Here is a 54,273-nt window from a genome sequence, read left to right on the forward strand (position 1 = left end):
AACGTCTACAACCACCTGGGCACCACGGGCGTGGTCGCGGACGTCGTCGGCACGTACTGGCTCTACCCGGGCACCGCCGGCGGATCCGCCGCGGGGCACGGGGTCGCGGGCGGCGCCTCGCGCTCGCCCTACACCCTCCGGGACGTCCCGGAGCCGGTGCTCGCCAAGAAGTGACGGCTGCCGGCCGGTGACACAGCGGCGCTGGTCTCAGCGTGACTGACCGGCTGACCGGGCGGCGACACAGCGGCGGTGGCCTTCGAGCAGTCGAAGGTCACCGCCGCTGTCTGTGCCGTCGGGCGTCACAGCAGCGGCACCGACCGGGTCGGCGCGGGCAGGTCCGGCGGCGACGTGGGCGTGGGCGCCGGCTCGCTGGTCTTCTTCCAGGCGCTCACCCCGATCCGGCCGGTGTTGCCTAGGTCGACCGGGCCGTCCAGCTCGACGACCTGCCCGGGTTGGCCGGCGGTCGGGGAGACCTCCAGGCGCTCGCCGTTGGTGGCGACCACGGTCGGGTCGGTGACCAGGTTGCGCCAGAGCACGGCGGCGCCGGCCCGTTCGCCGGGGCGCAGGGTCAGCGGCCGGGGCGGGGCGTCGAAGCCCGAGGTGATGCCCTTCGCCCCCTCGACCACCCGGACCGGGATCGGCGCGCCGTCGCCGTCGCCGTCGAGCAGGCGTACCGCCGGGTAGCCGTGCAGCGGGTAGTCGGCCGTGCCGCAGTTGGTCAGTTCCAGGCCGAGCGCGCGCAGCCCCATGGCCGCGCCGGTGCCGAGGGCCCGGATCCGGACGCCCGACTCCGGGCACGCGACCGTCGGATCGGTCCCGGACGCGGTCGGGCTCGCCCCGGCCGTCCCGCGGGCCGCCGGCCCGTCCCCGCCCATTCCGGCGTGGTCGTACCCGGTGCAGGCGCCGGCGCTGACCAGCAGGGCGGCGGCGAGTGGCAGGCCGAGGAGCGCAGGGCGGCGGCGTGCCGCCGGTCGGGATGCCATCCACGGATCCTCGCATCCCGCCGGTCCGCATCCGGCGCGCGTCCGGGGCCGGGGCTGCACCGGGTTCGATTCCGGGATATCGCGGTGTCCGGATCGGCCGGATGCCCCGATATCCCGTACCTCGTGTGGATCTCCGACAACGCCGCCGGAACGGGCGCGGCCGGTCAGTCGCGCGCTGACGGGGTGGCGGGTGGCGCGGTGAGGACCGCGTCGAGCAGGCCGGGGTAGAGCCGGTCCAGTTCGTCGCGGCGCAGCCGGACGAAGCGGCTGGTGCCGGCGACCCGGGTGCGGGTCAGCCCGGCCTCGCGCAGCACCTTGAGGTGGTGGCTGCGGGTGGCCTTGGAGACGCCGAACTCGAAGGTGCCGCAGGCGGACTCGCCGCCCTCGGCGAGCGCCCGGACGATCTGGAGCCGGACGTCGTCGGCCAGCGCGGCCAGCACGGCGGTGACCGGCACCTCGCGCAACTCGGGTTCGTGCAGCTCCATGTGACCAGTGTAACGCTTGTTCGACTTTCGTCGAACATCCTCCTAGGGTCGTCGCTGTTGGTTCGACGATACTCGAACATAGGAGCCGCCATGCGTTCTCGGGCCGCCGCCTTCCCGCTGCTCGCGGTGCTCAGTTGGGGGGTGATGTTCCCCGTCCTGGCCAGCGCGCTGGTCCGGGTCGACGCGCTCAACCTGACCACCGTCCGGTACCTCCTCGCCACCGCGATCCTGGTCGCGCTGTTGCTGGTCCGGGAGGGCGCCGGCACGCTGCGGCCCGCCGGGCGGGCCACCGAGGTCGCGGTACTCGGCGTCGTCGGGTTCGCCGGCTTCAACCTGCTGACCAACCTGGCGCTCGGGCACGCCGCCCCGCAGCAGATCGCGCTCTTCGCCGCCACCACCCCGCTGGTCACCCAGCTGATCCGCTGGGCACGCGACGGCGTACGGCCGCGGCCGGTACTGCTCGCCCTCTCGCTGGTCGCACTGGCCGGCGTCGGTCTGGTGATCACCCGCGGCCGGCTCGACGGCCTCGGCGACTTCGGTACGGGCGCGCTGCTGATGGTCGGCGCGGTGCTCGGCTGGGCCGTCTACACCCACGGCGGGAGCCGGTTCGGCGACTGGTCCCCGCTGCGCTACACCACCCTGACCGCGCTCGCCGGCACGGTCGCCATGCTGGCCGCGAGCGTGGTGGCCGACCTCGCCGGCTGGCAGCACGCGCCGGCCGCCGCCGACCTCGTCGCGGTCGCCCCGCAGCTGGCGTACGCCGTCGTCGTGGCCGCCGTGGTGGCGGTGCTGGCCTGGAACACCGGCGTGCAGCGGCTCGGCTCGGCCAACGCGGCGCTGTTCATGAACCTGGTCCCGGTGACCACGTTCGCGGTGCAGACCGCCCGCGGCTACCGGCCCGTCGCGGTGGAGCTGGTCGGCGCGGCGCTGACCATCGCCGCCCTGGTCGCCGCCAACCTGGTCACCCGTCCGCGCGCCGCCGCCCGCCCGCGCCCGGCCAACCACGCGGAGGCCGTGGCGGTCGCCGACCCGGTGGCGGTCGTCGACCAGGTCGCCGTGGTGGCCCGGTAGCGGACCCCGCTCACACCGTGGGAACCCCGCAGAGGTACCCGGGGGGGATTGCATAGACTCGACGGCACAACTGCATACCTCATCCAGAGGGGCTGAGGGATACGGCCCGACGACGCCCCGGCAACCACCCCGCGCGCTCACCGCTGAGCGACCGGCGGGGCAGGTGCCAATTCCGTCCCCGCCGCAGAGTGCGATGCGGGGAAAGATGAGAGGACTCCTCGACATGACGTCGACGCTCGCCACCTCCGGCATCGACACCTCCGCCAGCCCCGCCCGCGCCCTGGTCTGCCGCGCCTGTTCGGCCCGCTACCCGCTCGCCGCCCAGCACGCCTGTTACGAGTGCTTCGGCCCGCTGGAGGTCGACTACGACACCGCCGAGCTGGCCAAGGTGACCCGCGAGCAGATCGAGGCCGGCCCGGCCAACCTCTGGCGGTACGCGGCGCTGCTGCCCGCCGGCCAGGACCCGGCGGCCCGGGTGACCCTCGACCCGGGGCTGACCCCGCTGGTCGCCGCCCCGCACCTCGCCGCCGAGCTGGGCATCACCGCGCCGCTCTGGGTCAAGGACGACAGCGCCAACCCGACCCACTCGTTCAAGGACCGGGTGGTGTCGGTGGCGCTGACCGCCGCCCGCGCGCTCGGCTTCACCCGGTTCGCCTGCGCCTCGACCGGCAACCTGGCCAACTCGGTCGCGGCGCACGCGGCCCGGGTCGGCGCGCCGTCCGTGGTCTTCATCCCCAGCGACCTGGAGCAGGGCAAGGTGGTCACCACCGCCGTCTACGGCGGCGAACTGGTCGCCATCGACGGCTCGTACGACGACGTGAACCGGCTCTGCGGCGAACTGGTGGAGACGGACGAGTTCGAGGACACCGCGTTCGTCAACGTGAACGTGCGCCCCTACTACGCCGAGGGCTCCAAAACCCTCGGTTACGAGGTGGCCGAGCAGCTCGGCTGGCGGATCCCCGCCCAGGTGGTGATCCCGATGGCTTCCGGGGAGCTGCTCACCAAGATCGACAAGGCGTTCGCCGAACTGGTCGAGATCGGCCTGGTCGAGGCGCCGGCGGGCGGCTGGAAGGTGTTCGGCGCCCAGTCGGCCGGCTGCAACCCGATCGCCACCGCGCTGCACGCCGGCACCGACACCATCACCCCGGTCAAGCCGACCGGCATCGCGAAGTCGCTGAACATCGGCGATCCCGCCGCCGGCCTCTACGCGCTCGAGGCGGTGCGCCGCACCGGCGGCTGGATGGAGTACGCCGACGACGACGAGATCCGCGCCGGCATCCGACTGCTCGCCCGTACCACCGGGGTCTTCGCCGAGACGGCCGGCGGGGTGACCGTGGCGGTGCTGCGCAAGCTGGTCGAGTCCGGCCGGCTCGACCCGGCCGCGGAGACGGTGGTCTTCAACACCGGCGAAGGGCTGAAGACCCTCGACGCGGTCGCCGGCCAGGTCGGCCCCACCCACCGGATCAAGCCGTCGCTGCGCGCCGCCCGCGACGCCGGCCTCCTCGGCTGACCGTCCGCCCGCGACCGCTCGACGCCGGCCGGCGGTCGACGTCGGCGAGATCGACACGGCATCCCGGAAGTCGCGGTATCCGGCCCGGCCGGAGACCGCGACTTCCGGGAGACGGAGTGGATCAGCCGGGAGTCGCGACCCGGTGGGTGCCGGTCGCCGCTGGTCGCGGGAGGGCGGATCACCCGGACGGGGGATGCGGCCGATCCGCCGGGTAACGGGCTTTTCGCTCTGGGTGCGGAAAACGCGCCCTCGGGGACTTGACGGTAGGAACCGGGCGGCGCAAGATGCTCCGTGCGGGAGGGCGTTTCGCCGAAAGACTTGCGAAGTCCTTGCGACCCAACGCCGGAGGCGTTGTGCGAGCGTCCCTCCCGACCAACGTCCGATCGGGCCGGCGAAATTCGCTGGCCCGATCGTCCTTTCCGGCGCACCCTCGCTGCATGAGCATCACGATCGCGCCGATCGAGGCAACCGACCAGGCCGCGATCGACGCCGCGTACCGGGTCGGCGCCGCGGCCAACGAAGCCGACCTGCCCGACTTCCCGCCCTTCTGCCGGCGGCGGTTCGAGGGCTCGGTCCGGCACCCGATGCCGGGCAACGCCGCGCTCTGGGCGCTGGCCCGACTGGACGGCGTACCGGCCGGCTACCTCGCTCTCGACCTCCCGCAACTCGACAACACCGACAACGCCACCGCCGACCTGATCGTGCACCCGGCGTACCGGCGGCGCGGCGTCGGCCGGGCGCTGCACGAACACGGCGTACGGCTGCTGCGCGAGCGGGGTCGCAAGCGGGTGGTCGGGATGGCGGTGTCGGCCCTGCCCGGCGGGCTGTCCCGGCCGGCGGCCGGAGCCGCGTTCGCCGCCGCGCTGGGCGCGCACCCGGCGCTGCTGGAGGTTCGGCGCCGGCTCGACACCGCCGGGCTCGACCACGCCGGGCTGGACGCGCTGCTCGCCGACGCGCGGGGCCGGTTCGCCGGCTACCGGACGGTCCAGTGGCGCGGCAGCACCCCGGAGGAGTACGTCGCCGACATCGCCTACCTCGACAGCCGGCTGATGACCGACTCACCCCTGGGTGACCTGCACTGGGAGGCGGAGCGGGTCGACGCCGAACGGATCCGGGGCACCGAGCGGGCGCTGGACGCGCGTGGCCGGCGGCAGTACCACACCGCGGTCCGCCACGAGGAGTCCGGACGGCTGGTCGCCTGGACGCTGCTCGACGTCGGCGCGTCCGCCGACTGGCACGCGTTCCAGCAGATCACCATCGTCGACCCCGGGCACCGCGGCCACCGGCTGGGCCTGCTCACCAAGATCGAGAACCTGCGTCACCTGCTGGCCCACGAGCCGGCGGTCCGCGCGATCGACACCTTCAACGCGGCCGAGAACGCCCACATGGTGCGGATCAACGAGCAACTCGGGTTCCGCCCGGTCGACGGCTGGACCGACTGGCAGCTCACCCTGTGACGATCTGAGTTGTGACACTGCCCTACTGATCCTGGTGCTTCCTGTTGCATGATGGCGGGCATGACGGAGACCCCGCACCCCCTGTACGACAGGCACGCCGACACCCTCACCCGGGCGCTGACCGCGATCACGGAGCGCGGGTACTGGTCCGCCTACCCCGAGTCCCCCAGCCCTCGGGTCTACGGCGAGACCGCCGCCGCCGACGGAAAGGCCGCCTTCGAGGCGTACCTGAACGCCGACTTCCCCCTCGACCAGCCCGGCTCCGGTGACCGGGTCGCCACCGAGACGAGTCCGTTCGGCGTGGCACTGAACGTCCACTACCCGCACGCCGGCGCCGACGAACTGGTCGCCGCCGCGACCGCCGCCCTGCCCGCCTGGCGCGACGCCGGGCCGCAGGCCCGGGCCGGTGTCTGCCTGGAGATCCTGGACCGGCTGCACAAGCACATCTTCGAGCTCGCCAACGCGGTGCAGTTCACCAGCGGCCAGGCGTTCGTGATGGCGTTCCAGGCCGGCGGCGCGCACGCCCTGGACCGCGCGCTCGAGGCGCTCGCCTACGCGTACGCGGAGATGACCCGGCACCCGGGCACCGCCGGCTGGGAGAAGGCGGCCGGCAAGGGCGACCCGCTGCGGATGACCAAGACCTTCCACGTGGTGCCCCGCGGGGTCGGCCTGGTCATCGGCTGCAACACCTTCCCGACCTGGAACTCGTACCCGGGGTTGTTCGCCTCGCTGGTCACCGGCAACCCGGTGATCGTCAAGCCGCACCCGCGCGCGGTGCTGCCGCTGGCGGTCACCGTGCGCTACGCCCGCGAGGTGCTCGCCGAGGCGGGCTTCGACCCCGACCTGGTGCTGCTGGCCGCCGAGGCCCCGGGCGAGAAGCTCGCCTCGACCCTGGCCCTGCACCCGGCCGTGAAGATCGTCGACTTCACCGGCTCCACCGAGTACGGCGACTGGCTGGAGGCCAACGCCCGGCAGGCCGCGGTCTACACCGAGAAGGCCGGCCTGAACACGGTGGTGATCGACTCCACCGACGACTTCGCCGGCATGTGCCGCAACCTCGGCTTCACGCTGACCCTCTACAGCGGCCAGATGTGCACCACCTCGCAGAACATCCTGATCCCCCGGGACGGCATCGAGACCGACCAGGGGCACAAGAGCTTCGACGAGGTGGCCGGCGGGATCGCGGCGGCGGTCGGCAAGCTCACCGCCGACCCGGCCCGCGGGGTGGAGCTGACCGGGTCGATCGTCAACGACGGCGTGCTGGAGCGGCTCGACGAGGTCACCAAGGTCGGCGAGCCGGTGCTGGAGTCGCGTGCCGTCGAGCACCCGGCCTTCCCCGGCGCGGTGGTCCGTACGCCGACGGTGGTCAAGGTCGGCGCGGACGACACCGCGACCTACGGCCGGGAGTGGTTCGGGCCGATCTCGTTCGTCATCCCCACCGACTCCACCGAGCACAGCCTGGAGATCATGCGGAAGACCGTCGGCGAGAAGGGCGCGCTCACCGCCGGCGTCTACTCCACCGACGAGGCGGTGCTGGACGCGGCCGAGGCGGCGGCGATCGAGGTCGGGGTGCACCTGTCCTGCAACCTGACCGGTGGGGTCTTCGTGAACCAGTCGGCGGCCTTCTCCGACTTCCACGGCAGCGGCGCCAACCCGGCGGCGAACGCGGCGCTGACCGACGGGGCGTACGTGGCGAACCGGTTCCGGATCGTGCAGTCGCGTCGGCACGTCTGAGGTTGCGGTTGGGGGTTTCGGGGGCAGCCCGCCCCGCTCCGGGCGGTCAGGCTTGATCCCTGCGCGGGGCGGGCTGCCCCCGAAACCCTCCCGGGTCGTCCTGCGTGACGACTCCGGCCCGAGGGTGTTGATCTTCGGGGTGCTGCCTCGGGTCGGGTCCCCGAGTCAGGGGTCAGGCGGGGCGGCGCATCTGGAGCTCGGTCAGGGCCGGGACGGTCGGGTGCGGTACCCGGACGCCGGTGTCGACGAAGCCCAGCCGCTGGTAGGCCCGGTAGGCGCGGTCGTTGCCGACCACCACCTCCAGCATCAGCTCCGGCCGGCCGCACGCCCGGGACCACTGCGCCACCTCCTCCACCAGTTCGGCGAGCAGGCCGCTGCCGCGCCAGGCCGGGGTCACGTAGACCGCGTAGATCACGGTGAGTCCGGGCTCCGCCGGCATCGTGGTGCCTCCGGCGTGCCCGACGAACCGGCCACCGGGGTCGGCGACGAACTGCGCAGTGTCGGTGCCGGTCGAGGTGTACGCGATCCGGGCGGCGTAGTCGGCGTGCGGTCGGGCCGCCGCGTCGGCGATGGTCTCCAGGAACGCCAGCGGCGCGTCGGCGAGCATCTCCAGGCGCAGCGCGCGCATCCGGGCGGCGTCCCGCGGCCGGACCCGCCGGACCTCCGCCGGCCGCCGGCCCGGCCCGGCCGGATCGCTGGTCATGCCCGCATGCCTACCACAACGACGTACGACGATCCCGACGCGCCGACGATCATTCGGAATATGCCCGATTTGCGGTCGTGCACCGCAGTCACGCCTCGTGTAGCGTGCGATTTCGGTCACCCGTTTCAGCGGTCGTCGCCGATCGCCGGAGCGGTGGTTCCGGGATGCCGGCGTGCCGGCGCCCGGGTTGTGGTACGCCGCGCAGAGTGAGGAAGTGCACCGTGGCACAGGGCACCGTGAAGTGGTTCAACGCCGAAAAGGGCTACGGCTTCATCGCCGTCGACGGCGGGCAGGACGTCTTCGTCCACTTCTCCGCGATCGAGATGGACGGCTACAAGGCGCTGGACGACGGCCAGCGGGTCGAGTTCGAGATCGCCCAGGGCCAGAAGGGCCCGCAGGCCGAGCGGGTGCGCGTCATCGCCTGAGTCGGCGCCCTCCGCGACGCGCGGGGTTGGCGGGGCTGCGGTGCGCCGCCGCACCAGGGAAGATCATGAGCCGTTCCAGCTGTCGCTGAGGAGGGTTCATGTCCGACCAGCCGCCCCCGGACGCGTCGTCCCCGGTACCGGGCGCCTCCGGCCCGGGCGACCCTGACCCGGGCCACGCCGTCCCCGCGAGCTCCGCCCCGGGTGTGCCGCCGCCCGTCGATCCGGCCGCACCGCCGCCGCCCGCGGCCCACCAGCCGCCGGGCTGGGATCCGACCGCCCCGGCACCGGCGTGGGATCCGGCCGCGCCGCAACCGCCGGCCGGGGGAATGCCCGCTCACCCGCCCCAGGCCGCACACCCGGCTCCGGGCTGGGATCCGGCCGCGCCCCACGCCGCCCACCAGGCACCGGGGTGGGACCCGGCCGCACCGTCGCAGGGGTGGGCGCTGCCGCCCGGCCCGTACGGCGGGCAGCACTGGTACCCGGGCGCTCCCTTCGCCTATCCGGCCCCGGCGGGCCACGGCTGGTACCCGCCCGGGTTCGACCCGGCCGACGCCCTGGTCACCCCGCCCGGGGCGGGCCTCGGCGGGTGGTTCAGCCGATGCGTCGGCGCGGTGCGCCGGGGCTGGCGGCTGCTGCTGCCGATCCTGCTGCTGACCCAGGTGCTGCCGGCGGCGACGCTCTCGGTGCTCAGCCTGCTGGTCGATCCGTCGGCCGACTGGGACGCCGCCGCCCGCCAGAACCCGGACGCGCTGCCCGACACGTTCCTCACCGACCTGGCCACCCTGCTCGGCGTGCTGATCGGCGGCAGCCTGCTCGTCGGCCTGGTGCAGAGCGTGGGCTGGGCCGCCGGCACCTGGGTGATCGCCCGGCAGGCGGCCGGCGAGCCGGTCAGCCTCGGCGCGGCGCTGCGCTACGGCCTGCGCCGGGCGCCCGGCCTGTGGGGCTGGACCCTGCTGCTGACCCTGATCATCAGCCTCGGCCTCTGCTTCTGCGTGATCCCCGGCATCTACTTCGCGTTCGTGCTGAGCATGGCCGGCCCGGTCTGGCTCTTCGAGCGCCGGCCCCCGATCGACCGCTCGTACCGGATGTTCCACGCTCGGCTGGGCCTGGTGCTCGGCCGGGTGGCGCTGGTGGCGGCGGCGGTGATCGTCGGCACGGTGGCGGCCGGAATGGTGGAGGCGGTCGGCTCCCTGCCGTTCGGCACCACCCCGCTGGAGTCCCCGGGCTCGGCCGTCGGCGTCGTGCTGGTGGCGCTGGCCGCCGCGGTGCTGGCGCTGCCGGCCCACCTCGCCCAGCTGGTCGGCCTGGTCGCCACGTACGCCGAGCAGCGGGCCCACGAGGGTCCGGTGAACGCGGCCGGGCTGGCCGGCGAACTCGGCTGAGGGGCGCCATCGTGCTTGCACTCGCCAAGGGAGAGTGCTAAACAGGTCATTGGCACTCGCAACCTGTGAGTGCCAATGGTCGGGGCGGTGGGGCCGCGGCCGCGCCGGCGGAGAAACCGCGGGCGGGGCACGTGGCCGGTCGTCGCGGGCTATCCGGCCCGGCCGTGGAGGCGTCGCCGTCGTCCGGTGGCGACGTCCCAAGGTGCGTACACCAGGCGGCCCATCCGGGACACACACTCGGGTGGCCCGTGAGTGTCCAGGAGGACAACGCCGTATGGCCAAGATGATCGCGTTCGACGAAGAGGCGCGCCGCGGCCTCGAGCGGGGCATGAACCAGCTCGCCGACGCCGTGAAGGTGACCCTCGGCCCCAAGGGCCGCAACGTCGTGCTCGAGAAGAAGTGGGGTGCCCCCACCATCACCAACGATGGTGTGAGCATCGCCAAGGAGATCGAGCTCGAGGACCCGTACGAGAAGATCGGCGCCGAGCTGGTCAAGGAGGTCGCGAAGAAGACCGACGACGTGGCCGGTGACGGCACGACGACGGCGACCGTCCTGGCCCAGGCCCTGGTTCGTGAGGGCCTGCGCAACGTGGCCGCCGGCGCCAACCCGATGGCCCTGAAGCGGGGCATCGAGGCCGCCGTGACCAGCGTCTCGGAGGAGCTGCTCAAGCTCGCCAAGGACGTGGAGACCAAGGAGCAGATCGCCTCCACCGCCTCCATCTCGGCTGGTGACACCAGCGTCGGCGAGATCATCGCCGAGGCGATGGACAAGGTCGGCAAGGAAGGCGTCATCACCGTCGAGGAGAGCAACACCTTCGGCCTGGAGCTTGAGCTCACCGAGGGTATGCGCTTCGACAAGGGCTACATCTCCGCGTACTTCATGACCGACCCGGAGCGTATGGAGGCCGTCTTCGACGACCCCTACATCCTGATCGTCAACAGCAAGATCTCGTCGGTGAAGGACCTGCTTCCGATCCTCGAGAAGGTCATGCAGTCGGGCAAGCCGCTGCTGATCATCGCCGAGGACCTGGAGGGCGAGGCCCTGGCCACCCTGGTGGTCAACAAGGTCCGGGGCACCTTCAAGTCGGTCGCCGTCAAGGCGCCGGGCTTCGGTGACCGCCGCAAGGCCATGCTCACCGACATCGCCATCCTCACCGGTGGCCAGGTCATCAGCGAGGAGGTCGGCCTCAAGCTCGACGCGACCGGCCTCGACATGCTGGGCCGGGCCCGCAAGGTCGTGGTGACCAAGGACGAGACCACGATCGTCGACGGTGCCGGTGACGCCGAGCAGATCCAGGGCCGGGTGAACCAGATCCGGGCCGAGATCGACAAGAGCGACTCCGACTACGACCGGGAGAAGCTGCAGGAGCGGCTGGCCAAGCTGGCCGGTGGCGTCGCGGTGATCAAGGTCGGCGCGGCCACCGAGGTCGAGCTGAAGGAGCGCAAGCACCGCATCGAGGACGCGGTGCGCAACGCGAAGGCCGCCGTCGAGGAGGGCATCGTCCCCGGTGGTGGTGTCGCGCTGGTGCAGGCCGGCAAGACCGCCTTCGACAAGCTGGACCTCACCGGCGACGAGGCGACCGGCGCGCAGATCGTCAAGATCGCGCTGGACGCCCCGCTGCGGCAGATCGCCGTCAACGCCGGCCTCGAGGGCGGCGTGGTCGTCGAGCACGTCCGCAACCTGGAGGCGGGCCACGGCCTCAACGCCGCCAACGGCGAGTACGTGGACCTGCTGGCCGCGGGCATCATCGACCCGGCCAAGGTGACCCGCTCGGCGCTGCAGAACGCGTCGTCGATCGCGGCGCTGTTCCTCACCACCGAGGCCGTCGTGGCGGACAAGCCGGAGAAGACCCCGGCCGCCCCGGCTGGTCCGGGTGGCGGGGACATGGACTTCTGAGTCCGGTTCCGACGCAGTAACGGGGCGGGCCGCGTCAGCGGTCCGCCCCGTTCGTCGTCAGGTGGGCAACGGGCGCTGGTTGCGCCGCTTCTGCGCCCGGTCGTACGGCGGGCGGAGCTGGATCGGCGCGTCGACCATCTCCAGCGGTTCCTCGATCTCCGCCTGCTCGGCGCCGGTCATCTCCGCCAGTTGCTCGGCGTCGCCGTAGTCGAGCCGGTCGAACGGCAGTTGCCCGGGGAGTTCGCCGACCGGCTTCCAGGTGACGGGCTGGACGTCGTCGGTATGTTCGTCGTCCGTGGTCATGGCTGCCTCCTCTACCGAAACGGTAGGAGGCACCGGTCAGCGCTGCGGGTGAATGGCGCTATCGGGATCTATATCCTATTCGCCCGTTATTGGGCTTCGAGCGACCTGCGGTACAGGAAGAAGACCCGCTCGATCCGGGCAGCCGCGCTGCCCGAGTAGAACGGCACCGGACCCACCCAGCCGATCTGTGCCGCGTCGAGCCCGGCCGTCCGCTGGTCGCGCAGGCAGCGGCGGAGCAGCACCCCGCCGATCCCGGAGCCCTCGGCCGCCGGGGCGGTGCCCATCGGCCCGAACCAGCTCGGTCGGCTCGACCCGTACGCGGCGAAGCCGAGCACCTCGCCGTCCCGCTCCGCCAGGTGGCAGCCCGCCCCGTTCCGGCCGACCGAGCCGAGCAGCTCCGCGTCCCAGGCGCCGCCGAAGGTGGACCGGGCGAACGCGGTCAGCGCCGGCAGGTCCGCCGGCTCGGCCCGGCGTACCGTGACGCCCTGGCCGGCCAGCCGCCGCTCGGCGGCCTCCGTCGACCGCAGCGCCGGCGACCCCTCGTACGACAGGTCGGCGGTCATGTTCCACGCCGTCCGGTCCTGCCGGTAGCCGAGCGCCAGCGCGGCGCAGACCGCCGGGGTGTACCGCACGTCGATGCCGGGCCAGGCGTAGTAGGGCGGGTTCCCGGCCAGCAGCACCTCGGCCGCGCCCAGCCCGGCGAGCGTCCGTTCGGCCTGCCCGAGCAGCGCCCGCCCGACGCCCCGGCGCCGCGCCCCGGGCTCGACCGCCACCAGGTCCACGTGCCCGAGCCGCGGGTCGGCGGTGGCGACCGAGCAGATCAGCGCCCCGACCAGCTCCCCGTCCCGGTACGCGCCCAGCGCGACCACCGGCCGGTCCGCGGCGGCCCGGGTCCAGAGCGCGGACACGATCTCGGCGGCCTCGGCCGCGTCCTCCGGCAGGTCCAGCGCCCGGCGGCACAACTGCACCACCGCCGGCGCCCGGTCGGTGGTCAGCTCGACGATCTCGGCGTCCATGGTGGCCGACCCTAGATCATCGGGTACCGGTGCGCGCAAGGGTCGTTCAGGACCGGGCGGCGCGGACGGCGGCGTACGCGTCGACCAGGCCGGCGCCGGTGATGTTCCGGTCGCCCCCGCAGGCGTCCGCCGGGTCGCCGGAGCGGTGGCTGGCGGTGGCCGGGGTGGCCGTGTCGCGCAGGATCTGCCGGGTCCGGGGCAGGTCGCCGACGAGCGCCGGGTTCGCCGACCACATCAGCGCCACCACGCCGGCCACCTGCGGGGTGGCCATCGAGGTGCCGTCCAGCCGGGCGTACCCGCCGCCGGGCATCGCGGAGACGACCCCGGCGCCGGGCGCCACCAGGTCCGGCTTGGCCGCGTCGCCCGGCGCCGGACCGCGCGAGGAGAAGCTGGTGACCCGGCGCTGCCGGTCCACCGCCCCGACGGTCAGCACGTCCGGGTACGGCGCGGGCGGGTCGTCGATCGACCCGCAGTACGGTCCGGTGTTGCCGGCCGCGGCCACCACCAGGATGCCGGCGGCGTCCAGCGCCGTGGTGGCCGGCCGGAGCACCCGGGGGTCGCAGCCCTCGATCGCCGGGCAGCCCCACGAGTTGGTCAGGATGTCCGGCGCCCGGGCCGGGCGACCGTCGGTGAACGGGTCCCCGCCGGGCGGGAACGGCGCCAGCATGAACTGGAGGCAGTCCAGGTAGTGGGCCGGGTTGCCGAGGTTGCGGTCGAGGTTGAGGCAGCCCACCCACTGCGCGCCGGGGGCCACCCCGACGCCGCCCCGGCCCACCGCGCTGCCCACCGTGTGGGTGCCGTGCCCACCCCGGTCGGCCGGGGCCCGGCTGCCGTTCCACGGGTCGTACCAGGAGTCGTCGCCGCCCCGGAAGCCGCCGGCCAGCGCCGGGTGCCCGCCGTCCACCCCGGAGTCGGAACTGCCCACCACGACCCCGGAGCCGTCGACCCCGAGCTGCGACCAGACCCGGTCCGCGCCGATCATCCGGATGTTCCACTCCGGACCGGTGGGGGCGGGGGCGGTGCCCCGGCTGACCCCGGCCGGTGCCGGCAGCGGTCGCAGCCGCTGGCTGACCAGCACCCGGTCCACCTCCGGACGGCCGGCGAGCCAGGCCCGCACCGCCGGTCCGCCGGCCACCTCCACCGCGTTCACCAGGTAGTACGGGGTGTGCGGCAGCCGGAGCCGGCGCAGGTCCCGGCGCAGGTCGGCCTGGCTCCGGTCGGCGGTGGCCACCAGCCGCCGGTAGACCTCGGCCGCCCGGGCGTCCCGGCCGGCCCGGCCGGGGGTACCGGCCGGCAACCCGGTCAGGTCGGCCTGCTCGCGCAGCACCACCAGCAGCCGCTCGCCGTGCAGGCCGGGCTGGCCGGGGCCGGCGGCGACCACCCCGGTCGCCACCAGCAGGGTCACCGCGGTCACCGCGGCCACCCGCCGGCTCGGCGGGCGCCCCCGGCCCAGCAGCACCCCGTACGCGACGGCGAGCAGGGCCGCGACGGCGAGCCCCGCGCCGGCGGCGGCCGCCACCCAGAACGGCACGTCGCGGGTGTTGGTGAGGACCAGGGTGATCTCTTCCGGGTCGGTGAAGGCCAGCGGGCCGAGCACGGCGAGCCCGACCAGCCAGGCGGCCGGGGCGCGGTCGCCGGCCCGGCCGACGCCCGGGCGGCGGGCCGCCGCCTGGAGGGCGGCCAGCGCGAAGCCGGCCGGCGGCAGGGTCAGCAGCAGCGGCAACTGTGTCCCGGACTGGCCGACCCCGGCGGCCACGAGCAGCAGCGCCACCCCGGCGACCAGCCCGCCGACCAGCACCAGCCGGGCCGGCCGGGGCGGCTCGCCGACCGCGAAGGGGGCCCAGAACCCGGCGTCCAGCAGCGTCCCGGCCAGCGCGCCGACGGCGGTCGCCGCCAGCGCGGCGAGCACGGTCTCCAGCGGCCCGCCGAGCGCGCCCAGCCAGACCCAGGGCAGCAGCAGGGCCAGCCCGGCGGCCGCCCCGAGCAGGGTGACCGGACCGGGCCGCCGGCCCGGCCGGTGTTGCCCGGCGACTCCCGCCGCCTCGGGCTCCGCCTGATCCGGGACGTTGCCGGAGCCCGTCGGGGGCGGGGCGCTTCCCGGGCGCCGCCGGCGGCCCAGCCGGGCCAGCACGGCGGCGGCCAGTGCGGCGGCGCCGGCGAGCGCCGCGAGGTATGCCTCGTGGTGCACCGGGGGGATGGCGCGGAGCAGCCCGAGCGCGGCGAGCACCAGCACCCCGGCCAGCCAGGCGCGGCCGGTGGTGCGGACCGCCGCCGAGCGGGGCAGCAGCGCCAGCAGCAGCGCGGGCGTGCCGACCAGCAGGACGGTCGACAGGCCCAGCGCCGGCCAGAGCCACACCACCCGGTCCAGCCCGCTGGCCAGCAGCACCTGGTCGGCCAGCCACCCGCCGGCCTGGGCGGGCACCGCGCAGCCGATGATCCAGCAGCCGGCCAGCGCGGCCGCCACCACCGGCCAGGGGCCGGGCCGGGGCGGCGCGGGCGGGGGCGGTGGCACGTACGGACCGGTGGGTGACGGGGGGCCGACCTCCATTCCCCAGACAGTACGGCCCGGACGTCGCCTGCCGTCCCCCAGCCACGACGGTTACGGTGGACGGGTGCGCGACCCGAACGTGTCCCGATCCGTCGCCGGTCAGCTCTCCCCGGAGCGCCGCGTCGACGACCTGCGCCGGCTCCGGGCCGAGCGGTTCGACGTGCTGGTCATCGGGGGTGGCGTGACCGGTGCCGGCGCCGCCCTGGACGCCGCCTCGCGCGGGCTGAAGGTGGCCCTGGTGGAGGCCCGCGACTACGCCGCCGGCACCTCCAGCCGGTCCAGCAAGCTGATTCACGGCGGGCTGCGCTACCTGGAGCAGCTGGAGTTCCACCTGGTCCACGAGGCGCTCACCGAGCGCGGCCTGCTCGCCACCCGGCTCGCGCCGCACCTGGTCCGCCCGGTCCCGTTCCTCGTCCCGCTCCCCGCCGGCCGGGGCGTACGCGACCTGCCGGGCCGGCTCTTCCGCCGCTCCTACTACGGCGCCGGGGTGGCCACCTACGACGCCTTCGCCGGCGTCTTCGGTGGCGGCCGGGGCATGCCGCTGCACCGCCACCTGACCCGGGAGGGGGCGCGGCGGGTCTTCCCCAGCCTGAAAACCGACGGGCTGGCCGGCGCGATCCGCTACTACGACGGGCAGGTCGACGACGCCCGGCTGGTGGTCACCCTGGCCCGCACCGCGGCCAGCCTGGGGGCGACCGTGGTGAGCAGCGCCCGGGCCGTCGGCCTGATCCGGCAGGCCCGCGAGGTGACCGGGGTCCGGGTGCGCGACCTGGAGGCGCCCGCCGGTTCGCCGGACGCCGAGTTCGAGGTCCACGCCCGCACCGTCATCGCCGCCACCGGGGTGTGGAGCGACGACATGTCCCGGATGCTCAACGACGTCGGGCTGCGCCCCGGCATCCGGGTGCGCGCCTCCAAGGGCGTGCACCTGGTGGTGCCCCGTTCGGCGATCACCGGCGAGACCGGGCTCATCCTGCGTACCGCGACCAGCGTGCTCTTCGTCATCCCCTGGGGCGGGCACTGGATCATCGGCACCACCGACACCGACTGGCGGCTCGACCGCTCCCACCCGGCCGCCTCCGCCCGGGACATCGACTACCTGCTCCAGCAGGTCAACGCGGTGCTGGACCGGCCGCTCACCCGGGACGACATCGAGGGCGTCTACGCCGGGCTGCGGCCGCTGCTGGCCGGCGAGGCCGACTCGACCTCCAAGCTGTCCCGCGAGCACGCGGTCTTCGAGCCGATGCTGGGGCTGCTGCTGGTCGCCGGCGGCAAGTACACGACGTACCGGGTGATGGCCTCGGACGTGGTGGACCGGGCCGCCCGCCGGCTCGGCGGCGTACGCCCGTCGCGCACCGCCGACCTGCCGCTGCTCGGCGCGGACGGCTACGCCGCGATGTGGCGGGACCGGGCCGACCTGGCCCGCCGGCACGGCGTCCCGGTCGGGGTGGTCGAGCACCTGCTGGAGCGCTACGGCACCCTCACCCTGGACCTGCTCGCGCTGATCGACGCCGACCCGCTGCTCGCCTCTCCGCTGGCCGGCGCGCCCGAGTACCTGGCCGCCGAGGTGGCCTACGCGGCGCGGGCCGAGGGCGCGCTGCACCTGGAGGACGTGCTCACCCGCCGGACCCGGATCTCCTTCGAGACCAGCCACCGGGGCCTGGAGTCGGCCGAGCACGCCGCCGAACTGATGGGCGCGGTGCTCGGCTGGGACGCGGCGGCCCGGGCCCGCGAGGTTGAGCACTACCGCGCCCGGGTGGCCGCCGAGCGGCAGTCCCAGCAGATGCCGGACGACGTGGCCGCCGACGCGGCCCGGCTGGGCGCGCCCGACGTCCGCGGCTTCGTCGCCGACCGGGGACCCGGCGAGGGTGCGGCCGAACTCCCCTCGTCGTCGCGGTGACCGAACCGGCCGGTAACTTAACGTAACGATTCGTCCGCTCGGCGGGTATCCGGCGCTACCTACGGTGGGGTAGGTTGCGGCGCGTGGTTCCCGCATACCGGTCGCGTCTGGTTTCGCTCTCCGTCGCCGCGCTGCTGGCCGTCAGCCTCGCCGGCTGCTCGCTGCCCGGCAACGCCGACGACGAGCCGACGGCCCGACCGGCCGACTCGGCACCGGCGCAGCCCGGGCTGGGCGGCGCGGCGACGATCGGCAAGGGCAAGGTCAGCCTGCTGCAGAAGCTCGGCTCCGGCGGCCCGCTGCGCACGCTCAACGTGGAGCCGGACGGCCGGTGGGAGTGCGTCGACTGCGCCGGCGACGGGGTGACCTCGTCGGGCGTGCTCAACGCCGAGCAGGTGCAACGGCTCCGGGTGCTGCTCGACGACCCGCGGCTGCCCCAGGAGACCGACCAGGCCCGGCAGTACCGGGTGAGCTGCATCGACGCGCTCACCTCCAGCCTGCTCACCTCGGTCGGCACGATCACCACCCAGGACTGCCCGGGCGAGGAGCAGCCGCTGGTCGGGTACGAGATCCTGCTGCTGCTCACCCAGGCCACCCCCGCCGAGCCCACCGCCTGACCGCCGCCCGCCGGGCGGCGCGGTCGCCGCGAGGGGTCAGAGCACCTTGCCGGGGTTCAGCAGGCCGGTCGGGTCGAGCGCGGCCTTGACCGCCTGGTGCACCCGGACGCCCACCGGGCCGATCTCGCGGGCCAGCCAGTCCCGCTTGAGCAGGCCCACCCCGTGCTCGCCGGTGCAGGTGCCGCCCAGTTCCAGGCCGAGCCGCATGATCTCGTCGAAGGCGCGCCGGCCGCGTTCCAGGCTCGCCGGGTCGGCCCGGTCGACCACGATGTTCGGGTGCATGTTGCCGTCCCCCGCGTGCCCGACCACGCCGATCGGCACGTCGCACTCGGCCGCGATCCGGGCCACCCCGTCCAGCAGCGCGGCCAACAACCCTCGGGGCACCGCCACGTCGTCGATGACCAGCCCGCCGTTGCCGCCCGGGAAGGCGTCCGCGGCGAACTTCTCCATCGCCGGATGGGCCAGCCGGCGGGCCTGCAACAGCGCCGCCGCCTCCACCGTGTCGGTGGCCGCGTAGACCTCGTCGGCGCCGGCCGCGGCGCACACCTCGGCCAGCGCGGCCAGGTCGTCGGCGGCCCGGGCGCCGGTGTCGGCGGCGGCCAGCAGCAGCGCCTGGGCGTCCGTGCGCAGCCCCATCGGCCGGTACGCCTCGATGGCCCGCAGGTGGGTCTGGTCGAGCAGTTCCAGCAGGCTGGGGGAGAGGCCCCGGGCGGCGATCCCGGCCACCGCGTCGCCGGCCGCCGCGGTGGAGGGGAAGACCGCGACCAGGGTCAGTGACTCGGCCGGCGCGGGTCGCAGCGCCACGGTCACCTCGGTGATGATCCCGAGGGTGCCCTCCGAGCCGACGAAGAGCCGGGTGAGGTCGTACCCGGCGACCCCCTTGGCGGTACGCCGGCCGGTGCGCAGCACCTCGCCGGAGGCGAGCACCACCTCCAGGCCGAGCACGTACTCGGTGGTGACGCCGTACTTGACGCAGCACATGCCGCCCGCGTTGGTGGCGACGTTGCCGCCGATGGTGGAGGACTCCCAGGAGCCCGGGTCGGGCGGGTACCAGAGGCCCTGCTCGGCCACCGCGGCGGCCAGCGTGGCGTTGACCACCCCGGGCTGGACCACCGCGATCCGGCTCACCGGGTCGATCTCCAGGATGGCGTCCATCGCGACCGTGCTCAGCACCACCGCGCCGTCGACCGCGTTCGCCGCGCCCGCCAGCCCGGTCCGCGCCCCCTGCGGCACCACCGGTACGCCGTGCCGGGCGGCCGCCCGGACCACCGCGGCCACCTGCTCGGTGCTGCGCGGCCGGGTGACCACCAGCGGCGTGCCGGCGGCGCAGAGATCGGCCTCGTCCCGCTCGTGCATCCGGAGCAGGTCCGGGTCGGTCAGCACCGCGTCGTCGCCGAGCGCGGCCCGCAGGTCGTCGAGCAGGGGGGAACCGGCCATGCGGGGAAGGCTACGGTCGCCGTCGGGCGATCATCAACCGGCCCCGGAGCGGGTTAGATTGGCCGCCATGCTGTATCTGGACCGGCCCGGCTGGCCGTGGCGCGAGCGGCTCTGGTCGCATCTGATCAGCGACGTCTCCCTCGCCGAGCTGCACGTCTTCGCCGAGATGCTGGGCGTGCCGCGCCGGGGTTTCGACCGGGACCACTACGACATCCCGGCCGAGCGGTTCGCGGCGGCGGTCTGGCTCGGCGCCCGGGTGGTGCCGAGCCGGGACCTGGTGCGGCTGCTCCGCGCGGCCGGCCTGCGCCGGCCGAAGCACCTGGTCAGGTCGGCTCCGGACCGGTCAGCGCGGCCAACTCGCGGGTGAGGTTCGCCCGGGCGGCGGCCTCCCAGCGGCGGGCCAGCGGGGGCAGCCGGAACAGCGCCGGCAGGGCCAGCAGGCCGGTGAGCACCCGGGCCCGCCCGGCCCGGAACGCCGGCTCGGGCACGTGCGCGTACTCCCGGCGGACGGCGGCGGCGTAGGCGTCGTACGCCGGGCGCGGCGTGGCCAGGACGGCCAGGTCGGCGTCGCAGAGCAGGGCCCCGTCGGCGTCGGCCGGGTCCACCGCGTGCCCGGCGGTGAGCAGCACCAGCCGGCGGACCTCGGCCACCGCGCCGGCCGGCAGCCCGAGCCCGGTGAGCAGGGCCCCGGCCAGCGCGGCGCTGTCCCGTTCGTTGGTGTCCCCCGGGGCACGGGGGTCGTAGACCGCGTCGTGGCACCAGGCCGCCAGGCGGACCAGGTCCGGCCGGTCGGCCAGCGTCGCGTACGCGTCCACGACGTCCAGCACCGCGCTCAGGTGCCGCGGCGTGTGGTAGTGCCGGTGCGGCTCCCGCCAGCGGGCCAGCAGTTCCCCCCCGACCCCGGTCAGCGCCGGGCCGTCGCGCGCCCCGCAGCCCCGCGCCGCCGCCCGCCACCGGTCGATCAGTTCCGCCACGCGGACGAGTCTGCCGCAGATCGCCGAAGGCGAGGATTCACCCGCGGTGGTACGGGTAGTCCCCGCCATGCCCTTGTCCCGGCACCGTACCCGCTCGCTGCTCCGCCGGGTCGTGCTGCACCGGCGCAGAGAGGACCCGGACGCCCCGCGGGTCGAGGAGGCCATGGACGAGCTGCGGCACCGTGGCAAGGCCACCCTGCACGACCGGCTGCACCGGGTGCGGTTGGCGATGGGGCTGGCTCTGCAGGCCGGGGTGGCGGCCGCGCTGTCCTGGTGGGCCGCGCACGAGTTGCTGGGCAATCCGCAGCCGGTCTTCGCCCCGATCTCCGCGGTGGGCACGCTCGCGGTCTCGGTGGGGCAGCGGTTCCGCCGGACCGTGGAGCTGATCATCGGGGTGGCGATCGGCGTCGCCCTCGGCGACTTCCTGATCTACCTGCTCGGCACCGGACCGTGGCAGCTCGGACTGGTGGTCACGCTGGCCGTCATCCTGACGGTCTTCGCCGGCGCGAGCGTGGGGATCGTCATCCAGGCCGCCGCCACCGCCGTGCTGATCGTCACCCTGAGCCCGTCCACCGAGAACCTGGAGATACCCCGGTTCGTGGACGCGTTCGTCGGCGGTGGGATCGCCCTGCTGGTGACCGCGGTCCTGCTTCCGCTCAACCCGCTCCGCGTGATCAACCGGGCCGCTCGACCCGCGCTGGACCTGCTCGCCGCCCAGCTGGAAAGCACCGCCGAGGGACTGCGCGACCGGGACCGGGAGCGGATCCAGCGGGCGCTGGAGCGGCTCCGCAACAACAAGGAGGAGCTGGCCACCTTCACCGAGGCGATCGAGGGGGCGAAGGAGACCGTCACCCTGTCGCCGGCCCGCTGGCACCGCCGCGACGAGCTCACCCACTACGCCGAGGCGGCCGACCCGATCGACCGGGCGATGCGCAACAGCGGCACCCTGATCCGCCGGGCGGTCACCCTGATCGAGGACGAGGAGCCGGTGCCGGAGCCGATGCCGGACGCGGTCGCCCACCTCGCCGAGTCGGTCCGGCTGCTCAAGCACGAGTTCGCCGTCGGCGAGGAACCGCAGAAGGCCCGGGAACGCTCGCTGCGTGCCGTCAGCGAGGCCGGCCGGGCGTACGCCCAGGGCGTCGGCTTCTCCGGCAGCGTGGTGATCGCCCAGGTGCGTACCACCGCCAGCGACCTGATGGTGGCCTCCGGGATCAGCCAGGAGGACGCGAACCGGTTGGTCCGGCAGTCCTTCGGCGACCGGGACCAGACCACCGGCGAGACCGAGCCGGAGCCCGCCCCGAAACCGCCGACCGCCCCGCCGGTGGGCTGACCCGGCGCCCTGCGTCCCGCCGCCGGGCGTCGCGCCCGGCAGCGGGCGCCGGGTGGGCGGTCGCGGCTCAGCCGAGGGTGGCCAGCGCGGCGAGCAGGGCGTCCACGTGCTCGGCCGTGCTGCCCAGGCCGATGCTGGCCCGCAGGGCGGTCGGCGGCAGGTCCCGCCGCCCACTGCGGGTCGCCGCCTCGCCGAGCAGCCGGCGGGCCAGCGGATGGGCGCAGAAGAGGCCGTCGCGGACGCCGATGCCGTGCTCCCGGGCGAGTTCGGCCGCGACCGCCGCGGAGTCCCGGCCGGCCACCACGAACGACACGATGCCGACCCGCGGCGCGTCCGGGCCGAAAGTGCGCAGCTCCACCACGTGCGGCAGCGCCGCGATGCCGTTTCGCAGCCGGGCCAGCAGCTCCTGCTCCCGGTCGTGCAGCGCGCTCCGGTCGGCGTCGGCGAGGGCGTCGCAGACCGCCGCCAGGGCCACCGCGCCGAGCAGGTTCGGGGTGCCCGCCTCGTGCCGCGCCGGGCCGGTCGCCCACCGTACGTCGTGGGTGGCCGCACCGACGTGGCTGGTCGCGCCACCGCCCGCCAGGTACGGCGGTGCGGCGTCCAGCCAGTCGCCCCGGCCGATCAGCGCCCCGGCGCCGAACGGGGCGTACAGCTTGTGCCCGGAGACCGCGAGGTAGTCCACGTCGAGGGTGAGCAGGTCCACCGGGGCGTGCGGGGCGAGCTGCGCGGCGTCCACCGCGATCCGGGCGTGGTGTCGCCGGGCGACTCGGGCCAGCTCGGCCACCGGCCAGCGCTCCCCGGTCACGTTGCTCGCCCCGGTGACCGCGACCAGCACCGGCAGGCCGGGGCTGGCGTCCCGGCGCAGCTCGCCGAGGGCGGCGTCCAGCGCGCGGACCGCCTCGCCCGGGTCGGCCGGCACCGGCAGCCGGACCGAGCCGCGCGGCCAGGGCAGCAGGTTGGCGTGGTGCTCGCCGGCGAAGGTCACCACGGTGGTCCCGGCCGGCAGCGCCCGGGCCAGCAGGTTCAGCGCGTCGGTGGTGTTACGGGTGAAGACCACGTGGTCGTCGGCGCGGGCGCCGAAGAAGTCGCCGACGGTCTGCCGGGCCCGCTCGTAGGCGAGCGTGCAGCGGCGCGACAGCGCCCCGGCGCCGCGGTGCACGCTGGCGTACCAGGGGAGCAGCTCGGCCACGGCGTCGGCCGCGGCCCGCGCGCACGGCGCGGTGGCCGCGTAGTCCAGGTTGATCTCGCCCGGCACGCCGAGCACGTCCAGCCGAGCCGGCGGGAGCGCGGTGGGGGTGCGGTACGACGGGGGTACGAGGGTGACGGTCATGGCACGACCTCCGGGTCCAGGGACCCCGGGGCGGGCGCAGGGCGGGGTCCGCGCTTGCCCGGCACGCGGATCGGGCCGGGCCCGGTCATCACCCGGGGCACCCCACCGCGAACCTCGACGAGGGTTGCCGGCCAGCAAGCCGGGGCTTGACGCTGGCGCTCGTGACCTGTCGGCAGCATAGCGGCCGCCGATGCGCCCGGACCAGCGGGCCGGGGATGACTACGCTGACCGCATGGCCGACACCCCGCCCGGCGCACCGCAGCCGCCGTCGCCCACCGCACCTGCCGTCGCCGTCGCGCCCGGCGGTGCTCCCGCGATGCCGGCCCGCCGGCTGGGCTGGCGGCGGATTCTCGTGCTGGTCGGGGTGTTCCTGCTGATCGCCGGCTGCGCGGTCTACATGGTGTCCGAGTTGAACGACGAGATCGGGCTCGACGCGCTGCTGATCGGCGTGGCCGCGGCGATCCTGCCGGTGCCGGTGCTGGTGGCCTGCTTCCTCTGGCTCGACCGGTACGAGCCCGAGCCACTGAAATACCTGGTCTTCTGCTTCGCCTGGGGCGCGTTCGTGTCCACCGCCGCCTCGCTGAACGTCAACCAGTACTCCGCCGGCGTCTTCGCCGAGTTGGGCCTGCCGACCGCGCTGACCGCGGTGCTGGTGGCGCCGTTCATCGAGGAACTGACCAAGGCGCTGGGGCCGATCCTGCTGCTGATCTTCCGGCGCCGGGAATGGTCCGGGATCACCGACGGCCTGGTCTACTGCGGGCTCTCCGCGGTCGGCTTCGCGATGGTGGAGAACATCCTCTACCTGGGCGGCTACGGCTACGCGTCGGGCGTGGAACAGTACGGCCCGGCGACCGGCGCGCAGCAGGTCATCGCGCTCTTCATCGTCCGGATCCTGGTCTTCGGCTTCGCCCACCCGCTGTTCACCTCGATGACCGGGGTCGGCCTGGGCATCGCCGCCCGTACCGGGGACCGCCGGGTCCGCTTCCTCGCCCCGATCGCGGGCCTGCTGCTGGCGATGATGCTGCACGGCACCTGGAACCTGCTGCCGACCCTCACCCAGGCCACCGGCCAGGCGCTGATCATGCTGTACGGCTTCATCGGGGTGATGGTGCCGATCTTCTTCGGCATGGTCGGGCTGGCGGTGTGGCTGCGCTCCTGGGAGGGACGGCTCACCGAACGCACCCTGCCCGACTACGTCCGCGCCGGCTGGCTCACCCCGCCGGAGGTGGCGGCGCTGAGCAGCCTCGGGCGCCGGCACGCGGCCCGGGTGTGGGCCCGCCGGGTGGCCGGCGACGCCGGGGTGAAGGCGATGCGCGGCTACCAGTTCGCGGCGACCCGGTTGGCGCTGCTGCGCGACGGTGCGCTGCGCGGCCTGGACCGCCGGCCGGTGGACCGGGAACGGACCGCGCGGGAGGAACGGGAGCTGCTCGACGCGATCAGCGCGTACCGGGCGTTCTTCGTGGGGAGGGATCCGCAGGCCCCGGCCGGGGTCTGGGACGGGCACCGCTACCACCTGCGCTTCCCGGACGGCTCCCAGCGGCCGGTGGAGGCGCCCGACGAACCGGTGGTGCCGATCCCGGTGGTGCTGGCCCCGCCGCCGCCCCCGGTCTTCCCGGCCGGCTACGGCCCGCCCGGCTGGCACGGCCCGCGGCCGGCCGCGCCGTGGCCGTCCGGGCACCCCTGACGCCGGCGCCGGGCGGCACCCCGGCCGGCCGGTCCCGCGGCGGCGGGGCGGGCGGCACCGGGCCGGTCAGGTCATCAGGCTGGTGAGGAAGTCACCGAAGCCCTGGAACATGGCCATTAGCCCCGCCCCGATCGACTTGAACATCTCCGCCGCGCCCTCCGGCCGGAACGCCATGAAGTAGATCAGGAACGCGACGAAGCCCCAGAGCAACAGCTTCTTCACCAGTTCCGGCATCGTCCCTCCCCAGGGCCGGTGGTGCGGCTGGCTTCCCGGCGGGGAGCGGTACAAACGACCCCGGCGGCGTCGGCGGCGCGAATGCGCCGGGCGTGGTCAGCGGCGTGACCGACGCGGGCCGGGCCGGCGGAACGGGCGGCGGGCGGGCCGGGTCAGAGGTAAAGGCCGGTGGAGTCGTTCTCCACCCGCTCGGCGGCGACGGCGTGCACGTCGCGCTCGCGCAGCAGCACGTAGCCGCGGCCGTGCAGTTCGACCTCGGAACGGTCGTCGGGGTCGAAGAGCACCCGGTCGCCGGAGACGATGGAGCGGACGTTCGGCCCCACCCCGACCGCAGTGGCCCAGGCCAGCCGCTTGCCCATGGCGGCCGTCGCCGGGATCACGATGCCGGCGGTGGAGCGGCGCTCGCCCTCGCTCCCCTCCATCCGCACCAGCACGCGGTCGTGCAGCAGCCGGATCGGCAGGCCGGAGTCGAGATTCTGGTCGGCGGTCACGCCGGAGACGCTACCGTGTCCGGGTCGGCCGGCCGCCGGTGGTTACGCCGCCCGACGCCGGGGCACTGGGTGGCGGAACTGCCCTACGGTGACGTGGTCAGGCGTATCCTGTGCGACCTGACGCCGTGGACGGGCCGGTTCTGATGTCAGGAGGTGCGCTTGAGCCGCTTCGAGCGGGTACGCGGACGGCTCCGCCGCGCGTACGAGTCGGGACGAGAATCGGTGCGCTCCGGCGGGACCAGGTCCGCGGCGGTTCCCGAACCGGCCGAGGTGGCCACCCCGGCCACGCCGGGACCGGCCGCCCCGGCGTCGGCGACGGTGGTCGGGGCGGATCCGCCGTCCGCCCTGCACACCTCCACCTCCAGCCGGGACGACGCCGACGTACCGCACGCGCTGCGGATCGCCGCCGCCTGGTCCTGGCGGCTGATCGTGATCGGCGCCGTGGCCTGGGCGCTGCTGAAGATCGTCGGCACCATCCGGATCGTGATCATCCCGCTCGCCGTCGCGCTGCTGCTCTCCGCGCTCCTCGCGCCCGCGGTCGGCTGGCTGCTGAGGGCCCGGCTGCCCCGGTCGCTGGCGACCGCGGTGGTGCTGGTCGGCGGCCTGGCCGCGGTGATCGGCACGCTGACTCTGGTGGTGAACGAGTTCATCCAGGGCGTGCCGGAACTCAGCGAGAAGTCCTCGCAGGGGGTCCGGCAGATCCAGAACTGGCTGAAGACCGGCCCGCTGCACCTCTCCGACGGTCAACTCGACCGCTACATCGACGAGGGGCAGCAGTGGATCAACAACAACACGGAGAAGTTCACCAGCGGTGCGCTCTCCACCGCGGCCACCCTGGCCGAGGTGCTCACCGGCACCCTGCTGGTGCTCTTCGCGACCTTCTTCTTCCTCCGTGACGGCAACAAGATCTGGCGTTTCCTGGTCCGGTTGCTGCCGGTGGCGGCGCGCTGGAAGGTCGACGACGCCGGCCGGGCGGCCTGGGGGACGCTGGTCGCCTACGTCAGGGCGACCGTGCTGGTCGCCTTCATCGACGCCGTCGGCATCGGCATCTTCCTGGTCATCTTCGACATCCCGTTCGCCTTCCCGCTCGCCGCGCTGGTTTTCCTCGGGGCGTTCATCCCGATCGTCGGCGCCACCCTCTCCGGCGGCGTCGCGGTGCTGGTCGCGCTCGTCGACAGCGGCCCGGTGACCGCGCTGATCATCCTGGGTGCGGTGATCGGGGTGCAGCAGTTGGAGGGGCACGTGCTCCAGCCGCTGATCATGGGCCGGGCGGTGGCCATCCACCCGCTCGCGGTGATCATCGGCATCGCCGCCGGGGTGGTCCTCGCCGGGATCACCGGGGCACTCGTCTCGGTGCCGCTGATCGCCGTGCTGAACACCGCGGTCCGCCGGCTCGCCGCCCGTACCGTCCCGGACACCCCGCCCGACGCCGTGGTCGTCGCCTCCCAGGCCCCCTGACCGCCCGCCGCGCCCCGCCCGCGCGCCGCCGCTCCGCAGGATCCGCACAGTTTCACGGAAAGAGTGGTCTCCCGGGCGCGGGAGACCACTCTTTCCCTGCAGTTGCGCGGATCTTGAGAGCGGCGCGGGGGCGGGGTGGGTCAGGACTTGGCGAGGCGTTCGAGGGCGCCGCGGGCGACGTCGGAACGGGTGGTGTACCAGAACGGCGGGAGCGAGCGGCGCAGGAACGGGCCGTAGCCGCGGGCCGTCTCCAGCCGGGAGTCGAGCACCGCCACCACGCCCCGGTCGCCGTGCGCCCGGATCAGCCGGCCCACGCCCTGCGCCAGCCGGACCGCGGCGATCGGCACGCTGACCGCGGCGAACCCGGACCCGCCGTTGGCGTCCACGGCGGCGGCCCGGGCGGCGGCCAGCGGCTCGTCGGGGCGGGGGAAGGGCAGCCGGTCGATGACCACCAGCTGGCACGCGTCGCCCGGCACGTCCACCCCCTGCCAGAGCGACATCACCCCGAACAGGCAGCTGGAGCGCTCCTCGCGGAACCGGCGGACCAGCAGCGGCAGCGCCTCCTCGCCCTGCAACAGCACCGGCAGGTCGGTCCGCGCCCGCACCAGCTCCGCCGCCTGCTGCGCGGCCCGGCGCGAGGAGAAGAGCCCGAGCGTACGGCCGCCGAGCGCGCCGACCAGCGTGAGCAGTTCCTCGCCGGCCGCGTCGGGCAGGCCGGAGACGCTGGGCCGGGGCAGGTGCGCGGCGACGTAGAGGATGCCCTGCCGGGCGTAGTCGAACGGCGAACCGACGTCCAACGCCCGCCAGCCCGGCCCGCCGGCCACCGCGCCGCTCGCGGCCTCCGCCGCCTGCGCAGGCGCCCCCGACCGGGCCGGCCCGCCGCCCGCCGCGCCGCCGGTGGCGGCCTCCCGGCCGGAGCGTCCGGTCGAGGCGGCGAGGGCCGCGGCGGCCGGTGACGGTGGCGACGCCGGCGGGGCGTCCAGCCCCAGCGCCCGGGCCACCGTGTCGAACCGGCCGCCCAGCGCCAGCGTCGCCGAGGTGGCGACCACGGTGCGGTCCTCGTACAGGTGGGTGGCGAGGGTGCCGGCGACCGAGAGGGGCGCGACCACCAGCGCGCGGCGGCCGCTGTTGTCGTTCTTCTCCACCCAGGCGACGTCGTGGTCGGCCTCCTCCAGCAGCCGCTGTGCCGTGCCGTTGAGCTCGTCGAGCACGGCCTTGGCCTGCTGCTTGCGCACCGGATCGGGGTCGTCGGCCTTGATGTCGCCGATCGCGTCGAGCGCCGCGCGGGTGGCCGAGTCGAGCAGGGTGCACGCCTCGCGCAGCGGGCCGGGCAGGCCGGTGGTGATCCGCCCGGCGGGAGCCTCGGCGAGCCCCACCGCCAGGGCGTCGCCGGCCGCGGTGAGCGCGTCGGCGGTCTCCGGCCGCAGCAGTGGACGGGCCCGCCGGGTGGACCGGTCGATCAGCTCCGGCACCAGCTCGGCCTGGGCCGCCGAGGAGACCCGGTCGGCCAGCTCGTGCGCCTCGTCGACGACGAGCAGCTTGTGCGGCGGCACGATCTGCCGGCCGGCGAGCATGTCCACCGCGAGCAGGCTGTGGTTGGTGACCACGATGTCCGCCTCCCGGGCGCGGACCCGGGACGCCTCGGCGAAACACTCGGTGCCGAACGGGCAGCGGGACGCCCCGACGCACTCCCGGGCCGGCATCGAGACCAGCCGCCAGGCCTGGTCGTCGACGCCCGGGTCCAGCTCGTCCCGGTCACCCGTGTCGGTCTCCGTCGCCCAGTCGCGCAGGCGCTGGATCTGCTTGCCCAGCCGCCCCGCCTCGCCGAGCCACCTGGTGCCGCCGCCCCCGGGGCGCGGCGCCGGGGCGTCGAAGAGGGTGTCCTCCGGCTCCTCCTCGGTGGAGTTGTCCAGCCGGGCCAGGCAGAGGTAGTGGTGCCGGCCCTTGAGCACCGCGAAGGTGGGCCGCCGGCCGAGCAGCGGGGTGACCGCGTCCGCCAGCCGGGGCAGGTCGTGGTCGACCAGCTGGGACTGCAACGCCAGGGTGGCGGTGGAGACCACCACGGGCCCGTCCACGGTGAGCGCCGGCGTCAGGTAGGCCAGCGACTTGCCGGTGCCGGTGCCGGCCTGCACCAGCAGGTGTTCGCGGGCCTCGACGCACTCCTCGATCGCCGCCGCCATCTGCTGCTGGCCGGGTCGGGCGGCCCCGCCGGGGACCGCGCCCACCGCGGCGGCGAGCAGCTCCGCGGCGCTCGGCCGCTCGCTCCGGCGCCGGCCGCCGGCGCGGGTCGACGGTACGGCGGAACCGGCGGCGGTGCGGGGCGGGGTCACCGTGCGACGGTACCGGTCCGCGCCGACAGCGGCCGGGGGGATCCGCCCCGTGGCGTGGTAACGGTACGGACTCTCCGGGGGCGTCCGGTTACTTCCCGTGCGGCGACGCCTGGGCGGTATCGGTTAGGGTGCGACTCATGCCGAGCGACGTGGTCCGCGTGATCTACCGCAAGTACGACGGCAGCGCCCACCGCGACTACCCGGCCCGTCGGCTGACCGAGGACGACCTCGGCGTCTGGCTCGGGGTGACCGCCGGCACGAAGTCCGTCTACCACGGCCGGCCGTCGGTGGAGCAGATCCCGTTCGTGCTCCTGGTGCCGCACCACGCCTGGTGGACCGGCATGTTCAACCCGCCTCCGCGGACCAGCGAGGTCTACTGCGACATCGCCAGCCCGGCCCGCTGGGAGAACGACGACACCGTCCACCTGATCGACCTCGACCTGGACGTGGTGCGCCGACGCGCCACCGGGGCGGTCGAGCTCCGCGACGAGGACGAGTTCGCCGAGCACCGGGCCCGGTTCGGCTACCCGGACGACGTGGTCGCCGAGGCGGAGGCCGCTGCCCGCTGGCTCTTCGGCGCGCTCGGCGACGGCACCGAGCCGTTCGCCACCTCGTACCGGAAGTGGTTGGCCCTGGTGGTCTGAGCCGGGCGGCCCCCGCGCCGCCCGGCGGCGCCAGCCGGGGCCGCCGTGACCAGCCGGGCGACCGGCGTCACCAGCGGGGCGGCCAGGTGTCGTCCGGGCCGAGCGGCGGCAGGTCGGCCACCTTCTCCGGGTTGAGCTGGTGGAAGATCCCGGTCACCCGGCCCTCGTGCACGGCCAGCGCGACCACCAGCCGCAGCGGCCGGCCGTCGGAGTACACGGTCTCCATCTGCAACCCGAGCGCCCCGTCGACCAGCACCGGGCGGGCCCGCAGGGTGCCGGCGTAGCGGCCGGCGCGGCCGAAGAGGCCCCGGGTGAACCGGGCCACCGCGTCCGCGCCGACGACCGGACGGCGGGCCGCCGGGAATTGCCCGCCGCTGTCGCCGATCAGCACCACGTCCGGGGCGAGCACCTTGACCAGCTCGGCCAGCTCACCCGACTCGGCGGCGGCCACGAACGCGGCGAGCACCCGCCGCTGCTCGGCGGAGTCCGCCGTGTGCCGGGGCGCGTCCGGCGCGTTGACCGCGCGTCGGGCCCGGGACGCCAGCTGGCGGGCCGCCACCTCGGTGATGCCGAGCACCTCGGCGACCCGGGCGAACGGCAGGGCGAAGACGTCGTGCAGCACGAAGGCGACCCGCTGCTCCGGCCCGAGCCGCTCCAGCACCACCATCAGGGCGGTGCCGACCTGGTCGGTGCGGACCGCCCGCTCGGCCGGGTCCGGCGCGTAACCGTCGGCGCTCGGCCCCTGGTCGAGCGGGGTCACCACCGGCTCCGGCAGCCACTGGCCGGGGTACGCCTCCCGGCGGACCCGGGCGGAGCGGAGCACGTCGAGGCAGATCCGGGCGCAGGTGGTGGTCAGCCAGGCGCCGAGGTGCCCGATCTCGGCGCGGGCGGCCGGATCGGCGAGCGCGCCCGCGTACCGCAGCCAGGTCTCCTGCACGGCGTCCTCGGCCTCGCTGCGGCTGCCCAGCATCCGGTACGCGACCGCCAGCAGCCGCCCCCGTTCGGCTTCGAACTCCGTCGCCAGATCCCGCACCCGCGCCCCCTCCCGGACCGTCCCCGCCGACCGCCGCACATTCTTCCGCGCCATCCACCCCGAGCGTCACGCGCCCGTCGAGCAGGTCCGGTCGGGCTGCCCCGCGAAGGTTGCGAACCGGCTTGTTCCGCCCACCGTAGCCGGCTGGTCCACGAGCTGGACGCGGCTCGGCGGGCGGTGGTGGCGGAGGTGGGTGATGATCCGGGGATGAGCGCGGGTGTGGATGTGGAGGGTGAGGTCGTCGCGCCGCGGGGCGGCGGGATGCGGCAGCTGCTGCGGGTGGCGCCGGGCGGTCCGGTCGAGCTGGGGTCGGTCGATCCGCGGTCCACCCCGGGACTGCCCGGGCCGGAGGTGACCGGCGAGCACCGCAAGGGCTGGGCCCGGGGCCAGGTCGAGCTGGTCGGTGCGGAGCTGGGCCGGCAGCAGGAGATGCTCTTCGCCGACGCCACGGTCCGGCCGGCGGGCGCCGGGCACCGGGTGCTGCTGGTGCTCCAGGCGATGGACTGCGGCGGCAAGGACGGCGCGATCAAGCGGGTCGCCGGCGCGATGAACCCGCTGGGCCTGCACATCCGCTCCTTCGGCCCACCCACCGCCGAGGAGTTGCGGCACGACTTCCTGTGGCGGATCCGCCGCGCGCTGCCGCCGCCCGGGTACGTGGGGATCTTCAACCGTTCGCACTACGAGGACGTGCTGGTCGCCCGGGTGGAGTCGCTGGTGCCGGAGCCGGTCTGGCAGGCCCGGTACGACGAGATCAACGCCTTCGAGCGGGAGCAGCCCGGTGCCGGGGTGACCCTGGTCAAGGTGATGCTGCACATCTCGTACGCGGAGCAGGGTGAGCGGCTGCTGGACCGGCTCGCCGACCCGCGCAAGCACTGGAAGTACAACCCGGCCGACGTCGACGCCCGAGCCCGTTGGGACGACTACCAGGCCGCGTACGCCGAGGCGTTGAGCCGCTGCGGCACGGCCGCGGCCCCCTGGTACGTGGTGCCGGCCGATCGCAAGTGGTACCGGGACTGGGCGTTGGCGCACCTGCTCCGGGAGACGTTCGACACACTCCAACTCGGGTATCCGCCAGCCGGTTTCGACGTGCGGCACGAACGGGAGCGGCTGCTGGGATCTGAGGGATCGCCGCAGGTGAACGGCAGGTGAACGAACGATGAATGCGGCCTGGCCGGGGGTGGGCCGACGCATTCGCGGTTCTGCCGTTTCCTAGCATTCCCAGGCGGGCACCCCTCGGGGCGGCCGCCACCCTTCCACCGACACGACGAGGTCCGTGCTGTGAAGTTTTCCTTCCGCCCGAACGAGGGCGCTTTCTACGAGCTCTTCACCAGGGCCGCGCAGAACCTGGTGCGGGGTACCGAGCTGCTCAACGAGCTGGCTCTGCCCGGGGTCGAGGTGCAGTCGGTCAGCGAACGGCTCACCGAGGTGGAGCACGACAGCGACCAGATCACCCACGAGCTGTACAAGAAGATCAACTCCACCTTCATCACGCCGTTCGACCGGGAGGACATCTACCGGCTCGGCTCGCTGCTGGACGACGTGATGGACCACCTCGAGGCGGTCGGCAACCTGCTCTACCTCTACGGGCTGACCAAGCTGCCCTCGCTGCCCCGCGAGATGCACGAGCTGGTCAACGTCCTCGACCAGCAGGCGAAGCTGACCGCCGAGGCGATGCCCCGGCTGAAGTCGATGAAGGACCTCGAGGACTACTGGATCGAGTGCAACCGGCTGGAGAACGACGGCGACCAGGCGTACCGGATGCTGCTGGTCCGGCTCTTCTCCGGCGAGTACGACGCGCTGACCGTGTTGAAGATGAAGGAGGTCGCCGACGAGCTGGAGGCCGCCTGCGACGCCTTCGAGCACGTGGCCAACACCGTCGAGACCATCGCGGTCAAGGAGTCCTGATCCTGTGAGTCCCGAACTCATCGCCGTGCTGGCGGTGATCGCGGTGGCCCTGGCGTTCGACTACACCAACGGCTTCCACGACGCTGCCAACGCGATCGCGACCAGCATCTCCACCCGGGCGCTGACACCCCGGGTGGCCCTGGCCATGGCGGCCATCGGCAACTTCATCGGCGCGCACTTCGGCGCCGAGGTGGCCAAGACCGTCGGCAGCGGGCTGGTGAAGCTGCCCACCGGCACGGCGAGCCTCGGCATCGTCTTCGCCGGCGTGATCGGCGCCATCGTCTGGAACCTGATCACCTGGTACTTCGGCCTGCCGTCCTCGTCGTCGCACGCGCTGATCGGCGGCCTGGTCGGCTCGACCATCGCAGCCTCCGGCACGGTGCTCTGGACCGGCATCGGGGAGAGCGTCATCATCCCGATGGTGCTCTCGCCGATGGTCGGCTTCCTGCTCGGCTACATCGTGATGATCGCGGTGCAGTGGATCTTCCGGAAGGGGCATCCGGGCAAGCTCAACCGGGGCTTCCGCTGGGCGCAGACCGCGTCCGCGGCGGCCATGTCGGTCGGCCACGGCATGCAGGACGCCGCCAAGACCATCGGCATCGTGGTGCTCGCCCTCTACGTCGGCGGCTACCAGGACAGCGCGACCCACATCCCGGAGTGGGCGTTCTGGACCTCGGCGGCGGTGCTGGCCGCCGGCACCTACGCCGGTGGCTGGCGGATCATCCGGACCCTGGGCCGGAAGATCATCGACCTGCGGCCGCCGGAGGGCTTCGCGGCCGAGACCGTGGCCAGCTCGGTGCTCTACTTCAACGCGCTGGTGCTGGGTGCCCCGATCTCGACCACCCACACCATCACCTCCGCGATCATGGGTGTGGGCGCGACCAAGCGACTCTCCGCCGTGCGCTGGGGCGTGGCGGGCAACATCATCGGCGCGTGGATCCTGACCTTCCCGGCCGCCGGCACCATCGGCGCGCTCATGTACCTGCTGGCCCGCCCGCTGTTCAGCTGACCGGCCGACGTCGAGGGGCCCCGCCGCACGGCGGGGCCCCTCCGCGTTCTTCCGGCCCGTTCGAGCGGAGCCGGCCGGTCCGTCCGGCTCAGGCGTAGTCGACGCCGATCTGGGCCCGGATCGTGTCCAGCAGGGCCATCACCTCGAGGGTGGCCGAGTGCGGCACCAGCGGGCTCTCCAGCAGCCCCTCGGCCAGGCAGCGCTGCACCTCGATCGCCTCGTGCTGGTAGCCGCCGCCGGCCAGTTCCGCCGGGATGGTCTCCGGCTCCGCGCCGGCCCGGTGCAGGGTCACCGACCCGGGCCGGTAGAACGGCTCGGGCAGGTCGAAACGCCCGGTGGTGCCGGTGATCGCGGCGGCCAGCGGGGTGACCCCGACCATGCCGCAGCTCAGCGTGGCGACCGCGCCCGAGTCGTAGCCGAGCACGATGTCGGTGTTCTCGTCCACCCCCTCCGGGCTGAGCTTCGCCCAGGCCCGCACGTGCTGCGGCACGCCGAGCAGCAGGTGGGCCAGGCTCAGCGGATAGACGCCGAGGTCCAGCAGCGCGCCGCCGCCGAGGGTGCGGGCCCGCATCCGGTGCTCGGGCGGGAACGGCCCGGCCACTCCGAAGTCGGCCTGCACGCTGGTCACCGTGCCGATCGCGCCGTCGGCGACCAGCTCGCAGACCCGGCGGACGATCGGGTTCGTCCGCATCCACATGGCCTCCATCAGGAAGACCCCGGCCGCCCGGGCCGTGTCGACCAGTTCGGTGCTGGTCGCCAGGTCGAGAGTGAACGGCTTCTCCAGCAGCACCGCCCGGCCGGCGCCGAGGCAGGTCAGCGCCGCCTCATGGTGCGCGGCGTGCGGGGTCGCCACGTAGACCACGTCCAGGTCGGCGTCCGCGGCCAGTTCCTGCCAGGAGGCGTACGCGCGCGGCACGCCGTGCCGGCGGGCGAACCGCTCCGCGCTCTCGGCGGTACGCGAACCGACCGCGACCAGTTCCGCCCCCGGCACCAGGCGGAGGTCTTCGGCGAAGCGGCCGGCGATGTGGCCGGTGGCCAGGATGCCCCAACGTGTCATGCCGGCAACGCTAGCGAAGATCAACGGACCGGGGCGCAGGTCATCCGCCGAGTGGGAACTAGGCTCGCCGCATGACGATCGACAGCGACGGCTTCGCCGCCCCGCCGGCGCTGGTGGAGCACGCCCGCCGGTTCCGCGCCGAGGGCGGCACCCCGGCGGTGCCCCGGGTCGCGGCCACTGTGCTGCTGCTCCGCCCGGCCGACGCCGGCTTCGAGGTCTACCTGATCCGCCGGGTGGCCGCGATGGCCTTCGGCGGCATGTACGCCTTCCCGGGCGGCGGGGTCGACCCCTCCGACTCCCAGGCGCACCCGGGCTGGGCCGGCCCCGCCCCGGCCCGCTGGGGCGAACGACTCGGCCTGGCCCCGGCGGCCGCCCAGGCGGTGGTCTGCGCCGCGGCCCGGGAGGTCTTCGAGGAGGCCGGCGTGCTGCTCGCCGGCCCCGACCCGGCGACCGTGGTGGGGGACGTCAGCGGCGACGACTGGGAGGCCGCCCGGGTCGCCCTGGAGCAGCGCCGGGTCGGCTTCGCCGACCTGCTCGCCGACCGCCAGTTGACGCTCCGCTCGGACCTGCTGCTGCCGTGGAGCCGGTGGATCACCCCGGAGTTCGAGCCGCGCCGCTTCGACACGTACTTCTTCGTGGCCCTGCTGCCGGAGGGGCAGCGGACCCGGGACGTCTCCGGCGAGGCCGACCGGACGCTCTGGGTCCGCCCGGCGGACGCCCGCGCCCGGGCCGAGGCGGGCGAGCTGACCATGCTCCCGCCCACCCTGGTCACCCTCGCCCAGGTGGCCGACGCCGGAGACCTGGACGGGGTGGTCCGCGCGGCCGCCACCCGGGACGCCGCCACCCCGGTCACCCCCCGCCTCGACCTGCCCGAGGACGGCGAACCCCGCTTCGTCCTCGCCTGAGCCGCGCTCAAACAGTGAAAGAGTGGCCATTCCCCGCGGAATGGCCACTCTTTCACTGTTCGAGCGGGTGCTACAGCCGACGGCGGGGGTGTCAGCCGAAGCGGCCGGTGATGTAGTCCTCGGTCTTCTTGACGCTCGGGTTGCTGAAGATCTTCTGGGTGTTGTCGTACTCGATGAGGCGGCCGGGGTCGCCGGTCTTCTCGATCGAGAAGAAGGCGGTCCGGTCGGAGACGCGGGCGGCCTGCTGCATGTTGTGCGTGACGATGATGATGGTGAACTTGTCCTTGAGCTGGAACATCAGGTCCTCGATGGCCAGCGTGGAGATCGGGTCGAGCGCCGAGCAGGGCTCGTCCATGAGGACCACCTGCGGCTCGACCGCGATGGTCCGGGCGATGCAGAGCCGCTGCTGCTGACCGCCGGAGAGGCCGGCGCCGGGCTTGCCGAGCCGGTCCTTCACCTCGTCCCAGAGGTTCGCCGAGCGGAGCGCCCGCTCGGCCGCCTCCTCCAGGATCGACTTCTTCCGCACCCCGTTGAGCCGCAACCCGGCCACCACGTTGTCGAAGATGCTCATGGTGGGGAACGGGTTGGGGCGCTGGAAGACCATCCCGATCATGCGCCGGACTGCGGTGACGTCCACGTCCCGCTGATAGATGTCCTGGTCGTCGATGGTCAGGCTGCCCTCGACCCGGGCGCCGGGGAGCACCTCGTGCATCCGGTTGATCGACCGCAGGAAGGTGGACTTGCCGCAGCCGGACGGGCCGATCAGGGCGGTGACCGTCTTCGGCTCGACGGTCAGGCTGATGTTCTCGATCGCCTTGAAGCCGCCGTAGTAGGCGGAGACGTTCGAGGCTTCGATGCGCTTGGCCATGGTGGTGGTACCTCCGGGGTTCATCGGCCGAGCCGGTTGCGACGGGCCAGCAGCTTCGCCGCGATCGTCAGGATCAGCACGAGGGCGACCAGGGTGAGTGCCGCGGTCCACGCCCGGGCCGGCGCGTACCGGGACGCGTCGCCGGCCTGCTGGTAGACGAAGAGGGCCAGCGACGACTGGTTGTTCTCGAACGGGTTGAAGTTGATCGCCGCGCCACCGCCGGCGACCAGCAGCACCGGCGCGGTCTCGCCGGCCGCGCGGGCGATGGCGAGCATCACGCCGGTGACGATGCCGGGCAGCGCGGTCGGCAGCACGACCCGCAGGATGGTCTTCCACTTCGGGACGCCGAGGGCGTACGCCCCCTCGCGCAGCGGCGCCGGGACGAGGCGCAGCATCTCCTCGGTGGAGCGGACCACGGTCGGCAGCATCAGCACGCTCAGCGCGAGCGCGGCGGCGAAACCGGAGAAGCCGGGCCGGCCGTCGTTGAACACCGGCGAGACGACCAGCACCCAGAACGCCAGCACGAACAGGCCGGCGACGATGGACGGGATGCCGGTCATCACGTCCACGAAGAACCGGATGGTGAAGGCGAACCGGCCGCGGCCGTACTCGACCACGTAGATGGCGCAGAGGACGCCGAGCGGCACGGTGATCAGGGTGGCGATGCCGACCTGCAGCAACGTCCCCACGATCGCGTGGTACGCCCCACCCTCCGGGTCCCGGGCGCCGATGTTGTTCATCGAGGTGAGGAAGAAGTTGCCGTCCAGCCGCTCGGCGCCCTTGCTGAGCAGCGTCCAGACCACCGAGGCCAGCGGCAGGACGGCCAGCACGAACGCCGAGTGGATCAGCGCGCTCCAGGTGCGGTCGCGGGCCGACCGGCGCCCCTCCACCGTGTTCGCGGCGGCGAAGAGCCCGCCCAGGTAGAGCAGCGCGCCGATCACTACGACCAGGACCGGGCCGCCGATGCCGGCGCCGTAGACGATCGCAGCGGCGACCAGCAGGGCGGCCAGGGCCAGGGCCGGCGGGGCGTACCGGGGCAGCCGCTTCGCCCGCAGCGTGGCCGGCTGGGCCGGCGGGCGGGGACGGTGCGTGGTGAGGGTGCTCATGCGGCCGACTCCGTGAACTCTCGGCGGCGGTGGATGATCGCCCGCGCGGTGATGTTGACGATCAGCGTGATGGCGAAGAGGACCAGGCCGGACGCGATCAGGGCGCCCCGACCGGTGTCGTTCGCCTCGCCGAACGCGTTGGCGATGTTGGCGGCGATGGTGTTGCCGCCGTTCTCGATGAGGTTGAACGAGATGCCGAAGGTGATGCCGAGGGTCATCGCCAGGGCGATGGTCTCGCCGAGCGCCCGGCCCAGGCCGAGCATGACCGCGGCGATGATGCCCGGCCGCCCGTACGGCAGCACGGCCGTGCGGATCATCTCCCAACGGGTCGCGCCCAGGGCGAGCGCGGCCTCCTCGTTGGCGGTCGGGGTCTGCAGGAACACCTCGCGGGAGAGCGAGGTGATGATCGGCAGCACCATGATCGCCAGGACCACGGCGCCGAGCAGGATCGAGGCGCCGAACGGGCCTTCGCCGCCGAAGAGCGGGATCCAGCCGAAGTACTCGTTCAGCCAGACCGAGAGGTCCCGTACCGGGCCGGAGAAGTAGTCCCGGCCCCAGAGGCCGAAGACGACGCTCGGCACCGCGGCGAGCAGGTCGATCAGGAAGCCGAGCGCGGTGCCCAGCCGGCGTGGCGCGTAGTGCGAAAGGTAGAGCGCGATGCCCAGGGCCACCGGCACCGCCATCAGCAGGGCCAGCGCCGAACTCAGCACGGTGCCGAAGGCGAGCGTGCCGATGCCGAACTTCGGCTGCGCGTCGTTGGGTGACCAGCCCTCGTAGGTCCAGAAGTTCTCGGTGTTGGCGCCCAGCGCCGGCACCGCCTTGGCGATCAGGAAGACCGCGATCGCCGCGATGATCACCAACACGGCGGTGCCGGCGGCCAGGGTGAGGCCGCGGAACGCCCGCTCGGCGCCGAACGCCCGGGCCCGCGGCAGCGCGCCGCCGCCGCCCAGCCCGGTGCCGCCCGGGATACGGGTGCTGACTGGTGCCTCGGCCACACGCGCCGAGGCACCGGCGGGCCACTCGTGACTCTCGGTCACGTGGGTCCCGCCGGTGCCGGCGTTGGCCGAGCGGTGAGGGGTGTCACCCATCTGCTCGCTCGCTTCGGTTGCGGAGGTGGTGGGGTCGGCTGGCTCAGGAGAGGTTCTTGACCGCGGCCTCGACCTTGGTGCGGACGGTCTCCGGCAGCGGGGCGTAGCCCAGCTCGGTCAGGTCGGCCTGGCCCTCGGTGCTGGCGGCGTGCGACAGGAAGCCCTTGACCAGCGGCAGCTTGTCGGCGGCGAGACCCTTGGAGCAGACGATCTCGTAGGTCACCAGGACGATCGGGTACGCCCCGGCCTCCTTGGTGTTGTAGTCGATCGACATCTTCAGGTCGTCGCCCTGGCCCTCGACCTTGGCGCCGGCGATGGTCTTGCCCGCGTTCTCGGCGGTCAGCTCGGCGAACTCGCCGTTGCCGTTACCGACCTTGGCCATCTTGAGGCCGGCGTTCTCGGCGAACGACCACTCCATGTAGCCGATGGAGCCGTCCGCGCCCTTGACCCGGCTGGCCACGCCGTCCGAGCCCTTGGCGCCGGTGCCGCCCGGGGCCTTCCACGCCTTGGCCTTGCCGAAGGTCCAGTCGGCCTCGGCGGTCTTGGTGAGGAAGTTGGTGAAGTTGTCGGTGGTGCCGGACTCGTCCGAGCGGTGCACCGTCTGGATGGCGGTGGCCGGGAGCGTGGCACCCGGGTTGTCGGCCTTGATCGCGGGGTCGTCCCACTTGGTCACCTTGCCGGCGAAGATCTTCGCCAGGGTGGCCGGCTTGAGCTGGAGGTTGTCCACCCCGCTGACGTTGTAGGCGACGGCCACCGGGCCGATCACCATGGGCAGGTGGATGGCCTGGCCGCCGACGCACTTGGCGTTCGCCTGCGGCTGCTCCTCCTCCTTGAGCGCGGAGTCGGAGCCGGCGAAGTCGGCGGTGCCGGCGATGAACGCCTGGATGCCGGCGCCCGAGCCGGAGGGCTCGTAGTTGATCGTGGTGCCCTGGCACTGCTGCTGGTACGCCTTGATCCACTCGGCCATGGCGTTCTTCTGCGCCGACGAGCCCTGGGCGTTCAGCGTGCCGGTGGCGCAGTCGGCCGCGGCGGCCGACCCGGAGGCGGTGGCGCCGCTCGCGGGCTCGTTGTTGTCCGAGCCGCATGCACTGAGGGCGAGCGTCGCGGTAAGAGCGAGGCAGGCGAGAGTGCCGTGCCGCTGGAGCTTCACCTGAGGGGTTTCCCTTCACGTCTGACGTGGCGCCCGGATTGGGGCCCGGGAGCCGGCGCGGGCCGGCTGTCACACAAGCTAGGAGCGCCAGGTAGCCGGTTCGCCGGTCGGAAATGAACGGAAGGTGAACACGTCCGGCCCGCCAGGTGACCGCTCGCTGAGGGCGAGTTGTCCGTTACGTGAACTCAGGTGCCTCTGTCGGAAGTATGGGCATTTTTCCGGGCGGCCTGCGGATCCGCCGATCCGCCGCGACACCGCCCCGTCCGGCGCCCCGCCGACCCGGGGGAGCGCCGCAGCCGTGCCCGCCGGGGCGCTCAGCCCAGGTGGTAGTTGACGTGCGCGGACCAGTGCGCGAAGCCGAGCCGCTGGTAGAGCGCGACGGCGCCGGTGTTCGACTCGTCCACGTAGAGCATCACCCGGTCCAACCCACGCCGGTCGCGCAGGTACGCCAGCCCGGCCGCGGTCAGCGCGCGGCCCAGGCCGCCCCGGTGCGCGGACGGGTCCACCCCGAGCACGTACACCTCGCCGATCCGGGCCGAGCCGGGGCGCTCGTGCACCTTGGTCCAGTGGAAGCCGAGCAGCCGGCCGGTCGCCGACTCCTCGGCGAGCAGGAAGCCGGCCGGGTCGAACCACGGCTCGGCGAGCCGGACCCGCAGGTCGTCCGGGGTCCACCGGCCCTGCTCGGGGTGCTCCGCGAAGGCCCGGGCGTTCAGCGCCAGCCAGGCCGCGTCGTCGGCGCCCGGGCGGAAGGCGCGCAGCACCACCCCGTCGGGCAGGCGGGGCTCGTCCAGCGGAGCGGTCAGCGGCCGGCGCAGCTGCCAGAGCACCCGGGCCCGGCGGAAGCCGAGGTCGACGGCGAGCGCGGCGGCCGACGGGTGGTCGCCGTGGGCCCAGGCGCGCAGCGGGCCGGTGGCCGCCGCCAGCACCCCGCGGGCCAGCGCGCGTCCGGTGCCCCGCCGCCGGTACGCCGGGTGCACCGCCAGCTCCACCCCGATCCCGGTCGCGGCGTCGGTGGTGTCCAGGTGGGCGTAGCCGGTGAGCAGCCCGTCGTCGCTCCGGGCGGTCAGGTGCACGGCCGGCGCCCCCGGGTCGCGGAGCCGGAGCAGCACGTGCTCGTCGAGCGGGCCCGCGCCGTCCGCGTCCCCGGCCACGCCGGCCAGCGCGAGCACGTCGGCGATCTCCGCCGAGGAGAGTCGGTCGGTCCGGGTCACCTGGTCGATCGTCGGTTCGGCGCTGCTCATCCCGCCACCGTAGCCCGGCGACCACCGCGGCCCGGGCCCGCCGTCCACTGCCGAGGGTCCGGTCACGTCGGCTCGGTGGGCAGCGCCTCCAACTGGAACCGGTTGGTCAGCTCCGGCAGGATCCGGTACAGCGCGTCCACCGTGCCCTGCCGGTCGCCGCCGGCGTCGTGCAGCAGCACCACCGAGCCGGGCGTGACCTGGGTGACCACCGTCGCGGCGATCCGCCCGGCGCCGGGCGCCTGCCAGTCCGACGGGTCCACGTTCCAGTGCAGCGGCGTCATCCCGAGGGTCCGCGCCGTCGAGACCACCGGCAGGGTCCACGCCCCGCCGGGCTGGCGGTAGTAGACGATCGGGGCGTCCGGCACCGCCGCCCGGATGGCGCCGCTGGTGCGGAGCAGGTCGGCCCGGATCCGCTCCGGCGACCGGGAGCCGAGGGCGACGTCGTGGTTCCAGGTGTGGTTGCACAGCGTGTGGCCGTCGGCCACGATCGCCCGGACCAGGTCCGGGTGGGCCTGCACGTTCTCGCCGACGACACAGAAGGTGGCCTTGACGTCGAACTCCCGCAGCGCGTTCAGCACCTGCGGGGTGTACTGCGGGTCCGGGCCGTCGTCGAAGGTCAGCGCGACCCGCGAGCTGCCGGTGGTGGTGCGGGTGCCCAGCGGGCCCTCGGGGTCGGTCGGCTCGGGCCGGCCGGCGCGTCCGTCCTGGCCGGCCTCGTCCGGGCCGTCCGACCAGCCGGTGTCCGGCGACGGCTGCTCACCGTAGTGCGGGCCGGTGGCGCTGGTGACCACGCCCGACGAGCGCGGATCGGGCCGGTCCGGAATCAGGCTCCGGCCCAGGGCGTACGCCGACCCGAGCAGGGCGGTCAGCACCAGCGTGACGATCCCGGCGGCGCGTACGGTCGAGGGGGCCGGCATCAGTGCCCCCGCCCGGTTCGACCCGTCGCCGCCCTCGTGGTCACTGCACGCACCGCCGCCCCCTTTTTCCGGCAAACCCGGCAGTCAGGATAAGGGGGCTGAGCTGCTCAAAAAGGGCATATTGGGGAAGGGTGCCCGGGAGGGGTGAGTGGGCGTCAGACCGGCAGCGGCGCCGGCTCCGCGTCCGGCAGCGACCGGGCCGGCGGTACGACGAACTTGTAGCCGACCTGGCGGACCGTGCCGATCATCGACTCGTACTCGGAGCCGAGCTTGGCCCGCAGCCGCCGGACGTGCACGTCGACCGTCCGGGTGCCGCCGAAGTAGTCGTAGCCCCAGACCTCGCGCAGCAACTGGTCCCGGGTGAACACCCGGCCCGGGTGCTGGGCCAGGAACTTCAGCAGCTCGAACTCCTTGTAGGTGAGGTCGAGCGGGCGCCCCTTGAGCTTCGCGGCGTAGGTGTCCGGGTCGATGGTCAGCTCGCCGGCGCGGATCGAGCCGCCGGCCCCGGAGACCGCGTTGCTCAGCCGGCCGACCGCGAGCCGCAGCCGGGCCTCCACCTCGGCCGGCCCGGCGGCGGCGAGGATGACGTCGTCGACGCCCCAGTCGGCGTTGAGGGCGATCAGCCCCGCCTCGGTGACCACGGCGACCAGCGGCACCCCGAGCCCGGTGGCGTGCAGCATCCGGCAGGTGGCCCGGGCCTCGCTCAGCTCGGACCGGGCGTCCACCAGCACCGCGTCCGGACTGGGGCCGGCGACCAGGGTGCGGACGTCGCGCGGCGCGGTGCGGACCGAGTGCGGCAGCAGGTCGAGCGCCGGCAGCACGGCTGACGGCTCGCTTGCGCGCGCGGTCACCAGCAGCAGGATCTCCACGATCACCTCCGTCCCGGCGGCTGTTGTGCCGCGCGCGACCAGCGCACTCCTCGCGGATGTGGCGCTGAGAACTTTCCGTGGGTCCCGGCGTCGCTGACGGGCGGGTATCGGCTTGAGCGTAACCGATCGCCCCGGCTGCGCCTCCGCGCGCTTTCCTGTTTGCCCGGCTTGCCCCTGATCACGCCGCAGGTTTTAACGTTGCCGAAACCGTGATCCCCGCGTCCGCCGGTGGGTCTGGCACGATCGGTGCGTGTTTCCCTCCAGCTCGCCCGAGACCGGCCGTGACCCGTGGCCCGACGGCCCCCGCCCGCAGCCGGCCGGCCCGTCCCGGGGCCAGCCGCCGGCCCCGCGTGGTGGACCGGCCGTCGACCAGGACGACCGCCGGGAGCGCAGCGGGCCACGCCGGGCCCGCCGCAGCGGTGAGCCGCCTCGCCGCCCCGACGACGAGCCGGGCGCCGAGCCGGACGAGGAGACCGTGCCGCCGGTCGAGGTGCGCCGGTCGCTCGCGCTCGCCGTCGCCGGGTTCGCCGTGCTGCTCGGGGTGGGTCTGGTGCTCGGCGCGCAGACCTCCGGGCCGGGGCACCGGCTGCCCTTCGCGTTCATCATCCTCGGCGTCCAGCTGCTCTTCGTGCTGGCCTGGACGATGGCCATGCGGCCGCCCGCGGTGCTGCTGGTCGCCCTGGTCAGCGGCGCCACCGCGGTCGCGGCGGACACCGCCGCCGTGCAGTCCGACGTCGCCGGGCTGGCGCCGCTGGGCTACGTCGCGGCGGGTGGCTTCCTGCTCGGCGTGCTCGGTCAGCTGGTCCGCCGGGTCGACCGGGTGCGGGTGACCGACTCGCTCGGCGGGACGCTGCTGATCGTGGTCGGCGTGGTGGCCTTCGGCACCCTGATCGTGCTCAGCCGGATCCCCGCCGGCACCCAGGCGATCACCGTCTGCCTGACCGCGAGCGGGGTGGCGCTCACCGTCGCCCGGCTGACCGACGCCGTCGCGCCGTGGCCGCGGCTGGCGCCCCAGGTGCCCCGCGGCGCCGCCGGCGTGGTCGCCGGCGCGATGGTCGGTACGCTGATCAGCGCCCTGCTCGGCAGCTACCTGGTCACGCCGTTCACGCCGACCCGGGCCGCGATCATCGGGCTGGTCGCGGCGGTCGCCGCCGTCCTGGCCGACCTGGCGGTGGGCTACGCCGAGGCGGGCCGGCTGATGGCGGGCGAGCCGCCGACGATGTGGGTCGCCCGGCACATGCAGGGCCCGCTCGGCGGCTTCGCGCTGGCCGCGCCGGCCGCGTACGCGATGTGCAAGCTGGTGCTGTGACCGGAGATTGAGCTTTTCCCCTTTCGGGTACCAACGGTGCGCCCGCGACACGGCGACCGGGCGTGGAGACAGGAGGCGGCGTGGCGCAGGACTATCCGTACGAGGAGGGGCCCCGACGCCGGGGCCGCAAGGTACTGATCACCCTCGTGGTCCTGCTGCTGCTCCTGGCCGGGCTGCTGGTCGTCGCCGACCGGGTGGCGGCCGCGGTGGCCGAGCGCGCGATCGCCGACCAGGTCCGGCAGGAGGTCGCCAAGCAGAACGCGCAGTCCGCGCCGCCCGAGGTGGAGGTGGGCGGCTTCCCGTTCCTCACCCAGGTGCTCGACGGCCGCTACGAGCGCATCTCGATCGTGCTGCGCGACGTGCAGGGCGCGGTGCAGGGCGACGCGGTCAGCGTGCCGCGGCTCGATGTGGACGCCCGCGACGTGCGTGCCTCGCTGGACACCATCCGCTCGGGGCAGGGCGAGGTGGTGGCCGACCGGGTCAACGGCACCGGCACCATCAGCTACGACAGCCTGGCGAAGCTGCTCGACCGGCCGGGGCTGCGGCTGGGCGAGCAGGACGGCCGGCTGGCCGTCACCGCGCCGGTGGACATCCTCGGCCAGCGGCTGACCGTCACCGGCACCGCCGACATCACCGTCGGCGAGCAGGGCAAGGTCGCGCTGCGCTTCAACGACCTGAACGCCGAGGGGCTGCCGAACGTGCCGCTGGCCCGCACGCTGCTGAACAACTACGCGAAGGGCATCTCGGTCGACGTACCCCTGCCCGAGCTGCCGTTCCAGCTCGCGGTGCGCGAGGTCCGGCCGTTGCCCGAAGGGCTGGCGGTGAGCGCGGACGCGCGCAACGTACCGATCAACTCGGCCGGCTGAGCCACCGAGGCCGCGTCCCGGATGCTGGTCGGTCCGGTGGCTGATCCGGGCGCGGCTGGTAGGCTCCCTGCCCATGGGGACGCTCCTCACCAAACGGCGCGCGGTCGACCTGTGCCGCGTGGCCACCTGCCTGTGTCGCCCCGTCATCTGACGGCGGGGCTGTCCTCGGCCGCCTAGCGGCCATCGGCACGCAGGGTCCGCGTACCCTCCGGTGCTCCCACCATCGCCCGGCAGCGGCGCCGTCGCACGAACCCGTGATCCGTTCCGACCCATGGGTCCCGCGCGTGGTGCGACACTGACAAACATCGATCTCCGTGCGCTGGCTCACCATCCATCCTCACCAGGGAGTGATCTGATGAGTCGCGACACCGCACTCGTCTCGGCCGAGTGGGCCGAGAAGAACCTCGACGCCCCGGGCGTCGTCTTCGTCGAGGTCGACGAGGACACCTCGGCCTACGACACCGGCCACCTCGCCGGGGCGATCAAGCTGGACTGGAAGACCGACCTGCAGGACCCGGTGCGCCGGGACTTCGTCAACAAGGGCCAGTTCGAGGCGCTGCTCTCCGAGCGGGGCATCGGCAACGACGACACCGTCATCCTCTACGGCGGCAACAACAACTGGTTCGCCGCGTACGCGTACTGGTACTTCAAGCTCTACGGCCACCGCGACGTCAAGCTGCTCGACGGCGGGCGCAAGAAGTGGGAGCTGGACGCCCGCCCGCTGGTCAAAGACCCGGTGACCCGCCCCGCGACGCAGTACGTCGCCCAGGAGCCGGACACCTCCATCCGGGCCTTCCGGGACGAGGTGGTGGCCGCCATCGGCACCAAGAACCTGGTCGACGTGCGCAGCCCCGACGAGTACGCCGGCCGGCTGCTCGCCCCCGCCCACCTGCCCCAGGAGCAGGCGCAGCGGGCCGGGCACGTGCCGACCGCGATCAGCGTGCCGTGGTCCAAGGCGGCCAACGAGGACGGCACCTTCAAGTCCGACGACGAGCTGCGCAGGATCTACGCCGACGCCGGGCTGGACGACGGCAAGGAGACCATCGCCTACTGCCGGATCGGCGAGCGCTCTTCGCACACCTGGTTCGTGCTCCAGGAGCTGCTCGGCCACCGCGACGTGAAGAACTACGACGGTTCCTGGACCGAGTACGGCTCGCTGGTCGGCGTGCCGGTGGCGCTCGGCGACGAGCCCGGGGAGGCCTGAGATGACCGCACCGACCGCTGCAACGGCCGCCGGCTGCGCCGCTCCCGACCAGGCCGCCCCGCTGCCCGCCAGCCTCGACCTGGAGAAGGAGACCGTCATCACCGGCCTGGTCAAGGCCGAGTCCGGTGAGGTCGTGCCGGGCGCGTACGTCCGGCTGCTCGACTCCACCGGCGAGTTCACCGCCGAGGTGGTGACCTCCGCCGCCGGCCAGTTCCGGTTCTTCGCCGCCCCCGGCGCCTGGACCCTGCGGGCGCTCTCCCGGTACGGCAACGGCGACACCACCGTCACCGCCGGCCGGGGGATCAACGAGGTCGCCGTGACGGTGGCCCTGGCCTGACCCACGCTCTGATCGGCCCGGGGCCGGTCACCCGTCACGGGTGACCGGCCCCGGCCGCGTTCCGGGTGCGTGACACCATGAGCGGGTGAGCGGTGTCGTCCAGCCGGGGTACGCCCCACCGACCGGTCCCGATCAGCCGGCCGCCCCCGGCCGGCGGCCCTGGTTGATCGTCGTCGTGGTGGCCTGGGCGGTGCTGCTGGCGGCGCTCACCTGGGTCTCCGTCCGCGACGACCCGCCGACCGTCCGCGAGCAGCGCACCCTGGACCAGGCCGGCCCGGTGGTCGACGGCGCCGTCGGTGAACTGGTCGCGGCGGCCGGCGACGCGGTGCTGGCGCTGACCCCCGCGCGGATCGAGCGGGGCTGCCGGGTCACCCCGTTCGCGGACGGCGCGACGCTGGTCCGCGGGGTGGACGTGGTGGTGCCCACCGGCGAGGAACGGGCGCTGCTGGAGCGGGTCGCCGACCGGCTGCCGGCCGGCTGGCGGGCCGGCGTCCGGGCCACCCCGGACGGTCCCCGGCTGCGCGCCGACGCCGGCGAGTTCGTCACCGTCGAGGGCCGCCGCGAGGCCGACGGCCGGGTCCGGCTCATCGCCGACACCGGCTGCCGCCCGGTCGGCACCGGCTACGCCGCGCCGCCGCCCGGTGCCGGCGGGGCGGAGACCACCGCCCTCGCCGAGGCGCTGTCGGCCCTCGGCCGCCCGGCCGGGCCGGCTCCGGAGCTGCTGACCGTGCCCTGTCCGGGTGGCGGCGTCGCCCGCACCGCCCGGGCCGCCGCCGGCCCGCCACCGTCGTCCCCGGCCGCCGCGCTCGCCCCGCTCGCCCCGCTCGCCGCGCCGGTGGCCGACACACCCCAGGTGTACGCGTACCGGCGGGGCGAAGTCGCGGTGCTGCTCGACCTGGCCGCCCCCGACAGCCCGGTCTCCGCCACCACCGGCTGCGCCGGCTGACCCGTCCGGCGGTCAGTGGCCGCGAACGCCGTCGTGCGGGGTGCGGCTGCGACCCAGCGCGTCCACCCGCCCCCACCGGCCGGGAATGTCCAGCAGCTCGACCCGGCCCATCCCCTCCGGCAGGGCCGGATCGATGATCAGGTGCTCGCCCTGCGGCTCCAGGCCCAGCATCACCCGGAGCAGCAGCAGCGGCGTCCCCGTCGACCAGGCCTGCGGGCTGCAGGCGGTCGGGTACTCCACCGGGTACTGGGTGAGCTCGCGCTCGTAACCGGCGAAGGCCTCCGGCAGCCGCCCGTTGAAGAACCGGGACGCGGCCAGCATCGAGTCGCAGATCCGGCCGGCCTCCTCCCGGAACCCGTACCGCCACAGCCCCCAGGCGATGATCGAGTTGTCGAACGGCCACACGGTGCCGACGTGGTAGCCGATCGGGTTGTAGCGGCCCTGGTCGTCGGCGAGGGTCCGGACGCCCCAGCCGGAGAAGAGCCGCGGCCCGAGCAGGTGCTCGGCGACCCGACCGGCCCGGGACTCGTCGACGATGCCGCTCCAGAGCAGGTGGCCGATGTTGGAGCTGAGCGCGTCCACGTGCCGGCCGTCGGCGTCCAGGGCGAGCGCGTAGTACTCCTTCTCCGGGATCCAGAAGTCCCGGTTGAACCGCTGCTTGAGCGCGGCCGCCTCGCGTTCCAGCCGTTCCGCGTACGCCGGGTCGCCCCAGATGGCGCGGGCCAGCCGGGCGCCGCGCATCTTCGCGTCGTAGGCGTACCCCTGCAGCTCGCAGGTGGCCCGGGGAAAGCTTGGCAGCCGGCCGTCGGCATAGGAGATGGCGTCCCAGGAGTCCTTCCAGCACTGGTTGGGCAGGCCGGTCTCCTCGTTGCGGGTCTGGTACCAGATGTAGCCGGTGCCGAGCAGGTCCCCGTACGTGTCGATCCACTCCAGCGCGGCACGGGCCGCCGACTCCAGTTGCTTCACCAGCTTCGCGTCGCCGGTCCACCGCTCGTACTCGTCGAGCAGGATCACGAAGAGCGGCGTCGCGTCGGCGGACCCGTAGTACGGCGAGTGCGGCTGCTCCTCGAAGCCGGCCATCTCGCCGTAGCGCAGTTCGTGCAGGATCTTGCCCGGCTCCTCGTCGCGGAAGTCGTCCAACCGGTGCCCCTGGAGTCCGGCCAGGATCAGGGCCGTCGGCGGGATCAGCTCCGGCAGGTAGGGCAGCAGTTGGAGCGAGGTGATGATGCTGTCCCGGCCGAACAGGGTCATGAACCAGGGCAGCCCGGCCGCCAGCAGCCGGACGCCGAGCGCGATCGACTCGTAGCGCAGCGCCCCGACGTCGTTCAGGCTGCGCCGGTACGCCCCGGCCAGCGGCTCGCAGTCGCAGCCGAGCTTCGGGGCCTGCCTGATCAGCTCGTTCTGTTCGGCCTCGATGGCGGTCGCGCCGCGGCTGCCGCGGTACAGCGGCAGGTTGGACCGGATGTCCTCGCCCCGCGCCCCGTACACGACTGTGTTCACGTGCAGCCGCGTGGTCCACTCGTCGTGCGGACCGATCAGGACCCGGAAGGTCATGCCCGACACGTCGATCTGTCCCGACGCGGTGGTGGTGATCACCGTCTCCCGGTGGAAGGCCTCCCGGCGGTAGGTCAACCGCAGCTCGTTGCCGCTGACCGAGGCCGTGACGCGGCCGTGCTTCTGCCGCACGTTCTTGATCTCGAACAGGTCCGCGAAGTCGGCGCCCATGTCGACCCGGACGTTGAACTCCATCTCCCGGCCGGCGTGGTTGATCACGGTCAGCTCCTCGTCGAAGCTGCCGCCGATCGCCCGGCTCCGGATCACCGATACCTTCGCGTCGAGGTAGTGGGTCGGCTCGCCGGGCACCAGGAAGTAGCGGGTGCGGTAGGACTCCGCGTCGTCGACGGAGAGCGCGTGCAGCCGTTCGCCGTCGAGGGTGAGCAGCCAGGTGGAGAGGAACCGGGTGTCGAAGGAGAAGAGCCCGGTGGGGTAGTCGAGGGAGGGCTCGATGTCGCCCCGGAGGTCACTGACCAGGAAGGTGTTGCCGTCCAGGATGCTGACCAGCGGCCTCACCTGAGCCGTCCGGCCTGCTTGCGGGCGACCTCCCGGGGGTCCCGGGTGCCGGGCGGGTCGGGGAAGAACCGCCGGAACGCCAGGAACAGGACCACGTTGCCGCTGAACGTGCTCTCGTTGCGCAGCACCGCGGCGACCCCCTGGGCGCGACCGGTGACCAACCGGTCGAAGAGGTCCTCGCTGCTGTACCAGATGGCGTCCGCCGGCCCCCGCTCCCGGCGCACCTCGATCGCGCCCGGCCGCATCCGCACCAGCCAGTGGTCGATCCGGTCGCCGTTGCTGAGTTCGATCTGAAGGGCGCCGCTGACCAGGCCGCGGAGGATCTCCGGGGCGCGTGCCGGCAGTGATTCGAAGAATCGCTCGGTCGCCTCGGCCACAACCGAATGGTAGGCATTGGCCCGACTTGTCGGGCCGGTATCGCCGCTCCGTCGACCGGTCGTCACGAGGCCGGCGGCGGTGTCGGGTCGGGCCCGGTCAGTAGACCAGCGCCTGCGCCCCCTCGGCCATCGCCTCCTCGACGAAGACCGCCGCGCCCGCGATCCGTACGCCCGGCAGCACGTCGCCGGGGCCGATGTCCCGGCGGGCGGCGCACTGGGTGCAGGCGGTGACCGTGCCGGTGGTGAGGATCACGTGCAGCAGTTCGGCCAGCGGGGCCGAGTGCGGCAGCTCGAACTCCTGGGCCCGCCCGGGCAGCGCGAACCAGGTCGACTCGCCGGTCAGCCAGAGCGAGACGTCCACGCCGGCCGCGGCGGCGGTGGCGGCGACCGTGAACGCCTGGGCGCACCGTTCCGGGGCGTCGGCGCCGGCGGTGGCCTTGACGACGAGAGTGCGGGCCATGGCGCCAGCATAGGATGGCCGGGATGGTCACCGAGATCGGGTTCGTCAGCCTGCTGGTCGCCGGCCTGGGCGCGCTCGCCGGTGGCCTGGTCTACCTGGCGGTACGCATATCGAGAGGACGTTGGTGAGCGCGAGGAGTGAGCCGGGTCTGCGAGCCCCGCAGTCGCGAACGAAGGGGGGCTCGGTGAGCGCAAGGAGTGAGTCGGGCCTGGCCCCGCAGTCGCGAACGGAGGGGGCTCGGTGAGCGACGAGAACCCGCTGCAGCCGCCGCCGTGGCTGAACGCGCCGCCGGTCGACCCGTACCCGTACGAGGAGAGCCACGACCTGCGCGTCGGTCCCAAGCTGCACCCCACGCTGGACGGGCTGCTCCCGTACATCGGGGTGTGGCGGGGCCGGGGCCGGGGCGGCTTCCCCACCATCGAGGACTTCGACTTCGCCCAGGAGATCCGGATCAGCCACGACGGCCGGCCCTTCCTGTTCTACGAGTCCCGGGCGTGGATCCTCGACGAGCAGAGCCGCCCGGTCCGCCCGGCCGGTCGGGAGGTCGGCTGGTGGCGCCCGGTGGTCAAGGACGACCGGGCCACCGACGAGCTGGAGGCGTTGATGACGACGCCGACCGGGGTGATGGAGCTCTACCTGGGCCGGCGCACCGGCACCCAGGTCGAGTTCGCCACCGACGCGGTGGTGCGCACCGCGACCGCCAAGGAGGTCACCGCCGGCCACCGCCTCTTCGGCATCGTCGAGGGCGCACTGCTCTACGCCCAGGAGATGGCCGGCCTCGGCCATGGCCTCTCCCCGCACCTCTCCGCCCGCCTCATCCGAGTAGCCGGCTGACCCACCCCACCCCCCCGTCCCCACCCCCTCCCACCCCTGGTCCGCGCCGGTTGATCATGAGGTTGGCGTCATCCGCCCCGGCGTGTACGCCCACTTCATGATCAACGGAGGCGGGTCGGAGGTTAGGGGAGGGGGAAGGAGAGCAGGGACTGGAGGGCGGGGGTTTTGGGGGAGGACGGCAGGGCGGTGCCGTCGAGGGTGCGCAGTTCGGTGAGGCCGCGGACCGACGAGGTGAACCAGACGCCGTCGGTGGCGGTCAGCTCCGCGGGGGTGACCAGGCGTTCGGCCGCCGCCAGGCCGAGCTCGTGGGCGTGGGCGAGCAGCCAGGCGGCCGTGGTGCCGGGCAGGATGCCGGTGTCGGCGGCGGGCACCGTGCAGAGCGTGTCGCCGGTCAGCCAGACCACGTTGGCGGTGGGGCCCTCCAGGGCGTACCCGTCGGTGGAGACCCAGAGCACGTCGTCCACCCCGGCCCGCCGCGCCCACCGGCGGGCGGCGGTGCTCACCGCGTACGACGTCGACTTGATCCCGGCGGGCAGCCAGTCCAGGCCGGTGCGGGCCACGGCCGGCACCCCCAGCGGCAGCGTTGCCACGGTGACCCCGTCCCGGCGGGCGGCCCGCGCGGCGGCCGGCACCTCGGCCAGCGTGGCGTAGACGGTCGGCGGCCCGCCGTCCTCCGGCCCCCGGGTGCAGACCACCCGCAGCGCGCCCTCCACCTCGGCGGGCCAGCCGGCACAGATCGTGTCCAGCAGGTCGACCAGCGCCGCGGTGGGCGGCAGCGCCAGCTCCACGGCCGCCGCGGCCCGGGCCAGCCGGGCCAGGTGGTCGTCGCGCAGCCACGGCCGGCCGGCCCGCAGGTGCATCGTCTCGAAGAGCCCGTCGCCGCGCAGCACGCCCAGGTCGTCGCCGCGCAGCACCGGCTCCGCGGGCGGTACGAGCCCCCGCCCGAGCACCGCGATCCTCGACGCCATGACCGCCGAGCGTAGCGGCGTGCCCGGCGGGCCGGGGGTCACCGTGGTTACCGAACTATGATCGGACGGTGTCCGAATCCTCCCTCGCGGAACTGCTCCGCGCCCGTGGGCTGCGGCTGACGGCGCAGCGGCAGCTGATCCTCCAAGCGGTGCTGGATCTGGGGCACGCCACGCCGGAGCAGGTGCACAACGCCGTCCGGGAAGTGGCCGCGGGCGTCAACATCACCACCATCTACCGCACGCTGGAGCTGTTGGAACGGCTCGGCCTGGTGACCCACACCCACCTCTCGCACGGCTCGCCGACCTACCACGCGGCCGGCGAGGACCAGCACGTCCACCTGGTCTGCCGGGAGTGCGGCGCGATCGACGAGATCGATCCCGAGCTGCTGCGCCCGCTGGCCGACCAGTTGGCGGGCCAGCGCGGGTTCGGCGTGGACATCGGGCACGTGTCACTCTTCGGCGTCTGCGGCCGCTGTCAGAACGGGGACCAGAAATGATCGACATCGCGGGAGCGGTGGCCGTCGAGAGCATCGACGAGGCCAGCCGGGACCAGCCCGAGCCGGCGCACGCCGCGGCGGGCGTCCGGGGGGTGGCCGCGCACTACGGCGACCCGATGCGCGAACAGCGGACGCTGGACACCGCGGTCGGCCTGGTCGACCGCTCGCACCGCGGGGTGATCGCGGTGCCGGGCGAGGAACGGATCGGCTGGCTGCACACCCTCACCACCCAGCACCTGGCGGAGCTGACCGCCTTCCAGGGCACCGAGTTGCTGGTGCTCTCCCCGCACGGGCACGTCGAGCAGCACGCCATGGTGACCGAGGACGGCGTCACCACCTGGCTGGACACCGAGCCGGGCGCCACCGAGGGGCTGCTGTCGTACCTGGAGAAGATGCGGTTCTTCAGCAAGGTCGAGCCGCGCGACGTGACGCCCGACCACGCGCTGCTCTCCCTGGTCGGGCCGGAGGCCCCCGACGCGCTGGCCACGCTCGGCGTGACCGGGCTCGCCGAGCCCGACGTGCTCGCGGTGCCGGGCCCGAAGTTCCGTACCGGCTCCGTGCCGCCCCGGCCGACCGCGCGGTACGACGTCCGGCCGCTGCCGGTCGGCGGCTGGGCCCGGCGCGGCCCGCTCGGGGTGGACCTGCTGGTGCCCCGGACCGCGATGGAGCAGGTGGTCGCGGAACTGCGCGGCGCCGGGGTGCCGGTGGCCGGCCTCTGGGCGTACGAGGCGATCCGGGTGGCCGCCCGGCGGGCCCGGGTGGGGGTGGACACCGACCACCGGACCATCCCGGCCGAGGTGGACCTGATCGCCCCGGCCGTGCACCTGGAGAAGGGCTGCTACCGGGGCCAGGAGACGGTGGCCCGGGTGCACAACATGGGCCGCCCGCCGCGCCGGCTCGTCCTGCTGCACCTGGACGGGGTCACCACCGACCAGCCGCCGGTCGCCGGTACGCCGGTGAGCCTGGACGGCCGGACGGTCGGTTTCGTCGGCACCGCGGTGCACCACCACGAACTCGGCCAGGTCGCCCTCGCCGTGCTCAAGCGGAACGTGCCGGACGACGCCCGGCTGCTGGTCGGGGAGACGGCCGCCGCGATCGATCCGGCCTAGGCGGCTGGTAGCGAAAAGTTCTCTCCTTGGCGACGCTCAGGCCGGAAAAGTTCCGGTCGACTGGGCTCGGAGCTGCGGTCTAGGATCCCGGCATGACGACAGGGACGTTGATCACGGTTGCCCCCACCGGTGCGGAGTCGGCCAAGGCGGAGGTGCCCGCGCTGCCGGTGACCCTCGACGAGCTGCTGCTGACCGCCAAGGAGTGCGAGGC

At 74.0% G+C, this 54,273-nt stretch carries 55 protein-coding genes and 2 riboswitches (2 of these 57 only partly in view); of the genes, 30 read left to right on the plus strand and 25 right to left on the minus strand.

Annotated elements, in window-relative coordinates:
- On the plus strand, positions 1-174 hold the 3' portion of the coding sequence (locus ACVCAH_RS01310) for a choice-of-anchor D domain-containing protein (protein ID WP_447134169.1). Its footprint begins 2,244 nt before the window's first position; 174 of the gene's 2,418 nt are visible here — the last part of the coding sequence; the start codon falls outside the window, past its left edge; it ends in the stop codon at positions 172-174.
- 125 nt (positions 175-299) lie between these two features.
- On the opposite strand, the gene ACVCAH_RS01315 is transcribed toward ACVCAH_RS01310, so the two are convergent.
- On the minus strand, positions 300-983 hold the full coding sequence (locus ACVCAH_RS01315) for a DUF4232 domain-containing protein (protein WP_447134170.1): 684 nt from the start codon (positions 981-983) through the stop codon (positions 300-302).
- Positions 984-1,147: 164 nt separating this feature from the next.
- A complete protein-coding gene (locus tag ACVCAH_RS01320; protein ID WP_447134171.1) occupies positions 1,148-1,468 on the minus strand; it encodes an ArsR/SmtB family transcription factor in 321 nt (106 codons plus the stop codon).
- Positions 1,469-1,558: 90 nt separating this feature from the next.
- Between ACVCAH_RS01320 and ACVCAH_RS01325 the strand changes: the two genes are divergently transcribed.
- The 4 genes from ACVCAH_RS01325 (at position 1,559) to paaN (ending at position 7,240) form a co-directional block, all read left to right on the plus strand.
- Positions 1,559-2,539 carry a DMT family transporter gene (locus tag ACVCAH_RS01325; RefSeq protein ID WP_447134172.1) on the plus strand — a complete coding sequence of 327 codons (981 nt, stop codon included), beginning with the start codon at positions 1,559-1,561 and terminating at the stop codon, positions 2,537-2,539.
- Positions 2,540-2,615: 76 nt separating this feature from the next.
- A riboswitch (SAM riboswitch) is annotated at positions 2,616-2,751 on the plus strand.
- 11 nt (positions 2,752-2,762) lie between these two features.
- Positions 2,763-4,049, plus strand: coding sequence for a threonine synthase (gene thrC / locus ACVCAH_RS01330; RefSeq protein ID WP_447134173.1), 1,287 nt, complete (start codon positions 2,763-2,765; stop codon positions 4,047-4,049).
- A gap of 437 nt (positions 4,050-4,486) precedes the next feature.
- A complete protein-coding gene (locus tag ACVCAH_RS01335) occupies positions 4,487-5,506 on the plus strand; it encodes an N-acetyltransferase family protein (protein ID WP_447134174.1) in 1,020 nt (339 codons plus the stop codon).
- Positions 5,507-5,566: 60 nt separating this feature from the next.
- Positions 5,567-7,240, plus strand: coding sequence for a phenylacetic acid degradation protein PaaN (gene paaN / locus ACVCAH_RS01340; protein ID WP_447134175.1), 1,674 nt, complete (start codon positions 5,567-5,569; stop codon positions 7,238-7,240).
- A gap of 172 nt (positions 7,241-7,412) precedes the next feature.
- Here paaN and ACVCAH_RS01345 read toward each other — a convergent pair whose 3' ends face one another.
- The gene (locus ACVCAH_RS01345) at positions 7,413-7,943 is read right to left on the minus strand and encodes an N-acetyltransferase family protein (protein WP_447134176.1); all 531 of its coding nucleotides are present in this window, start codon (positions 7,941-7,943) and stop codon (positions 7,413-7,415) included.
- Positions 7,944-8,164: 221 nt separating this feature from the next.
- Here ACVCAH_RS01345 and ACVCAH_RS01350 point away from each other — a divergent pair, with 221 nt between their 5' ends.
- The 3 genes from ACVCAH_RS01350 to groL all read left to right on the plus strand — a co-directional run bounded on the left by ACVCAH_RS01350 (position 8,165) and on the right by groL (position 11,647).
- A complete protein-coding gene (locus tag ACVCAH_RS01350) occupies positions 8,165-8,368 on the plus strand; it encodes a cold-shock protein (protein WP_013288855.1) in 204 nt (67 codons plus the stop codon).
- Between the two features lie 98 nt (positions 8,369-8,466).
- A complete protein-coding gene (locus ACVCAH_RS01355) occupies positions 8,467-9,750 on the plus strand; it encodes a hypothetical protein (protein WP_447134177.1) in 1,284 nt (427 codons plus the stop codon).
- 274 nt (positions 9,751-10,024) lie between these two features.
- Positions 10,025-11,647, plus strand: a complete 1,623-nt coding sequence (groL, locus tag ACVCAH_RS01360; RefSeq protein ID WP_447134178.1) for a chaperonin GroEL — start codon at positions 10,025-10,027, stop codon at positions 11,645-11,647.
- A 57-nt stretch (positions 11,648-11,704) separates the two neighbouring features.
- Here groL and ACVCAH_RS01365 read toward each other — a convergent pair whose 3' ends face one another.
- The 3 genes from ACVCAH_RS01365 to ACVCAH_RS01375 form a co-directional block, all read right to left on the minus strand.
- On the minus strand, positions 11,705-11,950 hold the full coding sequence (locus ACVCAH_RS01365) for a hypothetical protein (RefSeq protein WP_447134179.1): 246 nt from the start codon (positions 11,948-11,950) through the stop codon (positions 11,705-11,707).
- An 86-nt stretch (positions 11,951-12,036) separates the two neighbouring features.
- Positions 12,037-12,966: a GNAT family N-acetyltransferase gene (locus tag ACVCAH_RS01370; RefSeq protein ID WP_447134180.1), complete on the minus strand. Its 930-nt coding sequence runs from the start codon at positions 12,964-12,966 to the stop codon at positions 12,037-12,039.
- A gap of 46 nt (positions 12,967-13,012) precedes the next feature.
- Positions 13,013-15,514 (minus strand): S8 family serine peptidase, encoded by a 2,502-nt coding sequence (locus tag ACVCAH_RS01375; protein WP_447134181.1) that lies wholly within the window; start codon positions 15,512-15,514, stop codon positions 13,013-13,015.
- Between the two features lie 79 nt (positions 15,515-15,593).
- Between ACVCAH_RS01375 and ACVCAH_RS01380 the strand changes: the two genes are divergently transcribed.
- Together ACVCAH_RS01380 and ACVCAH_RS01385 are read left to right on the plus strand one after the other, a co-directional pair.
- Entirely contained in the window at positions 15,594-17,411 is a 1,818-nt protein-coding gene (locus ACVCAH_RS01380) for a glycerol-3-phosphate dehydrogenase/oxidase (protein WP_447134352.1), read from the plus strand.
- An 83-nt stretch (positions 17,412-17,494) separates the two neighbouring features.
- A complete protein-coding gene (locus tag ACVCAH_RS01385; RefSeq protein WP_447134182.1) occupies positions 17,495-18,025 on the plus strand; it encodes a hypothetical protein in 531 nt (176 codons plus the stop codon).
- Positions 18,026-18,061: 36 nt separating this feature from the next.
- On the opposite strand, the gene ACVCAH_RS01390 is transcribed toward ACVCAH_RS01385, so the two are convergent.
- Positions 18,062-19,462, minus strand: coding sequence for an FAD-binding oxidoreductase (locus ACVCAH_RS01390; RefSeq protein ID WP_447134183.1), 1,401 nt, complete (start codon positions 19,460-19,462; stop codon positions 18,062-18,064).
- A gap of 67 nt (positions 19,463-19,529) precedes the next feature.
- On the opposite strand from ACVCAH_RS01390, the gene ACVCAH_RS01395 reads away from it, so the two are divergent.
- Positions 19,530-19,829, plus strand: a complete 300-nt coding sequence (locus tag ACVCAH_RS01395; RefSeq protein WP_447134184.1) for a DUF4031 domain-containing protein — start codon at positions 19,530-19,532, stop codon at positions 19,827-19,829.
- On the opposite strand, the gene ACVCAH_RS01400 is transcribed toward ACVCAH_RS01395, so the two are convergent.
- Entirely contained in the window at positions 19,786-20,436 is a 651-nt protein-coding gene (locus ACVCAH_RS01400) for an HD domain-containing protein (RefSeq protein WP_447134185.1), read from the minus strand. The two genes, ACVCAH_RS01395 and ACVCAH_RS01400, sit on opposite strands and share 44 nt — an antisense overlap.
- 73 nt (positions 20,437-20,509) lie before the next feature.
- Here ACVCAH_RS01400 and ACVCAH_RS01405 point away from each other — a divergent pair, with 73 nt between their 5' ends.
- Entirely contained in the window at positions 20,510-21,766 is a 1,257-nt protein-coding gene (locus ACVCAH_RS01405) for an FUSC family protein (RefSeq protein ID WP_447134353.1), read from the plus strand.
- Between the two features lie 67 nt (positions 21,767-21,833).
- Here ACVCAH_RS01405 and ACVCAH_RS01410 read toward each other — a convergent pair whose 3' ends face one another.
- Positions 21,834-23,096: an aminotransferase class V-fold PLP-dependent enzyme gene (locus ACVCAH_RS01410; protein ID WP_447134186.1), complete on the minus strand. Its 1,263-nt coding sequence runs from the start codon at positions 23,094-23,096 to the stop codon at positions 21,834-21,836.
- A 45-nt stretch (positions 23,097-23,141) separates the two neighbouring features.
- A riboswitch (SAM riboswitch) is annotated at positions 23,142-23,263 on the minus strand.
- A 23-nt stretch (positions 23,264-23,286) separates the two neighbouring features.
- On the opposite strand from ACVCAH_RS01410, the gene ACVCAH_RS01415 reads away from it, so the two are divergent.
- Positions 23,287-24,780, plus strand: a complete 1,494-nt coding sequence (locus ACVCAH_RS01415) for a PrsW family intramembrane metalloprotease (RefSeq protein ID WP_447134187.1) — start codon at positions 23,287-23,289, stop codon at positions 24,778-24,780.
- Between the two features lie 66 nt (positions 24,781-24,846).
- On the opposite strand, the gene ACVCAH_RS01420 is transcribed toward ACVCAH_RS01415, so the two are convergent.
- Positions 24,847-25,014 carry a hypothetical protein gene (locus ACVCAH_RS01420; protein ID WP_447134188.1) on the minus strand — a complete coding sequence of 56 codons (168 nt, stop codon included), beginning with the start codon at positions 25,012-25,014 and terminating at the stop codon, positions 24,847-24,849.
- Positions 25,015-25,166: 152 nt separating this feature from the next.
- On the minus strand, positions 25,167-25,505 hold the full coding sequence (locus tag ACVCAH_RS01425) for a GroES family chaperonin (RefSeq protein ID WP_447134189.1): 339 nt from the start codon (positions 25,503-25,505) through the stop codon (positions 25,167-25,169).
- A gap of 153 nt (positions 25,506-25,658) precedes the next feature.
- On the opposite strand from ACVCAH_RS01425, the gene ACVCAH_RS01430 reads away from it, so the two are divergent.
- Positions 25,659-26,963, plus strand: a complete 1,305-nt coding sequence (locus tag ACVCAH_RS01430) for an AI-2E family transporter (protein WP_447134190.1) — start codon at positions 25,659-25,661, stop codon at positions 26,961-26,963.
- Positions 26,964-27,103: 140 nt separating this feature from the next.
- Here the strand turns inward: ACVCAH_RS01430 and ACVCAH_RS01435 are convergent, their stop codons facing one another.
- A complete protein-coding gene (locus ACVCAH_RS01435) occupies positions 27,104-29,203 on the minus strand; it encodes an ATP-dependent DNA helicase (RefSeq protein WP_447134354.1) in 2,100 nt (699 codons plus the stop codon).
- 227 nt (positions 29,204-29,430) lie between these two features.
- Here ACVCAH_RS01435 and ACVCAH_RS01440 point away from each other — a divergent pair, with 227 nt between their 5' ends.
- Entirely contained in the window at positions 29,431-29,937 is a 507-nt protein-coding gene (locus tag ACVCAH_RS01440) for a DUF402 domain-containing protein (RefSeq protein ID WP_447134191.1), read from the plus strand.
- 67 nt (positions 29,938-30,004) lie between these two features.
- Here the strand turns inward: ACVCAH_RS01440 and sigJ are convergent, their stop codons facing one another.
- A complete protein-coding gene (gene sigJ, locus ACVCAH_RS01445; protein ID WP_447134355.1) occupies positions 30,005-30,970 on the minus strand; it encodes an RNA polymerase sigma factor SigJ in 966 nt (321 codons plus the stop codon).
- A 207-nt stretch (positions 30,971-31,177) separates the two neighbouring features.
- Here sigJ and ACVCAH_RS01450 point away from each other — a divergent pair, with 207 nt between their 5' ends.
- The 3 genes from ACVCAH_RS01450 to ACVCAH_RS01460 all read left to right on the plus strand — a co-directional run bounded on the left by ACVCAH_RS01450 (position 31,178) and on the right by ACVCAH_RS01460 (position 33,884).
- Entirely contained in the window at positions 31,178-32,119 is a 942-nt protein-coding gene (locus ACVCAH_RS01450) for a PPK2 family polyphosphate kinase (protein WP_447134192.1), read from the plus strand.
- A gap of 129 nt (positions 32,120-32,248) precedes the next feature.
- Positions 32,249-32,875 (plus strand): DUF47 domain-containing protein, encoded by a 627-nt coding sequence (locus ACVCAH_RS01455; protein ID WP_088996260.1) that lies wholly within the window; start codon positions 32,249-32,251, stop codon positions 32,873-32,875.
- A 4-nt stretch (positions 32,876-32,879) separates the two neighbouring features.
- Positions 32,880-33,884 carry an anion permease gene (locus ACVCAH_RS01460; RefSeq protein WP_447134193.1) on the plus strand — a complete coding sequence of 335 codons (1,005 nt, stop codon included), beginning with the start codon at positions 32,880-32,882 and terminating at the stop codon, positions 33,882-33,884.
- Between the two features lie 88 nt (positions 33,885-33,972).
- Here ACVCAH_RS01460 and ACVCAH_RS01465 read toward each other — a convergent pair whose 3' ends face one another.
- On the minus strand, positions 33,973-34,941 hold the full coding sequence (locus tag ACVCAH_RS01465) for a Gfo/Idh/MocA family protein (RefSeq protein WP_447134194.1): 969 nt from the start codon (positions 34,939-34,941) through the stop codon (positions 33,973-33,975).
- Between the two features lie 71 nt (positions 34,942-35,012).
- Here ACVCAH_RS01465 and ACVCAH_RS01470 point away from each other — a divergent pair, with 71 nt between their 5' ends.
- Positions 35,013-35,846 (plus strand): NUDIX hydrolase, encoded by an 834-nt coding sequence (locus ACVCAH_RS01470; protein WP_447134195.1) that lies wholly within the window; start codon positions 35,013-35,015, stop codon positions 35,844-35,846.
- Positions 35,847-35,937: 91 nt separating this feature from the next.
- On the opposite strand, the gene pstB is transcribed toward ACVCAH_RS01470, so the two are convergent.
- The 7 genes from pstB to ACVCAH_RS01505 form a co-directional block, all read right to left on the minus strand.
- Positions 35,938-36,714, minus strand: coding sequence for a phosphate ABC transporter ATP-binding protein PstB (pstB, locus tag ACVCAH_RS01475; RefSeq protein ID WP_447134196.1), 777 nt, complete (start codon positions 36,712-36,714; stop codon positions 35,938-35,940).
- 20 nt (positions 36,715-36,734) lie between these two features.
- Positions 36,735-37,820: a phosphate ABC transporter permease PstA gene (pstA, locus tag ACVCAH_RS01480; RefSeq protein ID WP_447134197.1), complete on the minus strand. Its 1,086-nt coding sequence runs from the start codon at positions 37,818-37,820 to the stop codon at positions 36,735-36,737.
- The gene (gene pstC, locus ACVCAH_RS01485; protein WP_447134198.1) at positions 37,817-38,908 is read right to left on the minus strand and encodes a phosphate ABC transporter permease subunit PstC; all 1,092 of its coding nucleotides are present in this window, start codon (positions 38,906-38,908) and stop codon (positions 37,817-37,819) included. Before pstC ends, pstA begins: the two co-directional genes overlap by 4 nt.
- 43 nt (positions 38,909-38,951) lie before the next feature.
- Complete coding sequence (gene pstS / locus ACVCAH_RS01490; protein ID WP_447134199.1) at positions 38,952-40,058, minus strand: phosphate ABC transporter substrate-binding protein PstS; 1,107 nt, start codon at positions 40,056-40,058, stop codon at positions 38,952-38,954.
- A 314-nt stretch (positions 40,059-40,372) separates the two neighbouring features.
- On the minus strand, positions 40,373-41,299 hold the full coding sequence (mshD, locus tag ACVCAH_RS01495; RefSeq protein WP_447134200.1) for a mycothiol synthase: 927 nt from the start codon (positions 41,297-41,299) through the stop codon (positions 40,373-40,375).
- 62 nt (positions 41,300-41,361) lie between these two features.
- The gene (locus ACVCAH_RS01500; RefSeq protein ID WP_447134201.1) at positions 41,362-42,216 is read right to left on the minus strand and encodes a polysaccharide deacetylase family protein; all 855 of its coding nucleotides are present in this window, start codon (positions 42,214-42,216) and stop codon (positions 41,362-41,364) included.
- Between the two features lie 155 nt (positions 42,217-42,371).
- On the minus strand, positions 42,372-43,091 hold the full coding sequence (locus ACVCAH_RS01505) for a winged helix-turn-helix transcriptional regulator (RefSeq protein ID WP_447134202.1): 720 nt from the start codon (positions 43,089-43,091) through the stop codon (positions 42,372-42,374).
- Positions 43,092-43,335: 244 nt separating this feature from the next.
- On the opposite strand from ACVCAH_RS01505, the gene ACVCAH_RS01510 reads away from it, so the two are divergent.
- From ACVCAH_RS01510 to ACVCAH_RS01535, 6 genes are all read left to right on the plus strand, one after another.
- Complete coding sequence (locus ACVCAH_RS01510; RefSeq protein ID WP_447134203.1) at positions 43,336-44,394, plus strand: hypothetical protein; 1,059 nt, start codon at positions 43,336-43,338, stop codon at positions 44,392-44,394.
- 80 nt (positions 44,395-44,474) lie between these two features.
- A complete protein-coding gene (locus ACVCAH_RS01515) occupies positions 44,475-45,260 on the plus strand; it encodes an LmeA family phospholipid-binding protein (protein ID WP_447134204.1) in 786 nt (261 codons plus the stop codon).
- Positions 45,261-45,333: 73 nt separating this feature from the next.
- A complete protein-coding gene (locus ACVCAH_RS01520; protein WP_311202345.1) occupies positions 45,334-45,411 on the plus strand; it encodes an Ms5788A family Cys-rich leader peptide in 78 nt (25 codons plus the stop codon).
- 204 nt (positions 45,412-45,615) lie between these two features.
- Positions 45,616-46,464, plus strand: a complete 849-nt coding sequence (locus ACVCAH_RS01525) for a sulfurtransferase (protein WP_447134205.1) — start codon at positions 45,616-45,618, stop codon at positions 46,462-46,464.
- A gap of 1 nt (position 46,465) precedes the next feature.
- Positions 46,466-46,801, plus strand: coding sequence for a DUF1416 domain-containing protein (locus ACVCAH_RS01530; protein ID WP_447134206.1), 336 nt, complete (start codon positions 46,466-46,468; stop codon positions 46,799-46,801).
- Between the two features lie 85 nt (positions 46,802-46,886).
- Positions 46,887-47,747, plus strand: coding sequence for a hypothetical protein (locus tag ACVCAH_RS01535; protein WP_447134207.1), 861 nt, complete (start codon positions 46,887-46,889; stop codon positions 47,745-47,747).
- Positions 47,748-47,759: 12 nt separating this feature from the next.
- Here ACVCAH_RS01535 and ACVCAH_RS01540 read toward each other — a convergent pair whose 3' ends face one another.
- The 3 genes from ACVCAH_RS01540 to ACVCAH_RS01550 form a co-directional block, all read right to left on the minus strand.
- Complete coding sequence (locus ACVCAH_RS01540; protein WP_447134208.1) at positions 47,760-49,817, minus strand: amylo-alpha-1,6-glucosidase; 2,058 nt, start codon at positions 49,815-49,817, stop codon at positions 47,760-47,762.
- Complete coding sequence (locus ACVCAH_RS01545) at positions 49,814-50,194, minus strand: SCP2 sterol-binding domain-containing protein (protein WP_447134209.1); 381 nt, start codon at positions 50,192-50,194, stop codon at positions 49,814-49,816. Before ACVCAH_RS01545 ends, ACVCAH_RS01540 begins: the two co-directional genes overlap by 4 nt.
- 97 nt (positions 50,195-50,291) lie before the next feature.
- On the minus strand, positions 50,292-50,654 hold the full coding sequence (locus tag ACVCAH_RS01550) for a DsrE family protein (protein ID WP_109898117.1): 363 nt from the start codon (positions 50,652-50,654) through the stop codon (positions 50,292-50,294).
- A 23-nt stretch (positions 50,655-50,677) separates the two neighbouring features.
- Here ACVCAH_RS01550 and mtfM point away from each other — a divergent pair, with 23 nt between their 5' ends.
- On the plus strand, positions 50,678-50,782 hold the full coding sequence (gene mtfM / locus ACVCAH_RS01555; RefSeq protein WP_267897534.1) for a small membrane protein MtfM: 105 nt from the start codon (positions 50,678-50,680) through the stop codon (positions 50,780-50,782).
- Between the two features lie 112 nt (positions 50,783-50,894).
- The gene (locus tag ACVCAH_RS01560; protein WP_447134210.1) at positions 50,895-51,488 is read left to right on the plus strand and encodes an FABP family protein; all 594 of its coding nucleotides are present in this window, start codon (positions 50,895-50,897) and stop codon (positions 51,486-51,488) included.
- 122 nt (positions 51,489-51,610) lie between these two features.
- Here ACVCAH_RS01560 and ACVCAH_RS01565 read toward each other — a convergent pair whose 3' ends face one another.
- Positions 51,611-52,456, minus strand: coding sequence for an aminotransferase class IV (locus tag ACVCAH_RS01565; RefSeq protein ID WP_447134211.1), 846 nt, complete (start codon positions 52,454-52,456; stop codon positions 51,611-51,613).
- 68 nt (positions 52,457-52,524) lie between these two features.
- On the opposite strand from ACVCAH_RS01565, the gene ACVCAH_RS01570 reads away from it, so the two are divergent.
- From ACVCAH_RS01570 to ACVCAH_RS01580, 3 genes are all read left to right on the plus strand, one after another.
- Positions 52,525-52,953, plus strand: a complete 429-nt coding sequence (locus ACVCAH_RS01570; RefSeq protein WP_447134212.1) for a Fur family transcriptional regulator — start codon at positions 52,525-52,527, stop codon at positions 52,951-52,953.
- Positions 52,950-54,062 carry a CAF17-like 4Fe-4S cluster assembly/insertion protein YgfZ gene (gene ygfZ, locus ACVCAH_RS01575; protein WP_447134213.1) on the plus strand — a complete coding sequence of 371 codons (1,113 nt, stop codon included), beginning with the start codon at positions 52,950-52,952 and terminating at the stop codon, positions 54,060-54,062. Before ACVCAH_RS01570 ends, ygfZ begins: the two co-directional genes overlap by 4 nt.
- A 92-nt stretch (positions 54,063-54,154) precedes the next feature.
- Positions 54,155-54,273, plus strand: partial view of a 3-keto-5-aminohexanoate cleavage protein gene (locus ACVCAH_RS01580; RefSeq protein WP_447134214.1) — the beginning only. Its footprint extends 724 nt past the window's final position; the window shows 119 of its 843 coding nt (coding positions 1-119); it begins with the start codon at positions 54,155-54,157; its stop codon lies off the right edge, out of view.

The organism is Micromonospora sp. LZ34 (assembly GCF_052981855.1).

What these genes read in the sequence shown, in the direction of transcription:
- pstA (WP_447134197.1), bottom strand. Translation starts at nt 37,820, where the DNA reads ATGAGCACCCTCACCACGCACCGTCCCCGCCCGCCGGCCCAGCCGGCC.
- ygfZ (WP_447134213.1), top strand. Translation starts at nt 52,950, where the DNA reads ATGATCGACATCGCGGGAGCGGTGGCCGTCGAGAGCATCGACGAGGCC.
- pstB (WP_447134196.1), bottom strand. Translation starts at nt 36,714, where the DNA reads ATGGCCAAGCGCATCGAAGCCTCGAACGTCTCCGCCTACTACGGCGGC.
- paaN (WP_447134175.1), top strand. Translation starts at nt 5,567, where the DNA reads ATGACGGAGACCCCGCACCCCCTGTACGACAGGCACGCCGACACCCTC.
- groL (WP_447134178.1), top strand. Translation starts at nt 10,025, where the DNA reads ATGGCCAAGATGATCGCGTTCGACGAAGAGGCGCGCCGCGGCCTCGAG.
- ACVCAH_RS01465 (WP_447134194.1), bottom strand. Translation starts at nt 34,941, where the DNA reads ATGACACGTTGGGGCATCCTGGCCACCGGCCACATCGCCGGCCGCTTC.
- ACVCAH_RS01520 (WP_311202345.1), top strand. Translation starts at nt 45,334, where the DNA reads ATGGGGACGCTCCTCACCAAACGGCGCGCGGTCGACCTGTGCCGCGTG.
- ACVCAH_RS01335 (WP_447134174.1), top strand. Translation starts at nt 4,487, where the DNA reads ATGAGCATCACGATCGCGCCGATCGAGGCAACCGACCAGGCCGCGATC.
- thrC (WP_447134173.1), top strand. Translation starts at nt 2,763, where the DNA reads ATGACGTCGACGCTCGCCACCTCCGGCATCGACACCTCCGCCAGCCCC.
- ACVCAH_RS01355 (WP_447134177.1), top strand. Translation starts at nt 8,467, where the DNA reads ATGTCCGACCAGCCGCCCCCGGACGCGTCGTCCCCGGTACCGGGCGCC.
- ACVCAH_RS01390 (WP_447134183.1), bottom strand. Translation starts at nt 19,462, where the DNA reads ATGGCCGGTTCCCCCCTGCTCGACGACCTGCGGGCCGCGCTCGGCGAC.
- ACVCAH_RS01395 (WP_447134184.1), top strand. Translation starts at nt 19,530, where the DNA reads ATGCTGTATCTGGACCGGCCCGGCTGGCCGTGGCGCGAGCGGCTCTGG.
- ACVCAH_RS01410 (WP_447134186.1), bottom strand. Translation starts at nt 23,096, where the DNA reads ATGACCGTCACCCTCGTACCCCCGTCGTACCGCACCCCCACCGCGCTC.
- ACVCAH_RS01500 (WP_447134201.1), bottom strand. Translation starts at nt 42,216, where the DNA reads ATGCCGGCCCCCTCGACCGTACGCGCCGCCGGGATCGTCACGCTGGTG.
- ACVCAH_RS01415 (WP_447134187.1), top strand. Translation starts at nt 23,287, where the DNA reads ATGCGCCCGGACCAGCGGGCCGGGGATGACTACGCTGACCGCATGGCC.
- pstC (WP_447134198.1), bottom strand. Translation starts at nt 38,908, where the DNA reads ATGGGTGACACCCCTCACCGCTCGGCCAACGCCGGCACCGGCGGGACC.
- ACVCAH_RS01440 (WP_447134191.1), top strand. Translation starts at nt 29,431, where the DNA reads ATGCCGAGCGACGTGGTCCGCGTGATCTACCGCAAGTACGACGGCAGC.
- mshD (WP_447134200.1), bottom strand. Translation starts at nt 41,299, where the DNA reads ATGAGCAGCGCCGAACCGACGATCGACCAGGTGACCCGGACCGACCGA.
- ACVCAH_RS01375 (WP_447134181.1), bottom strand. Translation starts at nt 15,514, where the DNA reads ATGGAGGTCGGCCCCCCGTCACCCACCGGTCCGTACGTGCCACCGCCC.
- ACVCAH_RS01565 (WP_447134211.1), bottom strand. Translation starts at nt 52,456, where the DNA reads ATGGCGTCGAGGATCGCGGTGCTCGGGCGGGGGCTCGTACCGCCCGCG.
- ACVCAH_RS01365 (WP_447134179.1), bottom strand. Translation starts at nt 11,950, where the DNA reads ATGACCACGGACGACGAACATACCGACGACGTCCAGCCCGTCACCTGG.
- ACVCAH_RS01320 (WP_447134171.1), bottom strand. Translation starts at nt 1,468, where the DNA reads ATGGAGCTGCACGAACCCGAGTTGCGCGAGGTGCCGGTCACCGCCGTG.
- mtfM (WP_267897534.1), top strand. Translation starts at nt 50,678, where the DNA reads ATGGTCACCGAGATCGGGTTCGTCAGCCTGCTGGTCGCCGGCCTGGGC.
- ACVCAH_RS01420 (WP_447134188.1), bottom strand. Translation starts at nt 25,014, where the DNA reads ATGCCGGAACTGGTGAAGAAGCTGTTGCTCTGGGGCTTCGTCGCGTTC.
- ACVCAH_RS01530 (WP_447134206.1), top strand. Translation starts at nt 46,466, where the DNA reads ATGACCGCACCGACCGCTGCAACGGCCGCCGGCTGCGCCGCTCCCGAC.
- ACVCAH_RS01550 (WP_109898117.1), bottom strand. Translation starts at nt 50,654, where the DNA reads ATGGCCCGCACTCTCGTCGTCAAGGCCACCGCCGGCGCCGACGCCCCG.
- ACVCAH_RS01450 (WP_447134192.1), top strand. Translation starts at nt 31,178, where the DNA reads ATGAGCGCGGGTGTGGATGTGGAGGGTGAGGTCGTCGCGCCGCGGGGC.
- ACVCAH_RS01325 (WP_447134172.1), top strand. Translation starts at nt 1,559, where the DNA reads ATGCGTTCTCGGGCCGCCGCCTTCCCGCTGCTCGCGGTGCTCAGTTGG.
- ACVCAH_RS01525 (WP_447134205.1), top strand. Translation starts at nt 45,616, where the DNA reads ATGAGTCGCGACACCGCACTCGTCTCGGCCGAGTGGGCCGAGAAGAAC.
- ACVCAH_RS01370 (WP_447134180.1), bottom strand. Translation starts at nt 12,966, where the DNA reads ATGGACGCCGAGATCGTCGAGCTGACCACCGACCGGGCGCCGGCGGTG.
- ACVCAH_RS01345 (WP_447134176.1), bottom strand. Translation starts at nt 7,943, where the DNA reads ATGACCAGCGATCCGGCCGGGCCGGGCCGGCGGCCGGCGGAGGTCCGG.
- ACVCAH_RS01470 (WP_447134195.1), top strand. Translation starts at nt 35,013, where the DNA reads ATGACGATCGACAGCGACGGCTTCGCCGCCCCGCCGGCGCTGGTGGAG.
- ACVCAH_RS01315 (WP_447134170.1), bottom strand. Translation starts at nt 983, where the DNA reads ATGGCATCCCGACCGGCGGCACGCCGCCGCCCTGCGCTCCTCGGCCTG.